Annotated in this window: 44 protein-coding genes (2 of these 44 cut by a window edge); 1 reads left to right on the top strand and 43 read right to left on the bottom strand. The window is 66.8% G+C overall.

Annotated elements, in window-relative coordinates:
• The 5 genes from HZB53_01910 to HZB53_01890 form a co-directional block, all read right to left on the bottom strand.
• Positions 1 to 273, bottom strand: the 5' portion of a protein-coding gene (locus HZB53_01910) for a nuclear transport factor 2 family protein (GenBank protein ID MBI5876379.1). 132 nt of this gene lie to the left of the window's left edge; 273 of the gene's 405 nt are visible here — the first part of the coding sequence; its start codon is at positions 271 to 273; its stop codon lies off the left edge, out of view.
• A 110-nt stretch (positions 274 to 383) separates the two neighbouring features.
• Positions 384 to 665: an SMI1/KNR4 family protein gene (locus HZB53_01905; GenBank protein MBI5876378.1), complete on the bottom strand. Its 282-nt coding sequence runs from the start codon at positions 663 to 665 to the stop codon at positions 384 to 386.
• 65 nt (positions 666 to 730) lie between these two features.
• Positions 731 to 1,309, bottom strand: a complete 579-nt coding sequence (locus tag HZB53_01900) for a YdeI/OmpD-associated family protein (GenBank protein ID MBI5876377.1) — start codon at positions 1,307 to 1,309, stop codon at positions 731 to 733.
• A gap of 165 nt (positions 1,310 to 1,474) precedes the next feature.
• Positions 1,475 to 1,852: an SMI1/KNR4 family protein gene (locus HZB53_01895; GenBank protein ID MBI5876376.1), complete on the bottom strand. Its 378-nt coding sequence runs from the start codon at positions 1,850 to 1,852 to the stop codon at positions 1,475 to 1,477.
• A gap of 23 nt (positions 1,853 to 1,875) precedes the next feature.
• A complete protein-coding gene (locus HZB53_01890; GenBank protein MBI5876375.1) occupies positions 1,876 to 2,829 on the bottom strand; it encodes a cyclase family protein in 954 nt (317 codons plus the stop codon).
• Between the two features lie 262 nt (positions 2,830 to 3,091).
• Between HZB53_01890 and HZB53_01885 the strand changes: the two genes are divergently transcribed.
• Positions 3,092 to 3,493 (top strand): carboxymuconolactone decarboxylase family protein, encoded by a 402-nt coding sequence (locus HZB53_01885; GenBank protein ID MBI5876374.1) that lies wholly within the window; start codon positions 3,092 to 3,094, stop codon positions 3,491 to 3,493.
• Positions 3,494 to 3,664: 171 nt separating this feature from the next.
• On the opposite strand, the gene HZB53_01880 is transcribed toward HZB53_01885, so the two are convergent.
• From HZB53_01880 to HZB53_01695, 38 genes are all read right to left on the bottom strand, one after another.
• On the bottom strand, positions 3,665 to 4,102 hold the full coding sequence (locus HZB53_01880; protein ID MBI5876373.1) for a DUF1634 domain-containing protein: 438 nt from the start codon (positions 4,100 to 4,102) through the stop codon (positions 3,665 to 3,667).
• A 1-nt stretch (position 4,103) separates the two neighbouring features.
• Positions 4,104 to 4,949, bottom strand: coding sequence for a sulfite exporter TauE/SafE family protein (locus HZB53_01875; GenBank protein ID MBI5876372.1), 846 nt, complete (start codon positions 4,947 to 4,949; stop codon positions 4,104 to 4,106).
• A 36-nt stretch (positions 4,950 to 4,985) separates the two neighbouring features.
• Positions 4,986 to 5,987 carry a DUF2270 domain-containing protein gene (locus HZB53_01870; protein MBI5876371.1) on the bottom strand — a complete coding sequence of 334 codons (1,002 nt, stop codon included), beginning with the start codon at positions 5,985 to 5,987 and terminating at the stop codon, positions 4,986 to 4,988.
• Between the two features lie 23 nt (positions 5,988 to 6,010).
• Entirely contained in the window at positions 6,011 to 6,571 is a 561-nt protein-coding gene (locus HZB53_01865; protein MBI5876370.1) for a hypothetical protein, read from the bottom strand.
• Positions 6,572 to 6,589: 18 nt separating this feature from the next.
• Positions 6,590 to 7,555 carry a molecular chaperone TorD family protein gene (locus tag HZB53_01860; protein MBI5876369.1) on the bottom strand — a complete coding sequence of 322 codons (966 nt, stop codon included), beginning with the start codon at positions 7,553 to 7,555 and terminating at the stop codon, positions 6,590 to 6,592.
• 254 nt (positions 7,556 to 7,809) lie between these two features.
• Positions 7,810 to 8,382 carry a histidine phosphatase family protein gene (locus HZB53_01855; GenBank protein MBI5876368.1) on the bottom strand — a complete coding sequence of 191 codons (573 nt, stop codon included), beginning with the start codon at positions 8,380 to 8,382 and terminating at the stop codon, positions 7,810 to 7,812.
• Between the two features lie 9 nt (positions 8,383 to 8,391).
• Positions 8,392 to 8,904 (bottom strand): NAD(P)H-dependent oxidoreductase, encoded by a 513-nt coding sequence (locus tag HZB53_01850; GenBank protein MBI5876367.1) that lies wholly within the window; start codon positions 8,902 to 8,904, stop codon positions 8,392 to 8,394.
• A gap of 85 nt (positions 8,905 to 8,989) precedes the next feature.
• Positions 8,990 to 11,845 carry a molybdopterin-dependent oxidoreductase gene (locus tag HZB53_01845; GenBank protein MBI5876366.1) on the bottom strand — a complete coding sequence of 952 codons (2,856 nt, stop codon included), beginning with the start codon at positions 11,843 to 11,845 and terminating at the stop codon, positions 8,990 to 8,992.
• 212 nt (positions 11,846 to 12,057) lie between these two features.
• Positions 12,058 to 13,602: a polysulfide reductase NrfD gene (gene nrfD, locus HZB53_01840; GenBank protein MBI5876365.1), complete on the bottom strand. Its 1,545-nt coding sequence runs from the start codon at positions 13,600 to 13,602 to the stop codon at positions 12,058 to 12,060.
• Between the two features lie 115 nt (positions 13,603 to 13,717).
• Positions 13,718 to 16,096, bottom strand: a complete 2,379-nt coding sequence (locus tag HZB53_01835; GenBank protein MBI5876364.1) for a hypothetical protein — start codon at positions 16,094 to 16,096, stop codon at positions 13,718 to 13,720.
• A gap of 13 nt (positions 16,097 to 16,109) precedes the next feature.
• Complete coding sequence (gene ade / locus HZB53_01830; protein MBI5876363.1) at positions 16,110 to 17,819, bottom strand: adenine deaminase; 1,710 nt, start codon at positions 17,817 to 17,819, stop codon at positions 16,110 to 16,112.
• Between the two features lie 24 nt (positions 17,820 to 17,843).
• A complete protein-coding gene (locus HZB53_01825) occupies positions 17,844 to 18,242 on the bottom strand; it encodes a hypothetical protein (GenBank protein ID MBI5876362.1) in 399 nt (132 codons plus the stop codon).
• Entirely contained in the window at positions 18,239 to 18,514 is a 276-nt protein-coding gene (locus HZB53_01820) for a DUF433 domain-containing protein (protein MBI5876361.1), read from the bottom strand. Before HZB53_01820 ends, HZB53_01825 begins: the two co-directional genes overlap by 4 nt.
• Positions 18,515 to 18,588: 74 nt before the next feature.
• A complete protein-coding gene (locus HZB53_01815) occupies positions 18,589 to 19,794 on the bottom strand; it encodes a 2,3-bisphosphoglycerate-independent phosphoglycerate mutase (protein MBI5876360.1) in 1,206 nt (401 codons plus the stop codon).
• Between the two features lie 111 nt (positions 19,795 to 19,905).
• Positions 19,906 to 20,385: a GxxExxY protein gene (locus tag HZB53_01810; GenBank protein ID MBI5876359.1), complete on the bottom strand. Its 480-nt coding sequence runs from the start codon at positions 20,383 to 20,385 to the stop codon at positions 19,906 to 19,908.
• Between the two features lie 53 nt (positions 20,386 to 20,438).
• Complete coding sequence (locus tag HZB53_01805; protein MBI5876358.1) at positions 20,439 to 22,655, bottom strand: xanthine dehydrogenase family protein; 2,217 nt, start codon at positions 22,653 to 22,655, stop codon at positions 20,439 to 20,441.
• Positions 22,652 to 24,058, bottom strand: coding sequence for an FAD binding domain-containing protein (locus tag HZB53_01800; protein MBI5876357.1), 1,407 nt, complete (start codon positions 24,056 to 24,058; stop codon positions 22,652 to 22,654). The genes HZB53_01805 and HZB53_01800 overlap by 4 nt, the downstream gene beginning before the upstream one ends.
• A gap of 17 nt (positions 24,059 to 24,075) precedes the next feature.
• Positions 24,076 to 24,561, bottom strand: coding sequence for a GNAT family N-acetyltransferase (locus HZB53_01795; GenBank protein MBI5876356.1), 486 nt, complete (start codon positions 24,559 to 24,561; stop codon positions 24,076 to 24,078).
• 23 nt (positions 24,562 to 24,584) lie between these two features.
• The gene (locus HZB53_01790; GenBank protein MBI5876355.1) at positions 24,585 to 26,789 is read right to left on the bottom strand and encodes a hypothetical protein; all 2,205 of its coding nucleotides are present in this window, start codon (positions 26,787 to 26,789) and stop codon (positions 24,585 to 24,587) included.
• Positions 26,767 to 27,858, bottom strand: a complete 1,092-nt coding sequence (locus tag HZB53_01785) for a DUF1786 domain-containing protein (protein ID MBI5876354.1) — start codon at positions 27,856 to 27,858, stop codon at positions 26,767 to 26,769. Before HZB53_01785 ends, HZB53_01790 begins: the two co-directional genes overlap by 23 nt.
• Positions 27,859 to 27,864: 6 nt before the next feature.
• Positions 27,865 to 28,380 (bottom strand): peptide deformylase, encoded by a 516-nt coding sequence (gene def, locus HZB53_01780; GenBank protein MBI5876353.1) that lies wholly within the window; start codon positions 28,378 to 28,380, stop codon positions 27,865 to 27,867.
• Positions 28,381 to 28,406: 26 nt separating this feature from the next.
• Positions 28,407 to 29,423 carry a 2-oxo acid dehydrogenase subunit E2 gene (locus HZB53_01775; GenBank protein ID MBI5876352.1) on the bottom strand — a complete coding sequence of 339 codons (1,017 nt, stop codon included), beginning with the start codon at positions 29,421 to 29,423 and terminating at the stop codon, positions 28,407 to 28,409.
• A 205-nt stretch (positions 29,424 to 29,628) separates the two neighbouring features.
• On the bottom strand, positions 29,629 to 31,068 hold the full coding sequence (locus HZB53_01770) for an O-antigen ligase family protein (protein ID MBI5876351.1): 1,440 nt from the start codon (positions 31,066 to 31,068) through the stop codon (positions 29,629 to 29,631).
• A 27-nt stretch (positions 31,069 to 31,095) separates the two neighbouring features.
• On the bottom strand, positions 31,096 to 32,952 hold the full coding sequence (locus tag HZB53_01765; protein MBI5876350.1) for a glycosyltransferase family 39 protein: 1,857 nt from the start codon (positions 32,950 to 32,952) through the stop codon (positions 31,096 to 31,098).
• A complete protein-coding gene (locus tag HZB53_01760; protein MBI5876349.1) occupies positions 32,949 to 35,204 on the bottom strand; it encodes a YfhO family protein in 2,256 nt (751 codons plus the stop codon). The genes HZB53_01765 and HZB53_01760 overlap by 4 nt, the downstream gene beginning before the upstream one ends.
• A 454-nt stretch (positions 35,205 to 35,658) precedes the next feature.
• Complete coding sequence (locus HZB53_01755; protein ID MBI5876348.1) at positions 35,659 to 37,425, bottom strand: glycosyltransferase family 39 protein; 1,767 nt, start codon at positions 37,423 to 37,425, stop codon at positions 35,659 to 35,661.
• On the bottom strand, positions 37,422 to 39,674 hold the full coding sequence (locus HZB53_01750) for a hypothetical protein (protein MBI5876347.1): 2,253 nt from the start codon (positions 39,672 to 39,674) through the stop codon (positions 37,422 to 37,424). The genes HZB53_01755 and HZB53_01750 overlap by 4 nt, the downstream gene beginning before the upstream one ends.
• Entirely contained in the window at positions 39,661 to 41,787 is a 2,127-nt protein-coding gene (locus tag HZB53_01745; GenBank protein MBI5876346.1) for a hypothetical protein, read from the bottom strand. The genes HZB53_01750 and HZB53_01745 overlap by 14 nt, the downstream gene beginning before the upstream one ends.
• Positions 41,784 to 43,730, bottom strand: a complete 1,947-nt coding sequence (locus HZB53_01740; protein MBI5876345.1) for a glycosyltransferase family 39 protein — start codon at positions 43,728 to 43,730, stop codon at positions 41,784 to 41,786. Before HZB53_01740 ends, HZB53_01745 begins: the two co-directional genes overlap by 4 nt.
• A 77-nt stretch (positions 43,731 to 43,807) precedes the next feature.
• Positions 43,808 to 45,631, bottom strand: a complete 1,824-nt coding sequence (locus tag HZB53_01735) for a glycosyltransferase family 39 protein (GenBank protein ID MBI5876344.1) — start codon at positions 45,629 to 45,631, stop codon at positions 43,808 to 43,810.
• Complete coding sequence (locus HZB53_01730; protein ID MBI5876343.1) at positions 45,628 to 47,787, bottom strand: glycosyltransferase family 39 protein; 2,160 nt, start codon at positions 47,785 to 47,787, stop codon at positions 45,628 to 45,630. Before HZB53_01730 ends, HZB53_01735 begins: the two co-directional genes overlap by 4 nt.
• Positions 47,784 to 50,585 (bottom strand): glycosyltransferase family 39 protein, encoded by a 2,802-nt coding sequence (locus tag HZB53_01725; protein MBI5876342.1) that lies wholly within the window; start codon positions 50,583 to 50,585, stop codon positions 47,784 to 47,786. Before HZB53_01725 ends, HZB53_01730 begins: the two co-directional genes overlap by 4 nt.
• 11 nt (positions 50,586 to 50,596) lie before the next feature.
• The gene (locus HZB53_01720; GenBank protein MBI5876341.1) at positions 50,597 to 52,477 is read right to left on the bottom strand and encodes a glycosyltransferase family 39 protein; all 1,881 of its coding nucleotides are present in this window, start codon (positions 52,475 to 52,477) and stop codon (positions 50,597 to 50,599) included.
• A complete protein-coding gene (locus HZB53_01715; protein ID MBI5876340.1) occupies positions 52,474 to 54,579 on the bottom strand; it encodes a hypothetical protein in 2,106 nt (701 codons plus the stop codon). Before HZB53_01715 ends, HZB53_01720 begins: the two co-directional genes overlap by 4 nt.
• A 79-nt stretch (positions 54,580 to 54,658) precedes the next feature.
• Complete coding sequence (locus HZB53_01710) at positions 54,659 to 55,666, bottom strand: glycosyltransferase family 2 protein (GenBank protein MBI5876339.1); 1,008 nt, start codon at positions 55,664 to 55,666, stop codon at positions 54,659 to 54,661.
• Positions 55,667 to 55,711: 45 nt separating this feature from the next.
• The gene (locus HZB53_01705) at positions 55,712 to 56,689 is read right to left on the bottom strand and encodes a flippase-like domain-containing protein (protein MBI5876338.1); all 978 of its coding nucleotides are present in this window, start codon (positions 56,687 to 56,689) and stop codon (positions 55,712 to 55,714) included.
• A gap of 312 nt (positions 56,690 to 57,001) precedes the next feature.
• Entirely contained in the window at positions 57,002 to 57,436 is a 435-nt protein-coding gene (locus HZB53_01700; GenBank protein MBI5876337.1) for a very short patch repair endonuclease, read from the bottom strand.
• Between the two features lie 96 nt (positions 57,437 to 57,532).
• Positions 57,533 to 57,671, bottom strand: partial view of a restriction endonuclease gene (locus HZB53_01695; protein MBI5876336.1) — the final stretch only. 881 nt of this gene lie beyond the right edge of the window; the window shows 139 of its 1,020 coding nt (coding positions 882–1,020); its start codon lies beyond the right edge, outside the window; it ends in the stop codon at positions 57,533 to 57,535.

The following is a 57,671-nucleotide window of genomic DNA, read 5'->3' as shown; positions in this document are numbered from 1 at the left end:
GCTCCAGACGACTTCCAGCGCGACTTGATCGCCGGAGGCAAGCGCGTTCTGGATTTCGTAGCGCTGCGCCGCGATGACCCGCTTCCCGCGCGCCGCGGCCGCCTGCATCGCCGACAAGTCCTGCTGTGATCCGTTAGGCGCCAGCCGGTTGGGTTTTTCCTCAAAGACCACGTCCGGCGTGAAGAACGCCGCGAGCAATTCGCCTTCGGCGCCGTGCTCGATGGCGGCCAGGTAGCGGCGTACAAGCTCCAGATTGGACGATTCGCTGGACATGTTCAGATCCTCCATGCCATCTGCTGAACGGTCGACAATCTGAGTATAGCACACGTCGGGCGACCATGCCCGCCGGTCGGTGCGTCCGCTTTTCATGGCTGCGCGCTTTCCTATCCGTTCTCCCCGATCCACACCGGTTCAATCCACGCCGCCAGATCAGGCCAGCGCTCATCACTGGCGCCATCGTCGTGCGCCCAGAAGACAACCTCGCTCGATCTGCCACTGGCGCGCATGCAGTCGTAGTCGCCGTTGCCCCCGCAGATCGCCAGCACCAGTTCGGCATGCTCGTCCTCGAAGCGCTCGCTGACGGCGGCAACTGCTCGCGCAGGCCGCGTGCGTGGTGCGGCTCCGGCTCGCCCGGCTGTTCGAGCGTGGCCCGCCCGCCCGCACATCGCTCCTTTCCGGTCGTCCAGCGTCTGTCGCCGCGTTCAGTGGTTAGGCGGTTTCCGGGGTCGCGCTAATCGTTCAGCCCCTTGCCTTTGAGGATTGGCTGCGTGTACTTTTCAATGCGCGACAGCCGGGTTTTGGATTGCTTGGGCGCGGAGAAGTAGAGGAGATACGCTCGTTGCCGCCCCGGAGTCAGCGCATCAAAGGCCTTTTGCAAGGCCGGGTTCTCATCCAGCGCGCTGCGGAACTCGTCGGGCATCTTGAACTCGGCCGTCGGTTTCATGGCGACTTTGAGGCCGGACTTCTCCGCCTCGATCGCCTCGCGGATATAGGCTTTCAGGGTGGATCGCAGTTTGGCGATCTCCTTGACGCTCTTGAACCGAACCTGGCGGGCCGACTGCACGTTCTCCGTCTGGATGATGAGAATGCCCTTGGCATCCTTTAGCAGAGCGCCTTTGACGAACAGGAGCGCGCAGTATTCCTTAAACCCGTGCATCAAAACAATGTTCTTGCCCTCCAGCGTGTAGCACGGCACGCCCCATTTCAGTTCCTCGGCAAGCTGGCTCTCCAGCACAATCGCGCGCAGTTGCTCAAATTCGGCCTGCCACTGGCCGGCCCGCTCGATAAATGCATCCACTTTCGGATTCATGCGTTTGCTCTCTCCCTGTGTGCGCCTGCGCAGCATCGTCGACGTTGTGCGGCCTCATGGTCATTATGGCCGCGCAGTCGGTTGGCTGTAAACGGCGCGGCTGCCGGTGATTACCCGCATCGTCCTGACCGCGCGAGTTTCCCAAACCGGCGCGGTCTTCCTCGCCTACCCGTTCTCCCCGATCCACACCTCCGCGATCCACGCGTCGAGGTCGGGCCAGCGCTCGTCGGTGCTGCCGTCGTGCGACCAGTAGATCACCTCGCTCGACTTGCCGCTGGCGCGCATGCAGTAATAGTCGCCGTTGTCCTCGCAGATCGGCAGCAACCGCTCCGGCAAATCCATCGATTCGTGCGCCTCGTCGGCCATGTCGACCAGGTACAGCCGCTCGGCGTCAGGCGTGACCTGCGCCGCTTCCAGCGCGCCGAACGTTACGTCGCTCGCCTCCAGCAGGAAGCGGCGATAGTCCTGGTGAAAGCACACACCGAGCGCGCGCTCGGCCGCGCCGCGCTTGCAGTACGGGACGTCATGGTTCCCCCTCCCCAGGGAGATCAACTAGTCGCTAGTTGCTACTTGATTGCCAGCGCGTTGGGCGGACTGGCCACGCCGCCCAGCTTGTTCAGCGGCGCAGACGTAAAGAAGAACTCGTGCACGCCGTCCGCGGCGCAGGCGGCGGCGAGCGGTTCGAGGTTGAACATCTCGCCGAGCGGCAGGCCGAACAGCGGGATCAGCGTGCGATGCAGAAAGCCGAACTTCGGATCGGGCGGCCACGCCTCGACCGAGGTGTTGTCCGAGGCGACCGCCGCAAAGTGGTTGTCCCACAGGAAGCGCAGCGTGTCCTCGTTCTGCGCCAGTCCGGGGCAGGTGAACGCCGTCGAGTGTCCCAAATCGAACCGCGCCTTGTCGGACTGGGCGAGGTACCACTCCATCCAGCCGGTACGGAAGAGCAGGATGTCGCCGGTCTGGAACGTCACAGCCTGCGACCGGGCGGCTTCCTGAATCTGCGCGACCGTGATGCGGTAATCGCTGCCGGCGTCGTACGTCACGCCGCCGGCGCGCGCCCAGCGCGCAAAATCGACCAGCACGCCGCGCCCGGCGATGCCGCGCCGCGCCCAGTGCTCGATACCGTTGCGCGTGCCCGGCTCGCCGGTGATCTGCTCATTGGTCACGCCGTTATAGAAGCCGTAGTCGGGGTGCCCGACGTGCGTCAACCCGTCCCACTGCGTGCTGGCTTGCGTGTTGAAGCTGTCGTAGATGTCGTCATGCCCGGCGCCGCGCCGATTGGTGATCGTGTGGCGCAGGGTCTGGCGGAAAAAGAGCGGCGTGCTCGGCTTCTCCAGTTCCCAGTTGAGCGCGAACGTCACGCCCTTACGCACCAGTTTCGCGGCGGCGGCGACGCGCTCCGGCGTCAGCAGGTTGATTGTGCCGAGTTGGTCGTCATTGCCCCACAGCCCCCACGACGAGCGCGGCGGGTTGCCGGGTTTGAATGGCAGGTGGTCGAACGCAGGCAGGGATTGACTCATGGCTTTGTGCTCCGGATGGATTGCGGGCGACACCCGCTATTGGCGGAAATTATACCTGTGCCCGTACGTGGCGGCGAATAGCCGACGATGCTGCCACCCGTCGACAGGCTCAGGGTACGCGAGCGACGCAAGAACCACGACCAGTTCGCGGCACGCGACTGGCGCGGAGACGGCTTTCCGAATGGTTCATGCGCCGCCCATGTTTGGCGCGCCGCACCGCGCCGTCTATAATCGCGTCATCCCCCAAGCAAGGAGCGACAACATGGCACTGGTCAGACTGGTCGAATACGCCGACGCCGGCCCCGAGGTGCGCGCGGTCTATGACGATATCATGGCATCGCGCAAGGTGAAGGCGGTCAACAATTTCTGGAAGATGATCGCTACCTCGCCGTCCCTGCTGAAGCAGATGTGGGAGATGGTGAAGAACGCACTGAAGCCCGGGCGCATCGACCCGCTGACGAAGGAGATGATCGCCATCGCCGTCAGCGCGACCAACAACTGCGCGTACTGCCTGCATTCGCACACGGCCGCCGCGCAGAAGCTCGGGCTCGACGAGGAGATGCTGGGCGAGTTGTACACGGTGATCGCGGCGTTTAACGCCACCAACCGCGTCGCCAACGGTTATCAGATCGAGCCGGACGTGACGCCGACGTACCCGCGCTGACGCGATTCCCCTGTCCCGCTGGTGTCGGTACACTCGGTGCAGGCGTAAACGTGGCTCGCGCGCGTAAAATTGGATAGACCCACCGGGCATTGGAAACCCGGCGGGCCAGTGGCAAGACGCCAAATCACCGCGCGCTGTGAACCGCAGCCGTGGGCCGCGCCCGTCCGGCGGCTAGCCGCCCGCCTCGCCCAGTGCGAAGCTCAGCAGCAGCATCACCAGCACGAAGACGGTGATGCCGACGTACAGCCAGTCGCGCTGGCGCATGAACGCAGCGATCGACACCGCCACGCGCACGACCGGTATCGCGATCAGCACCAGCAGGCCCAGCGAGATCACGGCGTACGGCTTGAAGCCGAGCACGCCGCTCAGCACATCGCCGACGGTATTCGGAAAGTCGGGATGCCCTGCGCGGTACGCGATGATGCTGTCCAGGTCGTTCAGGTTGATCGTGTGGTAGCCGGTCTGGTCGGTCACAATGACCCCGACGATGCCGATCAGCACGATAACGAAGCTGATCAGCACGCCGATGCGCAGCAACTGCGCGATGAACAATTCGATCTTGAGAAGCTCGGCCGTCGTGTCGTGGACGGCATCACCATGCTCGTTCATATCAGAATTGGATCCCCAGGCCCTTCACCAGCATCTGCGCGGCCGTGAACACCAGGACGATGATAAACACCCAGCGCAACTGCGTGCTGCGCGTGCGCATCATGATGCGGGTGCCGATGGTCGCGCCGATCAGCACACCGAGCGCGACCGGCGCGGCGATGAACGGGTTGATCTGGCCGCGCATGAAGTAGACGCCCGCGCTGGCGGCCGCCGTCACGCCGATCATCAGGTTGCTCGTGGCCGTCGAGACCTTCATCGGCAGCTTCATCGCGATGTCCATGGCGGGCACCTTGAGCACGCCGCTGCCGATGCCGAGCAGGCCCGACACCGCGCCGGCCACGAACATGAGCGGCAGGCCGTAGCGCGCGCCGCGCACGTTGTACGTCACCTCCTGATGCAGCGCCGTATCGTAGTACGAGCTGCCCAGGTGCAGGAAGTTCGCCAGCGGCCCCATCTGGACGCCGACCGGCAGCTCGGTGTTGCGGCGGCGGAACATGGCCAGCGCGGAATACAACAGTACGAGACCGAACACGATGAACAGGCCCGGCCCGCCGATGTAGACGGCGACGAACGCGCCGGTGATCGCGCCGACGGTCGTCGCCATCTCCAGGAACATCGCGACCCGCATGTTGGTCACGCCGTCGCGCAGATAGGCGGCCGCCGCGCCCGACGAGGTCGCGATGACCGACACGATGCTCGCGCCGATGGCGTAATGGATGTTGATACCGAGCACCAGCGTCAGGATCGGCACCAGAATGGCGCCGCCGCCCAGACCGAGCAGCGCGCCGAAGATACCGGCGCCGACAGATACCAGAAACGTCGCCACTAGAAACACGATGACACTCATGACCTGCTCCCTCCCACGCGCCAAACAGCGCCTCACTCAAGCGGTCGGCATCACCACGACCGTTGCCGCCGGATCAGCGGCGGCGGCCGCGCGCCGGAAGCGCTCGACCTCGCCGCCGGGCAGCGTGCCGACCAGCACCGACGGCTGTCCGTCGCCGTTCATGGGCGACAGGTCGCACCCCAGGTCGGTGCGCACCCGCGCGCTGACGGCCGCGCCATTTGCCGATACGATGAGCGCGACAAAACGGCCGGCCCGTGGCGGCGCGGACGGCGGCGCGTGCTTCTTGCGCTCTTTGGTCAAATGCAGGCGCTCCATCAGGCTCTGCTCCGGCAACACCTCGCCCGGCGCATTCTGCAAGGCCGTCGTCGCGATGCCGGTGATGACCAGCAGCAGCGAAAAGAGCACGAGCGCGGAGATCACCAGTTCCCCCGGCAAGGTGCCAATGCGTGCATTGGCGACAAAGCTGCCCCACGTCACCGGCGCAGGAAACTCGAGGGCCTGCGGTTGAGTATAATTCTTGAACAGCCAGGCCAGGATCAGCACGGCGAAGATGGCGAAGTAGTTGCGGCGCAGGCGGCGGCCGACCGCTTCCCACGTGCTGATCGGGAACTTCGGTTTCAGCAGCGACGCTGCCAGCGCGCCGGCCCATTCCGGCGACGGCGCGAACGGCGGCACCAGCATCGCCGCGAAGAACTCCGTCTCCATCAGGCGCGTGCGCTGGCTCCACAACTCGTAGTAGCGGTAGCGGCGCGCCTCGATGAACAGGAGGATGACGATCAGCGCGATGTTCAGCAGGAGCAGGCCGTGATGGCGGCTCGGCTCGCTCAGCGAGAACGAGATTGCCGCGCCGGCGGTGATGATCGCCCAGTTGGTCGTCGTGTCGAGGCGGTTGCGCCAGGTGTTCGCGCGCTGGATTTCGGCGCGATAGAAGTGCACCATCGCGGTGTTGAACTCCGCAGGGCGCATCGTGTAGCCGCGGAAGGTCCAGACCGGCTCGTCGCCGGCCGGCGGGTGCGGCGTCGGGTTCGTATTGTTCATGGCCACGTGCCAATGCAGCGAAACTAACGCATGATCGCCGGCAGGAAGACCGGGGCCGGCAGGCTGTATTCTATGCGTGCATAGAAGAAGGAGCTATCGTCAGGCAAATTGACCTGCACGAAGTAAGCCTTGTTCTGGTCATCCACTGTCACATTGCCGAGCGAACCGGTGGCCGTGTGGCGGCCCCATGTGGTCTGCTCAGCACGGCCCAGTTCCGGGCAATTGATATCACCAATCGGGCACGCGAGCACAAGCACCTGTGTCTTGCTGCCGCCAACGGACACGACATCGCTATCGTTGGCAACCTGCGCCAACACCGCCCCGCTGGGTAGATGCAGGCCGGCCACGCCAATGCCATATGACGTATTGCGCACCACGGCATACGCGGCCCGTGTGATGGCGAAACTATCACTGTAAGAATGGAAATCCGCTCCCGAGAAGGTAATGTAGTACGGCCCGACCAGCGAAGCCGTCGCCGGCGCGCTCGCTTGCGCTTTCGGCGTCGACAGCATGATGCCGCCCAGCACCACCAGGCAGAGCAAGTTCGTCACCAGCACCAGCGCAACAACTTTTTTCGTCGTCATAAGTCAGTCCTTTCGCGTTCACGCCCCATCGGGCAAACCGCCAGCGGACGGCTCCTCGTCGCCCGGCGCGGCGAATTCCACGGGCACTCCCTCGCGCGCCTGCTGCTCCATCTGATCGAGCAGGCGGCGGGTCGTTTCGATGCGGCACTGCCAGAGCGTTGACGAAGCGGACCACACCGGCCAGCGCGCGGCCCACGCACCGTAGGCGTCGGCCCAGCTCTCGGTATCGGCGCGCAGGAGCGCAAGCAGGTCATACAGGCGGCCGCCCTCGCCCGCGCCGGTCAGCAGCCACTGCGCCACGTCGAAGCGCGACCCGAACGGCAGGCGCAGATCGAGCGAACGCGCCATGCTGCCGAGCCGCGCGCGCGACAGGAACAGGCCGCAGCGCGCCGGTGCCAGCAGGAAGCGCACGATGTCGCGCACGCGCACTTCGTCAGCGGACGCCACGCCACCGTCTGCCGGCAACGGCAGCCCGGCCACGGACGCCGCACGAGCGAGGCGCGCCTGCGCCTCGTCCAGCACCGCCTCGCGCGTCAAGCGTGCCAGCGCGCGATAGAACGCGTGCGCCGATGGATCGCGCTCGGCGGCGAAACAGCACAGCGGCGCCCACGCCGCCAGATGCGATAGGAACGACGCCGACGCCTCTGCCCGATCGCGGACCAGGTGCGACAGCAAGCCGAGGCAGAGGCCAAGATGGTCGGGCGCGCCAACCTCGGACAATTCGCGCGGCGCGTAACCGGCCTGCGCGAAAAGCGCCGCTGTCGATTGCGCCTCGGCCGTGTTGATCTCGCCCCAATGATCGGTGTACGCCGTGCCATACGGCCACACGTTGAGCAGAAAGAGGTCGGCGTAGGCCGGGGCCAACTCGGACGATTCGCCGCGCGGTTCCTGCGGCGCAAGCGCGCGCCACGCCGCAAGCGCTGCCGCGTCCGGCTCGTGCAGCCAGAGGCGCGACAGGCACGCCCAGCGCTCGGCGTCATTCATAGCGCGCGCAGCACCACCGCGAACCCGCGGGACACGAGAGACATGATTCGATTATAGCGCGGATTACGGGCGGACGCGGGTGAGAACTCACACTGGCGAGCAAGCGCCCGATGCGATCAGGATCGTCATGCCGGCACGTAGTAAGCCGGCATCCACTTCAATCACCAGCCCGCGAATTCTTGCGGTGCTCCGCCGAGTGGATTCCGGCCAAATTCATGCCGGAATGACGAACATGTTGTCACCGCCGGCGTGTGCTAGATGAACGTGAGCAGATTCGGCGGCAGATGGCCGGTGTCGTTGTGTGCCAGCAGCTGCGCCTCGCCGGTGGGAACGATCTGCACGATGCTGATACCGCACTGGTGGATGTCGAGGTTCATCCACAACTCACCGGGCGCGCCCAGCGCGCGCAGGACCAGCGCGCGGATCAGGTTGCCATGCGCGACAATGATTTCATGGCGCTCGCCGCGCGACGGCTTGAAGTAGCGGGCGAAGACGGCGTCGATCTGCGCCACGCCGTCGGCCAGTTCGTCGGCCGGCACATCGGCGAAGGACTCGTCCATGCCGGCCGGCATGCCCGGCAGGCACTCGCGCAGCATGCGGGTCGCGCGGCACGGCACATCCGGCAGCGCGGCGGAGATGATCTGCGCCGTTTCGGCGGCGCGGCGCAGGTCGCTGTGATGGATGGCCGCAATCGGCAGGCGGGCCAGTCGTTTTGCCGCGAGCTTGGCCTGGCGGCGGCCGAGCGCAGTCAGGCCGTTGGCCAGGTCGTCCGGCGAGTCCTGCTCAGGAATGTAGTTGCCGTGGCGGACGAGATAGAGTGTGCGCATGGGGTCTCCTTACTTCTTGAGGCGCACGGTGTACTCGGCGACGCGGCGGCCGAGCGCGCGCCCCTGGTCCAGATCTTCCGCCGTGATTTCGCCCGCCGCCGTTGCGCCGTAGTACGATCCGGAGCGCGCCATGACCGGTGTCCACGGCAGGCCGACAATGACCATGCCGTTGCCGAGCATCCAGTGCAGGACGGTGAGCAGGGTGAACTCGGTGCCGGAGTGCCGTCCGTCGCTTGCGGTGAACGCCGCGCCGACCTTGCCGGCGAGGACATGCTCCTCCCACAGGTCGCCCGTGTTATCGAGATACAGCTTGAGCGAGCCTTTAATGCCGGTCCAGTTCGGCGTGCCGATGATCAGCGCATCGGCGGCGACGAGGTCGGCTTTGGTCGTGCGCTTCGGCGTCTGCAACGATACCTCGGCGCGCTTGACCGACTGCGCACCCTCGGCGGTCGCCTGCGCGAGGTCGTTGACCATCTTTTTGTCCGGTGCGTAGAGGATGAGGATATGCGCTGGATTGGGCATAGCGGCAGATTCCTTTGGTCGGGTTTTGTGTCGTCAAGCGGCAGTTCAGACGTTTCGCGCGTGAAGCCGTGTCGCCCGCTCGGTGTTACTTCGCCCGCTTATACACGCTCACATCGGGCCGGAACGGGCGCAGCATCCAGTGCGGCCGCCGCCACTCGCCGGTCGGCGGGCGCGTCATGGCCAGCCAGCGCTGGTAGACCTCGTGCGCCTTCTGCGTGTCGACCGAGACGTCGCCGTAGCGGTCGCCCGGCTGCGCCTTCGTGACCGTCACCTTCTGGTGCCAGCAGTGCATGCCGCTGATTGGGTCGGGCTGGACCGGCATCGTCAGGTTCTGGTGCACGCCGGCATCGGTCCACCAGACGCGCTCGGTGTCCGGGTCGCTCGACTTGTATGGCTGGACGCCGTGCAGTTGCTTCAGCCGCCACTCGCCGTTCGACTCCGACAGTTCGACCAGCGCGGAGGCAATGCGGTTGTTGCCCTCGCCTTCCGCCAGGCGCCAGCGGCCGAGGTGATGCGAGCAGGCGACGACGCCGGGGCGGATGCCTTCCGTCACCCAGACCTTGTCCACGAAATAGCCGATCTCGGTCGTCACGCGCACCAGATCGCCGGTGCCGACGCCCAACTGCGCGGCATCGCTGGTGTGCACCCAGGTCGGGTTGCTGTGCGAGATCTCGACCAGCCATTTCGCGTTGGCGCTGCGCGTATGGATCAGCGTCGGCAGGCGGTAGGTCGAGAGCAGGACAAACTCGTTCTTCGCGCGGTCGATGTTCGACGGGTGGACGTGGCTGTGAATGTACGCCGGCATCGCCACCTCGCCCCAGCCGAAGTCGCGCACGGTCGTCGAGTAGAACTCCAGCTTGCGTGACGGCGTGCGGAAGCCGAACTTCGGCACGCCCCCGGCGACCACGCCAACCGGGCGGCCCAGCTCGGGATGCGCAACCGGCGCCGGCGCGGGCACGATGTTCTTCGCCGGCCCCGCCGGCGCCTGCGTGTAGACGATACCGGTGGACTCGTCGGTGCGCGTGCCCTGCAACTCGTCGGCGGTCAGCGCGCGGTCGAACTCGCCGGCCGCGCCGGCACGAACCTCGAACGCGCCGTACTTGCGCATGTACTGTAACGGCGTCAGGCTTTCCTTCGTGGCGGCTTCCGGCAGGCCGGGCACCGTGTTCTCGAACATCCAGCCGAAGTACTCGTCCATCGTGATCTTCTGGCCGGGGCGGTACGGCGACTCGAAATACTGGCGAATGCCAAGCGAGCCGTCGGGATCGATCTCCCACGAGAGGTCGACCCAGAACTCGGTCTCTTCCCAGACCTGGCCCGGGTTCGCCTCGTACGTCTTGGCGACCGGCTTGCCCATGCGCTCCATCGCCACGCGCTGGACCGGCTGGCGGAAGGCGATCCACTGGCCGCCGTGCGTCTCCTGGCTCATCAGGTCGTGGCGCTCGGGCGCATGGCCCATCGGCAGGACGTAATCGGCCCACCAGGCCGACTCGTTCCAGGTCGGCGTTAGCGCGACGTGGCAACCGATCATCGACTCGTCGCGCAGCGCCTCCAGCCAGGTGAAGCCGTCGGGGTTCGTCCACATCGGGTTATAGACGCGCGTGAAGTAGACTTCGAGGCGGCCGCGCTTGTCCTTCAGCAGATGCGGCAAGAGGATGCTCATCTCGAAGTAGTTGAGCGCGTACTCGGGCGGCCAGTTCAGCTCGTTCCAGCGCTTGACGTGCGGCGCCTGCTTGTGCATGCGCGGCACGTACTTGTCCCACCCGTTGGCCGAAGTGCCGCCGGCGTTGCCGACGCTGCCGGTCAGCACGTTCAGGAACCAGAGGCAGCGCGCGACCTGCCAGCCGCCGAGATTGCCCGAGGCGGCGCTGCGCCAGGTGTGCGCCGACAGCTTACCCCCGCAGTTCGCCACGTCCGCCGCGATACCGCGCAGAATGCCGGCGTCGACGCCCGACTCTTTGGCCGCGAACTCGAAGGTGTAATTAGCATACTGCTGCTTCAGCGCGGCCTCGAACTCTTCGAAGGTATACTTCTTGCCCTCGGTGCCGTTCAGCGCGTTCAGCGATTGCTCCCAGTTGACCCACGTGCGCACAAAGTCGCGGTTGTACTGCCCGGTCGTGATCAGGTGGTTGGCGATCGCGAGCAGGATCGCCGCCTCGGAGCCCGGCCACGGCGCGATCCACTTGTCGGCCATCGAAGCCGTGTTCGACAGGCGCGTGTCTATCACGATCAGCTTCGCGCCGGCCAGCTTGCCCTCGATGATGCGCTGGGCGTGCGGGTTGAAGTAGTGCCCCGTTTCAAGGTGGCTGCTGATCAGCAGGATGACGTTGGCGTTGGCATGGTCCGGGCTGGGGCGGTCGAAGCCCATCCAGAAGGCGTAGCCGGCGCGCGCGCCCGACGAACAGATGTTGGTGTGCGAGTTGTGGCCGTCGAGGCCCCAGGCCGGCAGGATCCACTCCATCACGCCGTCATGGCCGGGGCGGCCGACGTGGTACATGACCTCGTTGTGCCGGCCCTCGACAATCGCCTTGCGGATGCGCGCGCCGATGTCCTTGAGCGCCTCGTCCCACGTGACGCGCACCCACTTGCCCTCGCCGCGCTTGCCGGCGCGCTTGAGCGGGTAGAGCACGCGGTCCGGGTCGGTCACCTGGTTGATCGTGGCCGGGCCTTTGGCGCAGTTGCGCCCGCGCGAGGCCGGGTGCGCCGGGTTGCCCTCGAACTTGCGCACCTGCATCGTCTCCCGGTCGACATACGCCAGCAGGCCGCAGGCGGCTTCGCAGTTGAAGCAGACCGTCGGCACGAGCGTGTAGTGCTTCGCCGCCTTGCGCGGCCACTGCTTCGGGTCCCACTCAACCCAATCGTCCCACTGCGCGGCGGGCGGGTACTGCTGCATGCGCTCGCCGGCGGCGGTTTGCTGAATCGGAAGCTGGGTGATGCTCATAGAGACCTATCCCCGTGCGGCAATTCAAGTTCCTTCGCTGTGACGACATGCGGACATAGTCGGCACGATCAACACGTCGATTGGTATGCAAGATTTCAACACAAAGCCACAAAGGCACAAAGAAAGGCTTTTGTCTTTCTTGGTGTCTTCGTGCCTTTGTGTTGGGTTTGAGTCATCCAAGGCGTTTCGGGCTTGCTTTCTCTGAGTGCGACTTAGCTGTTCGGCACCTGCTGCGGCGCCATCACAAACGCCCACTCGTAGGCGAACAGCCCGGCGAGCGCCAGCACACCGGCCAGCAGGCCCGCCAGCGGCTGGCTGCCCGCCAGCAGAACGAGCGCCAGCGGCGCGGCCAGCCCGCCCAGCACGCTGAACCAGTACCAGTTCTTGTAGCGCCCGTGCGTGATCATATTCGCGGCGGTCGAGGCGACCTGCGAGGCATGTGGCACGGCAAACTCGCCGCCGAGCGTCAGCAGCAGGTTGGCCGCCACGCTGATGCCGAGCAGCAGGCCATAGCCATCGCCCATGTTCGGAATGAACGGCTTGAGAATCAGGAACCCGGCCGCGCCGGCCATTACGGCTTGCACAAACAGGTGCGCTGCCAGCAGGGGGCTTTGCCACAGATCGCGCCCCTCGGCCTGCGCGAACAGGAACGCCGTGTAGACCGCCGCCAGCACGGCGAACGGCATGCCGAGCCAGGCGAACAACTGCACCGTTTCCTCGAACGCCATCAGGTGCGTCAGCAGGACGAGCGCCGCCAGCGCGGAGAAGCCAATCAGGGCGAACGCGCCGCGCGTCAGCCACGACTTCCACTGCGGGCGGATCAGCATGTAATAGAAGCGCTTCGGCTGGTCGAGATCGAGCACCAGCAGGCCGGTCGTGATGGCCGTGAAGAGCAGCGACAGCAACAGGGGCACGACGGTCAGTGCGCTCGGCGGCGGCGGCTCCATGCCGAGCAGGAACGCCGCGGTGATCATGAAGAAACCGGTACCCAGCGCCTTCGTAACGAGGTACGTCGGCACCGGCCAGTGCCACGGCACGCGATGCGGCGCGTTGTACGTTTCGCGCGGCGCGCCGGCCGTGTTGACGAGCGCGCCGGCCATGCGGCCCTCGCCCACCGTGAGCGGTCCGCGCCAGTCGTCGCCCTCGGGTCGGGTTCCCCACAGGAAGCCGCCGTCCTGCCGGGCCAGACCCGGCACGATCGACGACTCCTCGGCGTCGATGTAGAACAGCTTCGGCTTGGTGCCCTGCTCCGGCTTGCGCACGCGCACCGGCTGCGTGTTCACCGCGCGCGCGATCTCGCTGTCCGCGTCGGACAGGTCGCCGGCAATGATGGCGTGCACGGGGCAGACGACCACGCAGGCCGGCTCCAGTCCGATGTCGGTGCGATGCGCGCAGTAATGGCACTTCGCGGCTGTGTGTGTGTCAGGGTCGATGTAGATCGCGTCGTACGGGCACGCCTGCAGACACGCCTTGCAGCCGATGCAGTAGGCGTTGTCGAACTCCACGATGCCATCGGCGCGCCGGAACATCGCCGCCGTCGGGCAGATGTGCACACACGGCGGGTTGGCGCAGTGATTGCAGCGCGTGACCTGGAAGTAGCGGCGGGTGTCCGGGAAGACGCCTTTCTCGGTGTACTTGACCCAAGTGCGGTTGACGCCCACCGGCACGGCGTTTTCCGCCTTGCAGGCGGTGGTGCAGGCGTGGCAGCCGATACAGCGGCGATTGTCGATCAGGAATCCGTAATTCTGGACCGTCATAACTCACCTGTGGAGCGCGATATATCCAGCGGGGCAGAACGAGCCTGGTGAGAGCAGCGGGCGCGTTGCGCGCGTCCGGCCGGGCAGTTTTATTGTACTGAGCGCGGCCGAAAAATCAAACCGCATCATCGTCACGCGCCGCTCGGTGTTGCTCGGCCGGCATCCGGGCGAGGGCAAGCGCATCGGCCAGCGTCATGGCGCGGCCGGATTGCCAGGCGGCCTGGTATACCACATCGCCAACGGCGGCGCGCGCCGTCGTGAGGGCGTGCTGCAGCGACGCCTCGCCGGCAGGGTCCAGGCGGCCGCCCGATGCATTGAGGATGGCACGCGCCGCCGCCCCGAGGGTGATAGCCGGCTGAGGCGCAAGGGCGCAAGCCAGCGCGGCGAGCGTCACGGCAATCTCGCGCCGGTCGTTCATGGCCGCCAACAGCGACAGGCTATCGCGGAACAGGCTGGCCGCGCGGCCGGGTTCGCCCGCCGCCAGCCGCGCCGTGCCCTCCGCGCGGAGCACGCGCGCGAGCCCATCCCGCGCGCCCAGCTCGCGGAGCAGAGCGGCGGCATCGGCATAAAGGCACGCAGCATGAGTCGAATCCGCCGTGAGGCTCGCCAGTTGCCCGGCCAGCGACAGCACCCGGGCCAGCCGGTGGCCGTGATTCAGGTTGCGCGCCAATGTGAGGCACTCAACCAGGCAGTCGTGCGCGCCATCCAGATCGCCGGCAGACAGGCGCAGGCGACACAGCCCGATAAGCGCGTCCAGCAATTGGACGCTATCGCCCAACTGCCGGGACGTGAGCGCCGCCGATTGATACGCCGTCGCCGCGTCGGCGGGGCAAGCCGCCGACAGCAGATCGCCGCGCGCAACAAGCACGGCAGCCGTCTCTCGTACCAGCCCGCCGGAGCGAGCCAGGTCGAGCGCGGCGTCGAGGCGAACCAGCGCCTGATCGTCTGCCGTGGCACGCGCCCAATCGGCCAGCGCCACGGCTTCGGCCCCAGCATCAGGCAGCGCCCGGAACACCTCCACGCTTTGCTCCAGCAGCCGCTTTGCCGCGTCGCCATCGGCCTGCGCCCGGGCGAACCGGCCGGTCATGTGCAGCAAGCGCGCGCTCCATGGCCCCGGTTCAGTCGTGCCGGCGCGCAGCAACGCGCTGCACCAGAAGCGTGCCTCGGTAAACAGCCCTTCCGCATCCCAGAACCAGCCCAGCACACTGGCAAGCGGCCAGCCGAACGGCGTCCGCTCCGGCGCGGCACAGGCCCACGCGAGCAGCGCGCGGATGTTGGGCAGTTCGCGCCGCGCGCGCGCCAGCGCCGTCGCCGCTTCCGGGCTATGCCAGGCGGCCTGCAGCGTTGCGCCCAGTTCCGCGTAGAAGGCGGCCGCGCGCTGCATGACGGCGTCTTCATCGCCGGACTGCCGCAGCCGTTCACGCAGTTCATGGCGTACCGGATCGATCAACCGCCAGCACGGCGCGGCATCCGATTCGCGCTTGACCACCAGCGCCGTATCGACCAGACGCGCCAGAACACCCGGCAACAGCTCCACGCCGGTTTCCGAAGCCGGGCCGAGACGCGCCAGCGCATCCAAGCCGCAATCGCCGGGGAAGGCGCTAAACCGAATCAGCCACACGCGCTCATCCGGCGACAGGCGGTTGATGCTCCAGTCGATCATCACGCGCAGTATTTGCGGGCGCGGCACCGTGGACAGATGGCCGCGCGCCATCCCTTTGAAGCGCTCATCGATGGATTGCGCGAGGTCGGCGAGCGGCATGGCGGGCAGTCCCGCAGCCGCCAGTTCGATGGCGAGCGGCACGCCGTCGAGGAGGCGGCAGAGATGCGCCAGCGCTACCGACGGCTTGACCGCCAGTGGGACATTGAAGCCGCGGCGCGCGGCGCACTCGATAAACCAGAGCGATGCATCGTGCTGCGCCAGCAGGCGGGGAGGAACATCATCATCGGGGCAGACCAGCGCGGGAACACGCCAGACAATCTCGCTACTGCCCAGCAGCGGCTCGTCCGCTGTGACGATCACGCTCAAATATAAACAGGCAGAGAGCAGGCGCGCGATCAGCGCGTCGACGGCCGGCCGCAGATGGTCGCATGCGTCAAGCACCAGCAAGATGCGCGCGTTCTGCAACGACGCTGCCAGCGCCTCCAGCGCCGTTTGACCCGGCTGCTCGCGCATGCCGAGCGCATGCGCCACGGCGCCCGACAGCAGGGCCGCGTCGGGCACCTGCGAGACATCGAGCCAGCCCGCACCATCGGGGAACGCCGCCAGCCAGTCGGATGCCAGGCGCTGCGCGAGCCGTGTGCGGCCGATGCCCGCCGCGCCGACGAACGACAACCAGCGCGGCGCCGGCCCGTCGCCGAGCACCAACTGCGAGAGCGTTTCAAGCTCCCGCGTTCGGCCGACAAAGCCCGCCGCACCGCGGCGAATCTCTTCGGCGGCGGCAACGCGCTTCAATGGCAGGGGATGGACGGCAGCGTCCGGTGTCTCGGGCATGGGAGGGAACCGGTCAGTCGACAAACAGCGGCACGAGCTTGAACTGATCGACATCGACCAGCCCTTGGTCGGTCAGCTTCAGGCTGGGGATAACGGGCAGCGCCAGGAACGAGAGTGCCATGAACGGGTTTCCCAACTCGACGCCCAACTGGTGGCTGACCTGCAGGATGTCCTCCACCTGCGCGTTGACAATCTCCAGCGGCTGATCGGTCATCAGCCCGGCGATCGGCAGCGGCACCTGCGCCAGCACTTCGCCGTCGTTCACGACGACGTAGCCGCCGCCCATGCGCCCGATGGCGCGCGCCGCCGTGAGCATGTCGTTGTCGTTGGTACCGACGACGATGATATTGTGCGAGTCGTGCGCGACCGAGGCCGCCAGCGCGCCGCCTTTCAGCCCGAAGCCGCGCACGAAGCCGCTGCTCATCGCACCCGAGGCCTGATGGCGCTCGATGACGCTCAGCTTCAGCACGTCGCGCGACACATCCGAGACGGCGTACTCGCCGATACGCTTAACCGGCTCGATCACTTCGCGGGTCACCAGCTGGTCCGGGATGACCTCGATCACGCGCATGTGCGAGCCGGCCGCCTTGACCTTGAAGTCCACCCGGTCCCACGCGACGTTCATGGCTGAGCGGATCAGCACATCGCGCCCGCCTTTGATGCCGGGCAGCAGCGCGCCGTCGCGCGCGACCAGCCGTCCACCGCGCCAGACCATACGCACGTCGATCTGCTTGAGGTCCGTGAACGCGGCCATGTCGGCGAAGTAGCCCGGCATGATCGCGCCGCCGTTGCGCAGGTTGAACCATTCGGACGTGTTGCAGGTGCACATCTGGATGGCCGTGATCGGATCCAGCCCCAGGCTGACCGCCATGCGGATCGAGTGATCCATGTGGCCGAGACCCATCAGATAGTCCGGGTGGCGGTCGTCGCTCACGAACATGAAGCGGCGGCTGTTGTCGCGATTGATCAGCGGCAGCAGCGCCTGCATGTTCTTGGCGGTCGTGCCCTCGCGCACCATGACGTACTGGCCCAGCCGCAGCTTCTCGCGCGCCTCGGCCAGTGTGGTGCTCTCGTGGTCGGAGCCAACGCCGGCCGCCACGTACGCGTTCAGCCCTTTGCCAGTCAGGCCGGGCGCGTGGCCGTCCAGTCGCATACCACGGCCGATCTGGAGTTTGGCGAGCATATCGGGGTCGCCATTCACCACGCCAGGATAGTTCATCAACTCGGCGATGCCGCGCACCCATTTGTGGTTGAGGTACGGCTGCAGATCCTCGGCGGTCAGGCGCGCGCCGCTCGTCTCCATGTGCGTGGCGGGCACGCACGACGAGAGCATGACGTACACGCTCATTGGGCCGTCCTTGGCCGATTCGAGGATGTAGCGGATGCCATCGAGGCCGAGCACGTTGGCGATCTCGTGCGGGTCGGCGACGACGGCGGTCGTCCCGTGCGGCACGACCGCGCGCGCGAACTCCGAGACCTTCATCATCGAGGATTCGATGTGAATGTGGCCGTCGATGAAACCCGGCGCAAGGTACATACCCTTCACGTCGACGGTTTCGCGCGCCGTGTACTCCTTGCCGATACCCGCGATGCGGTCGTCCAGCACGGCCACGTCGGCGTCGTAGATCTCCGTCGAGAAGACGTTGATCAGCCGTGCGTTCTTGATCAGCAGATCGGCCGGCTCGTCGCCGCGCGCAACGGAGAGCAGTTTGGGGAGGTCCACGGGCTTACCTTTCGGCTCTGCAACTCACCATGCGGTAGTTACGAGCGTCCTCTCGGCTTGATAGTATTCGATACGGGTAGGGCGAACACAGATAACAGTGCCCATGCGCAATGCCCTGGTTCTGAATCGGGATAACGTGCAGAGTCGTCGCAGTAACGCCGGAATCTCCTCGGCTTGCGATTGCGGCAAGTCGATGCAGATGACGCAGTAACGTGGACTGGCGTGCATCACCTGCCAGAAGTCTCTGAGGTTGATGGTAACAAATGCCGGGCTCCGAACTGCCCGTAGCAGGAGTTCGATGGAATCGTCTTTGATGACGGTGCGCGGGCGCAAGTGCTTTATCGAGACAACCCTGCCCGAATACCAGGCCGCAACGCCGGTCGCGATGCTCCGGCGATCGATCTGCTCGTCAAGAACAATCACGCGGCAATCTGGAGAACCGACGCGGACTTAACCAGGGCTTTCCCCGCCATGCCGATCGCTTCACGGATCGCCGCCCGCGTGACCTCCGGCCGGTGGTAATCGGCCACAACACGCTCAATCGTCCAACCGGCGGCAAGCAGGTCAAGCACGAGTTTGACTTCGATGCGGGTGTATTTGAACGTCGGCCTGCCGCCGCAGATGCCCGGCGCGGCGACGACATGCCGCCCCAGCGGGTAGTATTCATAGGACGCACCGCCGAGCGTCTCGCGCATGAGGCGCGGCGCGCGGGCCCGGTTACCGTTGGTCTTCATCATTTCCTCCAACGCCATTATACACAAGTGCCTGCTTACGCTCCGTAGCGCGCCAGTTTGCCGGCATGCCCCATCAATTCGGGCATGATGCTCGTCGCGTGGAAGGCGCCCCACGCGCCGCGCAAGCAGTCGCGCTCGCCGAACTTGACCGCACCTTCGCCGCGGCACCAGACCGAGGAGAGCAGCGTCGGCACCGGATGCCACGAATGCGACTTGAACGTCGCCGGCGTCGAGTGATCGCCGGTGATCAGCAGCGCATCGGGTTTGAGCGCGGTCAGAATCGGCAACGCGGCATCGACGTCCTCGATAACGTGCACCTTGCCGTCAAAGTTGCCGTCCTCGCCCATCGAGTCGGTCTTCTTGACGTGAACAAAGAAGAAGTTGTAGTCATTCCAGTGCGCGGCGACCGTGCGGAACTCGTCGGCGATCGTCGGGCCGGTCTCCAGCAGGCTCATGCCGAGCAGCGACGCCAGCCCGCGATACATCGGGTAGACGGCGACCGCGCCCGCCTTAAGGCCGTAGACCTGATCGAACGTCGGGAAGCCGGGATGTTTGGCGAAGCCGCGCATGAGCACCATATTGGCCGGGTGCTCATTCTTGAGCAGATCGCGCGCTTTGGCGACGAACTCGTTGGCAACAGCGGCTGCGCGCACCGCCGCCGGCGACCCGGCGGCGACCGGCGCGGGCGGGCGTCCGAGTACGCCCGGGTCGGTCTCCGACAGATCGCCCGACAGCCCGTCGCCGCGCATGATCAGCACGAAGCGGTGCTCTTTGACCGACTTGACGATGATCGTAGCGCCATCGACCTTGATCTGCGACAGGATGCCGCACAAGCGCCGGTTCACCTCGTCCGCGATGCGTCCGGCGCGCCGGTCGGTGACGTTGCCGGCGGCGTCGACGGTGCAGAAGTTGCCGCGCGCGGCAACGTCGCGGTCGGTGAGATGGAAGCCGACGCCGAGCGCTTCCAACGCGCCGCGTCCGATGACGAACTCGAGCGGATCATAACCGAACAGCGAGAGATGCGCCGGGCCGCTGCCGGGCGTGACGCCGGGCGCGATTGGCACGCTGAGGCCAAGCTGGCCGTGCGCGGCGAGCGCATCCATATTCGGCGTGCGCGCCGTCTCCAACTCGGTCAGGCCGCCGGCCTCGCGCGGCAGGCCGCCCAGACCGTCCATCACGAGCAACACGATCTTGGAGTCGGTTTGCAGCAGCAGCGGTTTAAGGGTTGAGAAGTGGTTCATGGGTGTAGTTCCTCTTGTCAACGGATATGACAACGGACATGCAACGGACAAACGGACGAGACAACGGACACGCGTCGGACGAACGGACGGCGCCGGCATCTGTTCCGTTACTCACGGATTGGGCGGACGATTCGTGCCCTTGCGCTGTCGTGACTCCCGATGCTCTAGAATCTTCCCGGGTGGAAAAAGGCGATTCCACTCAAGGCGGAAGCGGCCAAAATTGATCAACAAAGCCACATTGCAGTCCGAGGCTGCAAAGTAGTCGAGTACTTGTGCAACTTCATTCCGTGTCAGTGGGTGCGAATGTGCTTTGATTTCAACGATGACTTCGCCGGCGATGACAAAGTCTGGCTTGTATTTGAATACGACATTGCTATCTTCATCGAGAACCGCAAGACGCGGCTCATCCGCAAAATCGAGTTTTCCTGCAAAGCGCGCCCGCAATGCGTTATGATAAACGGCTTTGCGGTGACCAGGCCCGAGATCATCACGCACTTGTATGGCCAACCCGATGATTTGATAGGTCAGATCAGCATGCGGGGCACCGGCTGCCAGGCCGGGTTTCCGCATTCCGGGAGGTTGTTGCGCCATTGATGACGACTCCCTTGTTAGTCCGCTTGTGAGTTCCCATCCGTTTGTCCGTTCTACGTCCGGTGTCGCGTGTCCGTTTGTCCGTTTCTCGTCCGTTGTCTCTCCCACACCCTCCACGGCGCCAGCGGCAGCGCGTCGAACCAGATGCCAGTCGCATCGTGCACGGCGGCGGTGACGGCCGGGGCGAGCGGGATGAACGGCATTTCGGCCATGCCGCGCACACCCCAGGCACCCTCGTCGTCCGGGTACTCCAGGATGACGGAATCGACGCGCTCGGGCGCGTCGAGCACGCCGGGGATCAGGTAGGTGCTGAAGTGCGGTGTCAACACGCGGCCATCGCGCGTGACGAAGTTCTCGGTGACGGCGAAGCCGACCGCCTGTGTAATCGCGCCTTCGATCTGGCCCTCGATCAACTGCGGGTTGACCGCTCTGCCGACATCGTCCGCGCACCAGACGCGCCGCACGTGCACTTGCCCCGTTTCGGTATCCACGTCCACGTCGGCCGCCTGCGCCACATAACCATAGGCGATGTTCGGCTTGGCCTTGCCGGTGAGCGGGTCGAAGTTCTCGGTGTACGGCGCGTCGTAGCGGTAGGTCGCACGCGCTGGCCGCTCCTCTTCCGTCCATGCCTGAAGCGCCTGCTGCACTGCGCCGCGAATCGCGTTGCTGGCCATGAAGGTCGAGCGCGAGGCGCTGGCGCTGCCGAAGCTTTCGCTGGTCGCCGTGTCGGACGCGACGAGCGACACCTGCGCCACGTCGATCCCAAGCAGTTCCGCGCACATCTGAGTCAACGCCGTGTGCGAGCCCTGCCCGCAGTCCGCCGCGGCGATGCTCAGCGTTGCGCCGGTGATTTCGTTGGTGCCGTGGATCTCGACGGTGGCGCTGGCGCCTTCCTGCACACCAAACGAGAAGCCGATGTTCTTGAATGCGCAGGCGAAGCCGCGTCCGCGCACGACCGGACCGGATCGCGGCGGGCGTGTACGGTTTGCTTCCCAAGCGGCCGCCTCCGCGCAGCGCGCGACGACCTGCGGCAGCGCGACCGGGCCGCCCGGCAGCGGCGTCTGCGTCGTCGTCAACTGTCCCTCGCGCAGGACGTTCTTCAGCCGCAGCGCGACCGGGTCGATGCCGAGCGCTTCGGCCAGCTTGTTCATCTGCTGTTCGGCGGCGAAGTGCGCCTGCGGCGCGCCGAAGCCGCGAAACGCACCCGACGGGATGTTATTCGTGGCCACGGCATAGGCGTCGATCTGCGCGTGCGGCCAGTGGTACGGCCCGGCGCAGCCGACCGCCATGTTGCCCAGCACTTTGGTCGACGTGTACGCATACGGACCGGCGTCGGCCAGCACCTCGACCTGCGCCGCCACGAGTGTGCCGTCACGCTTCGCGCCCCAGCGCGCGCGGATCCACGTTTGGTGCCGCTTGTGGTGCGACAGGATCGACTCTTCGCGCGACCAGATCGTCTTGACGGGGCGATGAATGTCGGCCTGCGCCAGCCGCCACACCGCGAGCGCGAGAATGATCTGCACGCTCATGTCCTCGCGGCCGCCGAACGCGCCGCCGATCGCCGGGTAGATCACGCGCACGCGCTCTTCGGGCAGTTCCAGCGCATGGGCGATCTGCTGTCGGTCCTCGTGCGTCCACTGCCCGGCGACTTGCACCGTTACGCGGTCTTCGTCGTCCATGTACGCAATGCCCGCCTCGGGCTGGAGGTAGGCGTGCTCCTGCATCGGCGTATAGTACTCGCCTTCGACGATCACGTCGGACTCGGCAAACCCGCGCGCCACATCGCCCTTGCGGATCGGGATATGCTTCAGCAGGTTGCCGGGGTGCAGCGGGTTGATGTCCGACACGCCCGGCTTGCGCGCATCGTGCGGGTCGGTAATGGCCGGCAGATCCTCGTACTCGACATCGATCAGGTCGAGCGCGGCGGCGGCCTGCGCCTCGCTCTCGGCGACGACCAGCGCAACCTTCTCGCCGATCCAGCGCACGACATCGTGCGCCAGCACCGGCGCGTCGAACATGATCAGACCGAACTCGTTGACCGGAATATCGCGCGCCGTGAAGACGCGCACAACGCCGTCGGCGCGTTCCGCGCGCGCGGTATCGAGCCGCTTGATACGCGCGTGCGGCCGCCTGGCGTAGAGCGTCTTGAGCCAGAGTTGGCCCGGCCGGTCGATGTCCCCGGGATACTCCGCCGCGCCGGTCACTTTGCCGGCCGCGTCGACGCGTGTGTGCGATTCGCCCAGCGCGCCGAGCAGTTTCTCGCGCGTCATGAGTGGGCTTCCTGCGCTGCACGCGCGACGGCGTCCACGATCTTCACATAGCCGGTGCAGCGGCACAGGTTGCCTGTGAACGCCTGCTTGATCTCGTCCGTCGTCGGCGCGGGCGTTTCGGCCAGCAGGCTCGCGCCGCTGACGACGAAGCCCGGCGTGCAGTAACCGCACTGAACGCCGCCCGACTCGATCAGGCCGCGCTGTACGGGGTGTAACTGCCCGCCGCTGCCGATGCCTTCAACGCTGACGATCTGTGCGCCGTGCGCGCGTGCCGCCGGCACCAGGCACGCCATCACGGCGATGCCGTCCAACAGCACGGTGCACGCGCCGCACTCGCCCTCGGCACAGCCTTCCTTGGTGCCAATCAGGTGCAGGTCTTCGCGCAGGAAACGCAGCAGCGTCTTGTCGTAGCCGGTCGCCGAGACGTATTGTTGCCCGTTGACTGACACCTCGATCGGCGCGCGGTCGGGCACCGCCGCTGACACAGGCGGGAAGCGGCCGCCGCTCACGCCCCAGAGCATCACCGGATGCGCGGGAAAATCGTCGCGCTCGCGACCGTCGCGCAGTTCGCGCAAGGCGCGTGCAACGTGCACACCGACCATGGCGCGGCGGTACGCAGCCGGGCCGCGCACGTCGTCGATCGGTCGCGCGGCATCCATCGCCAGCCGCGACGCCTCGGCAATCGCCGCATCGTCTAGCACGCGGCCCGCCAGATAGCGCCCAGCTTCAACCGCCTCGACGATCGTCGGCGCGACCGCGCCGAGTGTGATGCGCGCCGAGCGCACCGTGCCGCCGTCCAGCACGAGCAGCGCAGCGACGTTGATCACCGAGATCGCCTGCGCGCGGCGCAGGCCGAGCTTATGGAACGTGCTGCGCGCCGAGGCATCGGGCAGTGGGAACGCAACCTCGACGAGCATCTCGTCCGGTTCGAGCGCCGTGCGGCGCACGCCCTGATAGAACTCCGGCAGCGCCAGCGTGCGCGTGCCACGTGCGCTGCGCAGGACAACCGATGCGCCGAGCGCCCAGAGCGGCGTAATCGTATCGTTGGCGGGCGAGGCGGTGACCAGGTTGCCCGCGACGGTGCCGCGATTGCGAATCTGCGGCGCGCCGACGTCCCAGCAGGCGCGCGCCAGCGCGAACGCCCGCTCGCGCAGAAACGGGTGCGCGACGACCTGATTGTGCGTCACGCCCGCGCCGAGCCGCACCGTGCCGGCGTCCACCGTGATCACATCCAGCCCCGCGATACGACTGATGTCGATGACGGCTTGCGGCGCGCGCAGCTTGCGCTCGATTTCGATTAGCAGATCGGTGCCGCCGTTGACGATGCGCGCCTGCTCGCGATACTGCGCCAGCAGGTCGAGCGCCTCAGCGAGGCTGGCCGGTTGATGGTAATGTTGCCACATAGTTGTCGCATCTGTCATTAGGATTTGGGCGCCGCCGGCGGCACTTGCTTTTCGGCCAGCGTCGTATGGCGCGGATAGAAGCCATAGCGCGCATAGAAGCTAAGGACACTTTCGTTGCCGGCCGCCACGTTGATTTCGATGTAACGCGCACCGCTGGCCTTCAGCCAGTCGAGGCCGCGGCGCATCAGCGTGTCGGCGATGCCCGCGCCGCGGTAGGGCTCATCCACATACAGCGAATCGATCTCGCCGGTGTCATTCGGGCGAACCATGCTCACACAGTATCCGGCGAGCCGCATATCGCCCGAATCGCGGGCCAACTCGACGCGAAATGCGCTGGCGCCGCTATCCCGAAACTTTTGCAGCCGCTGCTCGAATGTGAACTGCCGGTAGATCTGTGCGAAATGCCGCGAGCCCTGCTCATGGTGCCGTTTCAGCTTCTCCCAGAGCGGCTGGATGATCTCCAACCATGCGGCATCCCCGTGCGTGTATTCGATGCGATTCATGCGATCCCCACCACCTGCATACGCTACGGCACGCGGATCTTCCAGAGCGAGAGCAAGCCGCCACCGAGAGCGAACTGGCCGCGGTACGACGGCAGGTTCCTGCCACGGCCCGACTCGTAGAGGCCGACCCGCAGATCATAGACGCCGGGCTTCGCGTCCGGCGTGATTTTCAGATCGCGCTGCTCTTCCCACTCCGCGCCGGGCGCCTGCGGCAGATCGAGCCGCGCATCGCTTTGCGCCACGCGCACGCCACGCTCGTCGAAGACCTGCACCGTCGCCACGAGGCCCCCCGCCGGCAGCGACAGTAGACGCCAGCGCAGAGTCAGGTCGAGCGTGCCGCCCGCCGCGACAACCGCGCGGTCGAGCCGGTAGTCGGTCAGCATCACCGCATGGCCCCAATCGTAGGTAAGCCGCTGCTGCCCGGCCGCCACGGCGAGCGGCGGCGCCGGCACACGGACCGCGTCGCCCGATGGCTTGCCGGCGATCATGACCGGTAGACGCTCACCATTCTGGCGCGCTAACCCGATAACCAACGCAGTCGCCGCCGAGTCCGGCGCGCTGACCCGCACATCCAGCGGGACCCGCTCGCAGAAGACGATGCCCGCCGGCCAGATCCCGGTCGGAAAGTTGCCGTTGCCGTTGTACGTGTCTTTCTGCGCGGCGATCAGGTCGCCATCGACGAGCAACTGCACGAACAACAGGTCGTTTTCAGACGGTCTGCGCTCCGCGCGCCAGCAGAGCGTCACCCACACCGTCTCACCGGGGCGCAGAACGGATGCATCAAGCGCGACGCCGAGTAGGGTCACGTCGTCGCCGATCCGGGCATCAACCGCCTGCGGCGCCTGGGTGCGCGCCTGCGCCAGCATCAGCGAGTCGGGCGTGGCGTAGACTGGCGCGATGACGCCAAACGGCACGTAAATCGCCAGCACGAGCATCGCCGCCAACGCGCCGCGCGTCGCCCAGCGCGCCCACCGCTGCGCCGGCGGCAACCAGACGAGCCAGCCGCGCACGAACAGAATCACGATGGCCGAGAGCGCCGGGAACAGTAACCGCCCCTGCGCGACGATCGTCTGCATATTCAGGTTGACGAGCGCAGCCACGATCGTCAGGAACCACCCGGCGGCGAGCGCCAGCGAGCCAAGCTCGGCCCAGCGCTTCTGCCGCGCGGCACGCACTGTCCAGACGGCCATCCCCGCCAGGGCGACGAGTAGCGCTGCGTCATACAGGCGGTACAGCCAGTCGGCGACCGGCACATTGAACCAGCCGAACAGCGCCCAGAACGACCAGCGGATACCTTCGGTCTCCGGCAGGAAGTCGAGCAGGGTGAAGTTCTTGCCGCGCCGCCCGATCATATCGAGCAGGACGTTCAGGCCGGTGACATCTCTATAATACACCCAGTTCCGCGCGTACCACCAGCCGCTGATGATTGCCCCGACGGTGAAGGCGATCAGGCCGCCGCGCAAGTAGCGCGCGATCTGCCGACGGTACAGGCCGAGCGCGGCCAGCACCAGTGCGGCAAACGGCCAGACCCAGAGGCCGCTCAGCTTCGAGAGCGCCGCCGCGCCGAGCACGCTGCCCAGCACGATATAGTCGCCATCGCGGTACGACGCGCGCCAGAGCCGGGCGAGCAGCAACAGCGCCAAGGCCGACATGAACGTGACCAGGCCGTCATTGCTGACCAGCGCGGAGCTAAAAATGAACGAGGGAATCAGCGCGTTCACGACGAGCGCGCCCCAGACGAGCGTCGGCTCGGCCGGGAAGAGCGTGCGGGCGAGCGCAAACGTACAGGCAAGGGTGCCGACACCGAACAGCACCGAGAACAGCCGCACCAGGTGCACCGCCAGCACCGCGCCCTGCCACGGGAAGCCTTCGTCGTCGTGGTGCACCACGGCGTTCTGGTTGTCCGGGTACGGCGGCGGGTAATAGACGGCGTGCGGGTTGTCGACGAGGCGGGCGGGCAGGTCGCTCGTATCGAGCCAGGCGATCAGCGGCGCGGACAGCAGATAGTACAGCGGGGGCTGGTTAGCCTCGTGCTTGGCGAGGTGCGGGTATTCGGCGGCGGGCTGGCGAGGCAGGCCGCGCCCGCTCGCGACATACTGGACAAACGCGAAGTGCGAGTCCTCGTCGTAGCCCTCGAAAATCGGCGTGACGAGGCCGTATATGACGGCGAGAAGGGCGAAGCCGGTCAGGACGAGCGCGACCCGCTCATTGTCCGAGAACCTTCTCAATCTCGTCCTTCCAGTCGGGGGCGTGGTCGGCAAAGGCGCGGACGAGGCCGAAGCAGCCGGCGATCATCATGTCGCCATGCGGCACGGCGAAATACGGCTGGAGCGCGGAACCGCGCAGGAGGCCGCGCCGCGGGCCGATCACTACATAGTCGGACGGCGCGGGCGCCGCCGCGTCGAACACGAGCGCGCCGTGCCCCATGTCGTTGAAGACCTCGTCGTTGGTCACCTCGCCGCGCGCCAGCTTCTGCAGATATGCCTCAAGCTCGGCGGCCGTCAGTTCGCCGGTATGGTGCTCGAACACGCCGCGCACCTGGCCGTCGCCCATGTTAAACGCCAGCGTGTGGAAGTTGCCGACGTTGGCGATCACGGCGCGCGGCAGGGCGCGCACGCGCGGGTCTTCCAGCGCGCCGAGCACGGCGGCCGGCGCGGTGTCCATCATCAGCAGCGGCTTGTCGTTTTCCACTGAGCTTGCGGTGGCCTGCATGCGCGTCATGCGCGGCGGGATGCGGTCGCGTGGGAACGCGAACGCCGAGAGCTTCCCGCCGCCCGTGAGCGCCTCGGCGATGAAGTCGAAGCGGAAACGGCGGTCGGAGGCGCCGGCGGGCGCGTTGCCGTGGTCGAAGACCGCGACGGCGTATGCATCCACGTCGTCGAGCGAGAGCCCGAACGACTCGAACGCCCAGGTGATCTGCGGCAGATAGAAGTCGCGCATCTCAATGCGCTTGACGCGCTTGAGCCGCTTCGCCTCGTCGTCCGAAATGATCCGGATGCCGCTGCGCGCAACCGCTTCGAGTTCGTCGTTGAACGACAGCGCCGCCTGCGGCGTGGCGTAGACGCGCAGTCCCGCCCGCATATGGTCGTCGGCGGCCCAGTTCGACGGCCCGCCGCCCATGAGCGTGCCGGTCAGCACGACCGGCTGGCGCTTGGCCGTCGCCTGCCGGATGGCGTCAGCAACCAGCGCCGTCGGCGACGGCATGACCATCTTGAGGCAGTTCTCGATGGCGCGCGTGCTGTCGAACAGCAGGATATCCTGCGTGCCGGTGCCAACATCAACCGCGAGTATCTTCATGGTGAACTACGCCGGTTCCGCGTGCGGTTCCTGCGGCTCCAGCTTGTAAAGCTTGTCCGCGCTCTTGAGCCGGTCGAGGAACAGGATGCCGTCGAGGTGGTCGATCTCGTGTTGTATGACGCGCGCCAGGTAGCCGCGCGCCTTCATGCGGAACGGCTTGCCCGTATGATCCAGCGCGCGAACCTCGACCCAAACGTGTCGTTCGATATCGCCCTGATAGCCCGGAATGGAGAGGCAGCCTTCCGGCCCTTCCTCCATGTCGCGGCTCGCCTTCAGGATCTCCGGGTTGACTAGCCGGAAGAAGCCTGACTGCGCTTCCGGCTCTTCCTCGTCCGGCTGCACATCGACGACGATCAGTCGCTGGAGCACGCCGACCTGCGGCGCGGCCAGCCCGACGCCGGGCGCTTCGCGCATCGTCTCAGCCATGTCGTCGAGCAGTTTCTGCACCGCCGGGGTCACCTTCGCCACCTTCTTGGCCCGCTGGCGCAGGATCGGATCCGGCACCTTCACAATGTCCAACATCACCTTGCACTCTCCCAGGCTAGTTGCTAGCTGCTAGTCGCTAGCCGCTCCAAGAATCGCTGCGCGGCGGCATCGCTCACCGCGCGCCGGTCGCATGTCAGGCTGACGTGCACGACCGGATGAACTTGAGTTTCCGCTTCACCTGCCGCCACCGCGCGCGCCACGACCGGGCCGATGTTCAGCACGGCGGTCTGCCCGTCGGCAACCAGATCGGTCGCCAGCAGCGCGGCTCGCGAACGAATCGTCAGCGTGCCGCCTTCAAGCGAACCATCGGTCTGTGCCTGTGACAGCCGCCGCGCGATGCCGACAATGTTATAGCGCTCGGCGTTCGCAATCACGCCAGCACGCGGCAGAGCCGTACCATCATCAATCGAGATCGCAACGTGAACAGTGCGGTGCAAGCGCACGCCATCGGCTGTGACCGTCGCGTTACATTCCGGCACGTCCAACAGCGCGGCCACCGCCGCGTGAACCAGGAAGGCCAGATCGTCCAATGCCACGCGCTCGCGCCGCGCCCACGCCGGCTGCATCGCCGCGCGTTCGGCCGCGATCGCGCTCAGATCCAGCGCAGCCGTAACGGTGCCGTGCGGCACGTCGCGCGCGATGCGCGCCACACGCTCGGCACGCTCGCGCTGCGCCGTCGTCAGCGGGCGAATCGTATCAGCAGCCTGTGCTTCGCGCGCTGCCAGTGCCGCCAGCACATCGGCGCGCTCGATTCGCCCGGTCGAAGGCACACGATCCAGCGGCAGGCTATATGCAGCGGCCATGCGCGCCGCCAGCGGCGAGATACGCGCCGGCCGCGCCGTGGCCACGCTGTCGGGACGGATCAACGCCAGCCGGTCGCCCGGCGTCGCCAGCGCACCGGCCGACGCAGCGACTGTTTCAAGCACACCGTCGCACGGCGCCGGAATATCCCAATCGAAGCGCGCCGAGTGCGCTTCCAGCAACGGCTCGCCGATTGCGACACGCTCGCCGGCCTGCCGCCGCCAGCGGCCCACCGTGACCGGCCCATCGCCATTCAGCGCGGAAAGCGTGAAATCCATCGTGTCAATCTCTACACACCACCGTAGGGGCGCATGGCATGCGCCCGGCGTTGCACGCGCCGGTGGTGCACAACCCACGGGGCACACGCAGTGTGCCCCTACGCATGGTCGTCATCCCTCGAGTGCGCGCATCGCCACCATTCGCCGTAGGGGCGCGTTGCACGCGCCGGTGGTGCACAACCCACGGGGCACACGCAGTGTGCCCCTACACATCATTGCCATCCGCCGAATGCGCGCTCATCGCCATGCCGACGAACAGCCAGAAGAGCGTGACGGAGTGCGGGAAGTCCAGGTTGAAAAAGTAATGATCGAAAATGCCGCCGACCAGCGCGCCGAGCACCGCCGCCAGCGCGCCGAGCAGGATCGGATCGATCTCCGCCGCGCGCTTGAAGACGACCCAGCGATTGGTGAAGAAGACCACGATCACGATGGCAAACGATGCCAGGCCGATCAACCCCATGCGCGACGCCATCAGCAGGTAGAGCGACGATACGCCGACGTAGAGATCGACATCCGGCACGCCGGTGAAGCCGACGCCGAACCACGGGTAGCGCGCGATCAGATTGAGTGCATCCTTATACTCGCCGAAGCGCATCTGCGTGGCGCGATCCTGCCCCAGGATGCCCTCGACCAGGTGCGTCGCGTACGACTGCGTCCACGGCAGCACCCACAGCAGACCGAAGACGAGCGCGGCGCCCAGCACGATGCTGCCCCCCGTTATGACGGCGGCGACCAGCGGCGGCATGCGCCGCGAGAGCAGGGCGAACAGGATGAACCCGACGGCCACCCCCGCGCCGAGCAGCGAGCCGCGCGAGAACGTCAACAGCAGGCACAGGCCGGTCGCCGCGACTATCGCCACGATCAGTTCGCGACGGAACAGGCGGCGCGGCGAAAACCACTGCGGGATGGCCAACGAGATCATCAGGATCAGCAGACCGCCCAGCACATTCGGATCCACTGCGGTGGCGATGGCACGCTTGGGCAGAGACGGATCGTCCTCGATGTAGCGCAGCACGTTGCCGGTTGGGTAGCGCACGACGCGCAAGGTGTTGAGCAACTGGTTGGCCAGCGCGTCCGGGATGACGTACAGGATAATGCCGATCAGCGAGGCGGCGAAGCCGAGCGCCAGTAGCACTTTGGCGGCGCGTTCCAGATCGGGACGCGCGCGCAGCACATTGGCGACGACAAAGTATGCGCCGATCGCCATCAGGATTTCGACGAAGCGGCGCAGGGTGGCGACGCTGACGCCGGCCGCGCCGAGACCGAGAATGAACGCCGTCAACGCCAGCGCGAGGAAGAGCAGCACCGGCAGGTCGAGCGCGGTGGTGTGCCAGCCGGCGCGCCGCCCAGTCGCCACCTGCACCAGCCAGACCGCGACGAGCAGTAGCGTGACGATGTCGAGGAACGTCGGGTTGAAGCCGATATTGAGCGGAATCGCCGCAAACGGCAGGAGCGTGGCGATCGCCATGACGCCGTACAGGCCCCACTGCGCGTCGCGCGCCAGCACGGATGCGCCAAGCAGCCCAACGAGCGCGGCGAAGCCGATCAGCGGGTTGACAAACGCCACAAGCGCGCCGGCGGCGATGCCGACCAGCGCGATGGTGAGCAGAAGCGGGGCAGACGCCCAGCGGAGAGAGTTCAACATGACAGCGACCGGTGCTGCACGGGCACATTACGGCCTGAAATCGCCGAAAACGACCTTATCGTCGTTGCCGGCGCGGAGGCGCGTGCCGCCCGCATCGTACAGGCCGACCTCGAAACGGTAGCGGCCCGAGGGCAGATCGGTACTCATTATTATATCATAGCGGTCGACAATCGTGCGGCCCGGCACCCACTGCGTCGTCGGATACGACCCGCCGACCGGTGGGTTGTCCTGCTGGGCCGCCAGCGCGCCGGCCTCGTTCAGCAGGTGCGCGAAGACGGTGTAGTCTTTGGCCGGCACACGCGCCGCCCGCCAGTACAGCGTGAGCCGGACGGCGCCGGGTACGCGCGCGGCACGGTACGCCAGCAACTCGATGCCATCGCCAAACGCCGCGCCAATCGGCGACCAGAGCGCCTGATACGCGCGCGGCGAGAGATAACGCTCCAGCCGCAGCGAGCCAAACGACGTCTCGTAGTCGCGGTCGGCGAAGCGCGTTAGCACCTGCCCGGTCACGCCGTCGCGGTCCCAGTTCGGCGCGGGCTGCGGCACGAACCAGATGCGGTTGTACGCGCCGGCCAGCCGGTCCAGTTCCGGCTCGACCGATTCCGGCCCAAGCGGCCTGGCGACCGCCGGGTCGCCCGGTCCCTGCCCCGGCACCAGGACGATCGGCAGGCGGTCGCCAATCTGGTACGGCATCGACGGGTCGGGGAAGTTGTATACGACCACATCGCCGGGCTGCGCCTGCGACAGGATCGCCTGTGCTGTCTCGCGCCAAGGCGGCGCTTTGGCGAAGCGAGGGTCCGTGTGGTAGTTGACCAGCGCGAGCAGCATGCCGGCGCTTGCCACAGCGAACAGCGGCCAGCGCCAGCGGCCCAGCGCCAGCAGGCCGCGCGCCGCGAGCAGCATGTAGAACGGCACGATGAAGATCAGGAACTTCTCATCGTACATCGGGCGGAAGAGCGAGCCGGCATAGATCAGCGCCAGCGGCAACACAGTCAGGATGCCGAGCGCCGTCAGCGCGGAACGCTCACGCTCATACGGTGCGCCGCGGGCCACCGCCAGTGCGCCGAGCACAGCCAGCCCGAGCATGACACCGACGAACGGCCACGCTTGCGCCCATTCGACCGTCGTGCCGAGCGAGTACGCCAGCGCGCTGCGCCCCAGCACGTCGAGCGGCGAGACCGGCTCGATCCAGGGCTCGCTATGCCCGGCGATGCGCGCCCAGGCGAGGGCAAACCAGATGATGGCGACCACGCCGGCCAGCGCATTGACAAGGAACCAGCGCAGGTAGAACCCCAATGGCCAGCGGCGACGCCACCAGAGCAGCAACGCGACCACGTTGATGGCGAACACCGCGAAGTAGGCGAAGTAATGGTTGAGGATGTTGAGCGTCGTCAGCAGGAGATACGCCGTCCAGAGCGCCAGCCCTACACGCCCGCCCGCCGAGCGCCAGATGCGCTCCGCGACCAGCGCCGAGGCCAGCGCCAGCGCGGCGAGCAGGGTGTACATGCGCCCGTCCTGCGAGTGCCAGATCAGGAACGGGTGCAGAGCTACCAAGAGCGCCCCCAGCCGCGCCGCCGCCTCGCCGAGCAGGGTGCGGCCCAGCCGGTACGTCAGCGGCACAAGCGCGACGCCTGCAGCCAGCGCGATGAAGCGGGCACTGAGCTGCGAGGTGCCGGCCAGTAGCAGCCAGAAATGGTCGAGCGTGTGATAAAGAGGTGGGTAGATCTGGTTGAAGCGATCCTGATAGAAGATCTCGCCAAGCGGCTGCAGGGCAAACAGCACGTCAAACGACTCGTCGCCGCGCAGAGACTGCGCATCGGCGCGGAACAGGTGCGTCGCCCAGCCGAGCAGGGACAGCAGCAGAGGCACGCGATAGCGCTTCACGCGGCATGCCTCCGGCGCGACCACAGGGCGACCGCACCCAGCGCGGCAAGCGTGAACAGCGAGATGGCCGCGCCGAGCTTGACGACGGGCGGGTCAAACACAAACTCGACCCGGTGCGTGCCGGCCGGCACGACGACCGCGCGCATGATGACGTTGGCGCACGCGATGGGCGCATCGACGCCGTCCACCAGCGCCCGCCAGCCGGGGTAATCGTTCTCGGCCAGCACCAGCAGGGCGCTGCGGCTGGCGTTCACCTGCCACGTCGAGCCGTTCGCGGTGCGAGACAGCAGCGTGACGCCGCCCCGTATATCGGGAGCATTCACTGCCACCGGCGCGGGCACGATCGCCTGCCGCGCGAAGTCGAACTCCGGCGCGCCGAGCCGCGCCATCGCCTCAGCCTGCCCCGGCACCACGTCCACCACGCCGACCAGCGCAGCGCGTGGCGCGACGTTCGCCAGGCGATGCACATACGTCGACTCTTTGTCGCTGATCTTCTGCGAAGCAATCACCTCGCTCATGACGCCCAGTTCAGCCAGCGACTGCCGCCAGGTGATCACATACTTCACGTTGAGCAGACCCCAGACGCGCGCCAGCGGCAGCTTGTGGAACTGCTCGTAGGCGGCCAGCCGCAGCGGGCTCGCGCCCCAGGTGTCTGCGAGGTCGAACGTGTCGCCGAAGTTGCCGAAGAGGCGATACTCATTGTAGGTGCGGAACTCGGACGCGTCGGCCTGAATTAGCGATAGGTACGCCGGCGGCTGCACCTGCGCCTCGGGCGGCAACGGCTGGAAGTTCGTCTGCCAGTTCACCGTGAACAGGTCAAGCCCCACCAGAACGGCCGCCAGCGCCAGCAGGCGCGCGCTGCGCCAGCGCATTCGCAGACGGAACGCGAGCAGCAGCGCCAGGCCGCCGAGCATCAACGCCAGCCAGACGGCGCGCTCGCTTGCCTCGCGGAACGGGCTGTCATGCTTAAGCTCGGCGACCATCCACGCAAAGTACAGCAGGACGAAGAACGCCGCGGTAAGTACCACAGCGCGAAACGCCCACCCGCTGAATGCGCGCAGGCGGCGATGCAGGCCGCGCGGCAGCGGCGCGCAGAGCGCGAGCGCGCCGTGCCCGGCCAGCATCGCGAGCGCGAACGAAAACAGGAACGCCGCGCGCTCCTGCTGGCGAAACAGCGCAAACAGCGGCGCAAACAGATAGAGCAGCGGGTAGAAGAACAGGTTGCCGCCGAACGAGAGCGCCAGTGCAACGACAGCTAGCCCGATCCAGAATGCGATCAGTCTGCGCCCATGGCGCGAAAGAGCGGGCGCCATGAGCGCCAACGCCAGCGGCACGATGCCAGCGTAGAGCGGCGAGTAGGCGCTGACCGAGCCGGGCAGCAGCATCTGCAACGGGTCGAGCAGGTCGAAGCCGCGCGCGTAATCATCGTATGAGAGGCTCTGCCGCGACGACAGGCGCATGAATTCGAAGCTCGGCAGCCACTGGATCGCTGAAACGCCGAGCGCAGCAACACCGAACAGACCGAGCGAGACGAGCAGCGCGCGCCACGACACACGCTCGATGCGGGCCGTGAAAAGCGCATACGCTGCGCTGGCCAGCCCCACGTAGAGCGCCGACTGCGGGTGCCCTGCCAGCAGCGCAATACCAAAGACGAAACCAGCCGCCAGCGCCGCGCCAGAGCCCACCGTGCGTGCGCGATAAGTGCGGCCGAGCACCAGCAGCACCAATGGGAGCCAGACGTCGGTCTCCAGCACCGCCAGTTGCTGCGACGGGTACGACGTCAGGTAGCCGCCGAACGTGAAAACGAGTGCCGCCAGGAACGCTGCGCCGCGCACGCGCGTCGTCACGCCAACGTCCGACATGCGCGCCAGGGCGTCACGCGCGAAAAGGTAGGTGAAGATGCCCGCCTGCGAGAAGTGCAGGACGGCTTGCCACTCCAGCGCCAACAGCGAAAAGCCGCCCAGCGCGGACGCGGCGAGCATCACCAGCAGCGACGGCGGGTAGAAGACGGCGGACTGCACATCGGCGAGGAACGGGTGCCCCGCATAGGTGTACGGATTCCAGAGCGGCACGCGACCGTGCGACAGTTCGTTGTACGCAAAGCGTGCAAACGCGTAGAACTGCTCGGCAAAGTCGCCGGACGGAAACGAGCCGCGGTCGAGCGCACCCGGCGCCAGGATGCGCCAGTGGAAGAGCAGCGGCAGCGCCAGCAGCAGCGCGAGCAGGGTTGCGTCGGGCAGGCGATTTTTCACCGGCTCGGTCCCGCCGGGCAGCAAGCGCGCACCGAGTGATGCGGGAGCATGCCGGAAGTGTGTTGGCCCAGGCCCGCCACCCCGTCATTCCGGCATGATTTTAGCCGGAATCCAGGCACTGTGCCTGTGGCCCAGGGCTTTTCCAAAGTTAATACCTCCCCCACCCTTACCCTCCCCCGCGACGCAGAAACGGCATCGCAGGAGAGGGAATTGGCTCCTTCCCCTGTTCGCTGCAATTGCGAACGGGGGAAGGTTGGGATGGGGGTAGCTTGGGCTCGGACTTTGGAAAGGCCCTGGCCTGTGGCCTGCACATTTGCCACAAGCAGAACTGGATGCCGGCTGCCACCGTGCCGGCATGACGACAGGGACGGCTCTGGCAGTTTGCCGTTGTACCTATGATACGGAAACAGTTGTGATATTTCGTGTTTCTTCGTGTCACTGCGTGGATCGGTTTTCATTCGACGCTAATCTCAGTCAGCACGAGTTGGTCGCTCAACGCAATCCACATATTTTCTTCGTCGATCGGGAACCAGTTTTTGCGGCCATACGGGTGGATGCCGACGGTCAGGCGATAGACGCCTGGCCGCAGGTCGGGCGGCATGGCCAGCCGGTGCAACGATGCGATCCGCTCGCCGCGCCGCCACGAGTCGGTCGAATCGCGCCCCGCCGACGGCGAGCCATCCTTGAACGCAACGAAGCGGTCGCCGGCATCGAGCAACTGGATTTTCAGCCAGTCATCGTCAGTCAGGTCTTTCAACGATTCCCAGTATAACCCGATTTTGAGCACATCGCCCGGGCGGGCGCGTTTGGCGGACACGTCCCAGCCGATCAACCGCAGCTTGTCCTTGAACGTCGCGCTGATCGACTGCGCGCCGGGCGGCAGCGCAGCGATACGCGGCGCGGGGGCGTAGGCGGGCGCGAAGAAGAGCGGCGGCGCAATGACGGCCAGCACACACAGCACACCGGCCAGCACCCATGGCAGGCGGCGATGCACGGCGCGCAAGCCGAATACCAGCGCCAGCACCAGCGGCGATAGCGCCGGGTAGAACAGCCGCGCTTGTTCGGTGCCGAGCACCGTCTGCGTCCAGCGAATCCACGAGGCGGCGATGATGGCCGCCAGCACAGCCAGCCATGCCACCGCCATCCAACGCGGCGAGCGCGCGAGCACGCGCCAGTCGCGCGGCATGCGCGCAACACGCAACAGCAGGCCGAGCGCGGCCAGCACGGCAAACACGCTGACAATCGCCAACAGCGGCGCGGGCAGCGCGATGCCGATCCACTCCAGCCAGAAGCTGCGATAGACCTGCGCCAGCGCGGACAACCAGCCGCCGAGATCCAGTTGCTGCGTGCGCACGGCGTTGGCGGACAGCACCAGCGGCCAGCCAAGCCAGTCGCCAAACGCGGCGATATTGTCCACAAAGTACCAGAAACTGACCGCGACCGCGACGACGTAGGCGATCAGGCTGGCGCGCGCACCGGCGATGAACCGCCCGCTGTGCAGCCACGCGGCGGCGGCGAACGCCGGCGCAACCAGCGCCGCGAACGCGAGCATACTCGTCTTGGACAGGAATCCCAACCCGAGCAGCAGCCCGATAGCGGCAGCGCGGCGGGCCGTCAGCCGCGCGCAACTCAGCAGCAGCGATACCGACTGCCAGCAGAGCAAAGCGGCGAACATGGTAGCCAGATCGTCGTTGTTGACGACCGCCGACATATAGATGAAGCCTGGCAGGAACGCGGTGCATACGGCGGCAGCCAGCGCGAAAGGCCGCTCGCCGGAGAGCGCTAACGCGGTCGCGTAGATCGCGGTGACGGTGACAACGCCCATCAGCACCGATGTCAGGCGCATCAGATGCCACGCCAGCGCCCAACCCTGATATGGAAACGCCTCGGCACGGGTGTGCAGCAGCAGCGTCTTTGGCGCATCGGGCGCGACCGGGTCGTAGTCCGCGTTGGCCTTGATAACGAAGTCGTCGGTGTTGATCCAGAACGTCAGCCCGGCGCTGATGAAGTAGTACAACGGCGGCTGGAACGCCTCGTGCTCGTTCGGTGTGGCGGGGCGGTGACCGTTCCGCACGATGTAGCGAATGATCGTGAAGTGCGGCAGTTCGTCCGGCCCTTCGCCAAGCGGAACGACGATCGACGACCATGTCGCCAGCGCGGCGAACAGGGCGAGGATATGCCAGAGGCGCAGGCGCGCCAGAACGCCGTCGAGCCGCGTCATGGCGACACGATCTCCAGCGTGCCGAGCCGCACGCGGTTGTCCGGCGTCGCGGCCGCCGACTCGACCGGCAGGTTCTGCACCGGCTGGGTGCGGTACATGCCGGCCAGCAGATCGTACGCGCCGGGCTTCGCGGTCTGTGCGATCCTTACGCGATACGGGTCGGCGATGATCTCGCCCGCCTGCCAGCGCGTGGTCGGCGAGAAGTTCAGCCCCGGCTGGCCGTCGGCCTGCCCGGCGCGCCCAGCCGCAGCATCGAGATGCACGAATACCTTGAAGTTCTCGGTGGGCGCGCGACGCGCGAACCAGTAGAGCGTCACGTCAGCCGTGTCGCCCGGATGATACGATGCGCGATCGGTACGATAGCCGATCAGCGAAATCTGACTGTCGAAGGTTGCCTGCACCGGCTGCACAACATACGCTGCCTGCGCCGCGCTCGCTTGCCAGAGCCACGTGGACGCACCCAGGCCGAGCAGCACAACCAACGCGACACCCGCACGGCGATGTGAGATGAACACGATCCCGCACAGGGCAAGCAACGCGCCAAGTGACAGCCATGCGCCGAACGTGCTGAATACGGTGCCGTCATACTCAAGCGTCACCTGATGCTCGCCGGCTGGCATATCCGCACTCGCCAGTGCCAGCGCGCCCGACGGGTAGACCGGCGCCGGAATGCCATCCACGCGCACCATCCACGGCGGGAAGTAGAACGCGTGAAACGAGAGCCGGAACGGCACGGACGTATTCACGCGGAGGACGCGCACTTCGGGTGCATAGCGTTCGGCAGCCACCGTCGCGGCCAACGGCAGGGATACGGCGGGCGCCACAGCATGCGGCAGAAAGAACTCCTCGCGCGCTTCCGTGACCCAGGCCGGCATGTACTCGAAGAGCCAGACGCCGCCATACAGGCGCGTCCACAAAGCTGTTTGGTAGTCGTACTCGCTCATGCCGGTGACGTTGATCTGCGAGGCGTCGAGCGGTTCCTTGTGCCCCGGCAGCGACTGCGCGCTGAGCGACAGCGCACCGAGCGGTGATATGACGATCAGGACCACCGCGAACGCGCCGGCCACGGCCAGAACGGGGCGCGGCAGCGACGCGCGCTGAAACGCATCGACGCCCGCGCCGATCAGCCACGCCAGCGCCAGCCCCAGCACCGCATGCAGGCGAAACGGGAACTGCACGAGCGAGAGCGGACGCAGTACGCTCCAAATGGCGGACGATAGTTCGCTCATGGCGAACAAGGCGACGAGTGCGACCGCACCCCACGCCAGCCCCGTGCGGCGCACCGGCTCATCCAGCAACCGCCAACGCGCACCGCACGCGACGATCGCAACCACGGCAGCCAGCGCCACGACCAGGCCGAGCGGGTGCTGAAGCTGCGCGGGCGCATCAGGCTGATAAATTTGGATGAGCGAACCCGAGACGAATTGCGCCAGCGGCGTCAACAGTGACGGCATATCGTCCACGCCGCCGCTGGCCTGCCCGGCGCGAATCCAGGCCGTCTCGCCGAGTGCAGGCAGCCAGTAGAACGCCGCCAGCGCGAAGCCGAGCGCCACGCCCGCGAACCAGCCGCCGAGCATGCGCAGCGGCGCACGCCGCACCGCCGGCCAGAAACGCAGCAGCAGATAGAGCGCCAGCGCGGGCAGGAACAGGAACGCCGTCAGGTTGTGCGTCAGCACCAGCGCGGCGAGCAGCAGGGCGAAGACGACGATGCGCCCGCCGAGGCGCGCCGCCGCCGGCTCGGCGATGCGCTCCGCGCTCCACGCCAGCGGCGGCAGCAACGCCAGCGCCATGAACTCGGTCAGTGTGCCGCGCATGGTGATGTCGGCCAGGTGATACGGGTAATACGCATACGCGACGGCGGCGACCAGCGACGCGATGGGACCCAGCGTGCGGCGCGCGAACAGGAACATGCCGAGCGCCGTCGCGATGATGCCAAGCGCGTAAGCGAGCTTGATGCCGTCGAGGATCGAGATGCCGCCCAGATTCAGCGCGGCGACGAGATAGTACGCCAGCGGCGCATAGTAATGCGTGACCGGGAAGCCGTAGCCAAACCCAAGCCCATCGGCCCAGCGCGGATACAACTCGCCGCCGCGCAGGCCGTCCACGAAGGCCGCGATGCGGAAGATGTGGTGCAGGCCGTCGTGCGACTGCCAGGCCGGCACGGACAGCAGCGGCCAGAGCGCCGGCACGCAGAGGGCGACGACCAGCACAAGCGCCAGCCCGTCGATCCGGCGACTACCGGCTGACAATGCGAATCGCTCCAATCGGAACCCGGTCATCAGGCAATAATACCCCGGCGCGCGCGGCAGGCAAATTCTGGCGCGTCTCGAAGCGGTACAGGCCGGCGAAGAGCGGCAGCGTGCCCGGCGGCGTGCCATCGGGTATCGTCAGCACGCGGGTATCCTCGACGAGCTCGCCCGGCGCCCAGCGCGACGTTGGCGTGAAGGCGCCGCCCGGGTCACTGTCCGATTGCGCCAGCATCGGCGCGCCCACGTGCACAAAGCTCTTGAAGTTCTCCGCGATCGGCCGTCGCGCCAGCCACGTCAGTGTGACGCGCACCGTGTCGCCCGGCCGGTAGTCGGCGCGATCGGTGCGCGCCGCAACCAGATCAGCCGCATCGCCCAGTTGCGCGCCAATCGCCAGCGGCGGTGGCGCTACGGGCGACGGCCACGCCAGCACGACGCCCGCCACGATCGCCACCGCAACAACAACAGCCAGCGCGCGGCCGCGCAGCCACCATGCACCGGCGGCGGCGCATAGAACACTGATCCACACGGCTGCTTGCTCCAGCGGCAGCAGCGCGAAGGTCACATCGAGCCGTCCCGCGCTGCCGGGCGGCAACTCAACCGTCAACAAACCCAACTCGGTTGAGGGGTACGCAGCCAGCGGCCGGCCATCGAGCGTGACGCGCCATTGCGGCAGATAAAACTGATGGAAGCGGAGCACCGCCGGACCGCTCGCCGCCGCCGAGACCTGATAGGCGCGCGATGTGTAACCCGCCGCGAGTGGTTCGACGCCGTCGACGGGCAGCGCCTGGGTCGACACGGGCGCGCGCAACGCCGCCGGGATCGCGGTGCGGTCAGCCTGCACCCACCACGGCATATACTCGGCGGTCCAGGTTGCGCCAATCTGCCGGTTCTGAAAGTCAGTCTGCCACATCGCCGCGTCATCGCTTGCCGGCGCAGGGAGCGCCTTCAGCGGCGCGTTGGCCATCGCCGCCCAGACCAAGAACGGCACGAGCAGCAATGCCGCCACGCTGCCACGCGCGCCCAACCGCGCCAGCGCGAAGCCGGCGCCGAGCGCGATGCCGAGCGCCGCGAGCGTCATGAAGCGCCACGGATATTGGAGGAACGTGAGCGGGTTGTGCAGGGCCAGCCAGATCGGGTTCGAAAGGTCGGACAGCATGAACAGCGCGCCGCCCGCCAGCAAAGCCGCCAGCACCTGCATGGGCGCATCGTTCGAGCACGCGCGCCATGCGGCAATCGCCGAGGCCAACGCGAGCACCAGTAGCGCCAGCGAAACGGGCGCGAGTGGATGATCGGCGGCGACGATCTGATCGGGCGCGTAGCGGAACGCGAGTGCGGGCTGGACGAACGACCAGAGCGGCGCGAGGTGCGCGAGGTAGCCCTGGTTTTCCAGCCCTGCGCTCAGACCGACCCAGCGGCTTTGCAGCGCGACCGGCAGCCAGTAAAACGCGCTGAGGCCCAGCGCCAGCACGACGTGCACGCTCAGCCGCCCCAAACGCGGCAAGCCGCGCTCCTGCGCGGGGACCGCGAACCACTGCCAGAGCAGCGCAAAGGGAAGCGCGATCATCGCCGTCAGGCTGTGCGTCACGACGAGCGCAAACAGACTCAGCGCAAACGTCAAGCTGCGGCGGCCGACCGGCAGCAGGATTAGCGGTAGGAATACGAAGGCGAGGTGCTCGGCGAGCGCGCCGCGCTGGTAGGTCTCCACGATGCGATAGGGGAAGTACACATAGGCGACGGCTGCGCACAGCGCGGGCAGCGCAGGCACATAGCGCCACGCCAGCGCAAAGAACGCCACGCCCGATGCCGCGTAGCCAAATGCAAACGCCAGCTTGAGCGCATCCACCGTGCCGGCGCCAAATCGCAGGAACAACACACCGGCGTAGTAACTCAGCGGCCCGTAATAGGCGAGCACCGCCTGCCCGTAGCCGTAGGCGAACGAGGGAAACAGACGCGGGTAGAACTCGCCCTGACGGAGCGCATCGTTCAGTGCGGCGATGCGGTAGAGATGGAACAGGCCATCATCGCTGGCGAAGAACGGCGCGGCCCAGAGGGGCGCGGCCGCCCACAGCGACAGCAGCGCAACCGCCGTGGGCCAGCCGAGCTTCCTGATCATCGCCCGCTCGCGGCCGGACCGACCCGGATGCGCGCCAGTTCGAGCACGCTCCCCGGCGTGCCAGCCACCGGCAGGTCGGCGTTCTGGCGCGGCGAGAACACGGAAAGCTGAAGGCGGTACTCGCCGGGAGGCGCATCAGGCGGAACAAGCAACCCGTGCCGGTCGGGCATCGAGTCACCGGGCACCCAATCGTCGATCGGGCAGAAGCCGTCGCACGGTTTCGTCACACGCTCGACCACGACCCGGTCGGCCGCATCGACGAGGCGCAGCGTCATGAGCAGTTGAAGCGGCTGCGGGATCGGCTTCAACGCGTGCCACTTCAACTCGATGGCGAGGCTGTCGCCGGGCGCAGCCGTGTTTGCCGAAAGCGCCGCCTGCTCCAGCAAGAGCCACTCGCCAAACGACGACTGCCACAGCCGGGGCGGCTGCAATGTACTGCCTGAGGCGTACAGCGCGACTGCCTGCCCGTTCTTGAACCAGAAACGCAGGACCGGGTATGCGTTCAGCGCCAGCCAGCGCGGCACGTTGTTGCCGGGATCGACGACGATTGCCTGTTCCGACACCACCCACAGGCGCGCACTACTGTTCTGCAGCGCGCGCATCCCCGGGTCGATGTCTACGAGTTCGGCGGCCTCGGCATTGGTTGGGATGTAGCGCTGCGGCAAGCCGCCCTTCAGATAGTAGAGCGCCAGCGGCCATTGGCCGGGACCATGCAGGATGATCGTGTCGCCGGGCCGCCCGTTGGTGTTCACCACGTTGGACATCTCGCGGTACGGGCTCTTGATGAAGCCGTAATTCTGGTTTAGCCCGTAGAGGCCGATCACGGCCAGCAGCAGCCCGGCGGCGGCGGCGCGGCGCGGGTGCGTCCGCAGCGAGAGCAAGCCGGATGCCAGCAGCAGCAGCCAGGCGGGAATCGTCACAAACAGGTAGCGCGCGGCATACACGTACGGCACCACCGTTGCCAGCAGCACGGGCACAATCGCCACCGCAAACAGCCACGCGCGCAGCGGCGCGCCGCGCGACCAGGCATCGAGATGCCGGTGCGCCCAGAGGATGCCGAGCAGCACCAGCAGCCAGCCCAGCGCCGACAGCAGGTAATCCGGCAGGTCCAGCGGGCGAATCACGACGCCGCCGACCATCAGGTCCACCGCAATGCGCGCCGTCTCGTCAAAACTGCGCCCCGCAAACAGCGGGTTGCGGAACGCCAGCCCGACCGACGCCACCGCGCCGCGCGCGCTGAACAGCCAGGCCGCCAGCGCCCCACCCAGCACCAGATGCGCCAGCGCCAGCGGCAACCCAACGCGCCGCCACAGATCGCGGCGGCTCAGGAGATACACGTCCTCGGCGGCCAGCAACAGTAGTGCGTAGTAGTGTACGCTCAATGCCAGCGCAATGAACAAGAAGTGCAGCCAGGCCGCCCGGCTATCGCCGCGCACCCAGCGCAGGAAGTAATCGGCCGCCAGCACCGACAAGCACATGACCAGCGTATACATGCGTGCTTCCTGCGAGTACGTCACGAGAAACGGCATCGGTACGGCGAGTAGCGTCGCCAGCAGGGCCAGCCGGTGATCGAAGTGACGGCGCGCGAAGCGGTAAAAGAGCGGCACGAACAGCACGCCGAAGAAGAGCGAAAAATAGCGCAGTGCGAACTCGGTCGTGCCGGCCGCGTTCATCCAAAGCAGGAACGGCCAGTAATAGACGGGCGGATGCTCGCCGGGCGACAGGCGCGCATAGTCCAGGATGCCGGCCAACCCCTTGCCCGCGATGTAGTAGCTGGCCGCCTCGTCAAACCAGAACCCGGCGGCATACAGCCAGTGCAGGCGCAGCATGAAGGCGCCCAGCACGAGCGACAGCCAGAACAGGCGGCTCGGCAGGCGGGTGCGGACGGCCAGGAGATCACTGGCAGCGGATAGGCCGGATGGGACAGTTGGTGTCACAGTCATTGGGCAGTTGCCACCGCGCGGAATACCGGCGCAGCGGCCCGCATCGGATTGTGCTACACCCGGCGCGGATTCGCAAATCAGGGGGGCGGCAGAACCCGCACCATCGGGCCCTCAGAATGCCAGGCCGGCGCGCCATTGAGCGGGTACAGGATCACCTGCACCGTGTAGTCGCCCGATGGCGTGTCTTCTGGCACCAGCAAGCCGTAGCGGTCGTCGAGCACGTCGTCAGGACGCCATTGCGAGGTTGGCACCCGCCCGTCGAGCGGCCGCCGGTCCAGTTGGCGAATCACCCTGCCGTCCGCGCCGATCAGGCGCACCGACGCCTGGTAATCGGCCGGCAGCGTGGCGGTCGCCTGCCAGCGCAGAATAACCGGCAGCACATCGCCCGCGTAGACCGCAGCCGACATGCGCACTGTCAGCGTCAGCGGTAGCGCGGTCTGCACACTGGCGGGCGCGGCCGCGCGCAGTGATGCTTCGGTCGGCGTCGCAAAGAGCAGGACGCGGATACCGTTGAACCAGCGCGACGACGTCTGGAAGCCGTTGGCTGCCAGCCAGTCCTCGGTCGGGCCGGGCGGGTGGAAATACAGCACCACCCACCAGCGGTCACGCTTCGGCGTCTCGCGCATCAGGAATGCGGTGGCCTCCGCGATGTCCTGCGGGTCGAACTGGCCCTCATCGAACGCCGTCACCTTCTGCTGCGAGAAGTAGCGGTAGAACGCTTTGTTGGGGTCGGGCCCGTCGAAGATCAGCCCGTCGCCATCGCGGCTCAAGCGATCGATATACTGCGCCGCGCTGCGAAAGTCCGGCTTGGCGACCAGCGGGTCGGCATAGATGCGGGCCAGCGAAAGCGCGCTGCCACACAGCATGCCGATCAGCGCCAGCACCGCGACGGGACGCCGCCAGCGCGCCGCACCGCGCCACAGCCCGGCGAGTGCGGCAGCCAGCAGGAGCGCAAAGAACGGCGTGACGACAATCAGGTAGCGCTCATGATAGCCCGGCTTGCGCAGTGCCAGCGCCATCATCAGCACGAATGGCACAGCGACGCCCGCGAGCGGCAGCCATGCCGGCAGGCTGCGCACGCGCGCCAGCACGAACGCCCCCACGGCGAGCAACACGAGAAAGCCGAGCGCCAGCCATTGCCACGGTTCGCCGATCGTGCTGCCGACCGAGTAGGCCACCAGGTAGCGCCACGGCAGTGAGAGCGGATCGGCGGCTTCCTGCCAGCCGGGGAACGACAGCGCACCGAGTGCGCGCGGCAGCCACGGCAGGCACAGCACGCCCAGCAGTCCGTAGCCAACGCCAAACACGCGCCATGACCGGCGATCACGCCACCAGACCAGCGCGCTCCACAACCCCAACGCAGCCAGCGCGAGCGCGGCGAAGAAGTGCGTATAGAGCCCGGCCGCCATTAGCAGCGCAAACGCGATCCACGACCGCCTGCTGCGCCGGCTGGCGACGGCAGCCAGCAGCGCCCAGGCTGCGCCGGCCACCAGCGCGACGAGCAGGCTGTACATGCGCGCTTCCTGCGCGTACCAGATCTGCAACGGGTTGACCGCCAGCAGGAGCGCGGCCAGCCACGCCACCGCGCGCTGCCCGGTCGCTGCCAGACCGAGTCGGTATGCGAGCGGCACAGCCAGCACGCTGAACCAGAGCGAGAAGAAGCGCACAGCGAAATCGCCCTCGCCCGCCACGCCCATCCAGTAGTGCAGGCTGACGAAGTAGAGCGGCACGTGCTCGGCGGGCAGGTTCGCCAGCAGCGCGGGAATGTCCAGCTGCGCGCGCAGGACGCTGATGCCCTCGTCGCTCCAGAACGACATCGCGTCAAGGTGATAGACGCGCAAGGCGAATGCGGCAAGCACGATACCTGCCAGGGCGAGCCGCTCAAACCGCCGCGCGCTCACGGCTGCACCTCAATTCCGTCGATCAGCAGGCGGTCATCGGGCAGGCGCGCACCGTGCGCATCAGTCAGCGGCAGGCGCCGACCGGTGCCGGAGTCGTACAGACCGACCTCGATCATGTAGCGACCGGCAGCGGCATCGCCGGGGATATGCACGCTGCGCGCGTCGTCAATCCACTCGCCAGCCTCCCATTGATAGGTCGGGCGCGCGCCATCCAGCGGCGGCGCGTCCTGCTGCGCGCGCAGCACGCCGCCCGCGTCGAGCAGGTGCACGAAAACGACGTAGTTCGGCTTCATCGGCGCGAGCGCCTGCCACTGCAACGTGATGCGCAAGTCGTCGCCCGGCCGCAGCGCATCGGCGGCCAGCACATAGCGCGCCAGCACGATGCGGTCGCCGGCGGTCAACGCGACGTCGACCGTGCGCGGCGCGGGCGGCTCGGGGCGCTGCGCCGCAGCGAGCGCGCCGCTCCAGCCCTCGGTCAGGTCGCTCAGAATCGTGCCGGCGCCGCCGGGCGTCAACTGCTCCCAGTTGATCAGTCGGTCCGGCCGGCCGGTCGTCTTGCCGGCATACAGATCGGCGGCTGGCGGGAGCGCAGACGGGAAGCGATAATCGGCAATCGCGACGATGCGAATGTCGGCGGCCGCATAGACGCTCTTGAAGTTCTGTGGAAACAGGCGCAGGCCCTGCACCAGGTTTGGCGCGCCGTTGCGGTCGGCGTCGCTCAGTACTATGTGGGTGACGCCGTGCCGTTGCGCGAACGCCATCAGATCCGCGAACGGCGCCGACGGCGTGGCGATGACGGTGCGCCCGGAGAAGTAGCGCGTCTCGGCGGCGCGGCGCGTCAGTAGCACCGCATCGGCCGGCAGGTGCGCGTCCGCCCACTCCGCCGCTTGCACGATCGGGCCGCGGTATGCGGGCGATGCGAGCGTGTTCGCCCACACGCCCAGATAGGCCACGGCGAACAGCAGATAGAGGCCGCCCAGCCCGAACGCCAGCGCACGCTTCAGCCGCCCGCGCTCGAACAGCGCCACCAAGCCCGCACCGGCCAGCAGCAACAGGAACGGGGCGATCAACTGGCCGTGCCGCACCTCCGTGCTGTTGCCCGCATAGCCGGGGTAGCCGATGCCCAGCGCGGACTGCGCCAGCGCGACTGCGCTGAACAACCAGAGCAGCGATCGCGCGCGACCGGCCGGCAAAGTGTATGCCGCACCCACCGCGATCAGCAAGAAAACGGGCATCAGGCCGGGCTGCGTGGCGTAGAGGATGCCGTCCGAAAACAGGTTCTCGATGAAACGCGCGTAGTTGAATATGCGGATGCCCGCCGCGCCGCCGACGCCGCCAACGTAGTCGAGATACTCGGCGAGGTTCCATGATCCGATGGTGTACCAGAGCGGCCAGCGCGGCAGCAGGGCATAAGCGCGCTCGCTGTAGAATGGCGTGCCGAATGTCTGCCACAGGTAGGCCGACCGCGCGGCAAAAACGAGCAGCGGCTCGGCAATCAGCATTACCGCGTCGGCAGGGCGGCGCCCCGCCAGCCACCATGCGCCGGCCAACGCCACGACCAGCACCACCGCATCCTCGCGCGCCAGCGCAGCGAGCGCGGCGGACAACCCCGCAACCAACGCCAGCGACCGACGCCGGCCGGATGGCGCGTGTACGTATGCGGCCAGCAACGCCAGCGCAAGATAGTAGAATAGCGTCGCCGTCGTATCGGTCCAGCCGCCGATGCCGAGCATATGGTAGAACGGGTTCAGCGTGAAGAGCAGGGCGGTGAGCATGCCGGCACGCGCGCCGAACAGTTGCCGCCCCAACGCATAGAGCGGGAGCGCGGTCAGCGCCGTGGCGAGCGCCGAAACCGCGTTGGCCACGGCGAGCGACTCGCCAAACACCGTCATCGCCGCCGCGACGATCAACGGGTAGAGCACGCGGTCGCCGACCGGGAATGGCGGATGCGTCGTCGCCGCGTTCACGACGTTCTTGATCTCCAGCGACAGGCCGCGCCCATGCACGAGATTGAGCGCTTCCTGGTAGTACGTCGCCAGATCGGCAAACGGCTCCAAGTGCCGCGTCGCCGCTGCGACCATGATCAGCGCGTTGATGGCGGTTGCGGCCAGCACGATCACCGTCAGGCGCGACGGGCGGTACCAGGCGCTGCTCACGGCGCCTCCGCTCCGTCGATCACGAGTTGGCCGTCGGGCAACAGCGCGCCCTGCGCGTCGCGCACTGGCAGCCGCACCCCACTCTGCGGGTCGTAGAAGCCCAGCGCCACGCGCAGTTTCTGCGTGGGCAGATTGGCCGGCAGGCGCATGGCATGATGATCGATCAGCGTCTCACCCGGCGTCCATGCCGTCGCCGGCGCAAGATCAGCCACCAGTTCGGCATCGCGCTGTGCAATGACCTTGCCCTGCGCGTCCAGCACGTGCACGAAAACCTTGTAGCGCGCCGGCAGCGGGCCCGCAACCTGCCACTGCAGCGCCAGCCGCACGACATCGCCACCGCGCACCGTCGCGGGGCCGACAGCATAATTGCGCAATCTGATCGCGTCGCCGAATTGCGCCCCGCTGGTTTGTACTGGCGTATCTGCGGCGGGTGGCGCATACGAAAGCAGGCGAACGCTGCCAAACCAGCGACCCTCCAGCGGGTACAGGTGCTCGGCCAGCCAGCGTTCGGAGCCGGTGGGCGCGAACAACGCGGCGTAGTAAGTCGCGCCCGGAGCCGAGAGATCGGTGCCCGAGACGGCGCCACGCCACGGGGCGAGGCGGGCGCCGCCCCGGTAGTAGTAGGGCAGAACGCCATCCTGCAGGGGCGAATCCATCACGACCACGTCGCGCGCAGTCGCCGCGCCGTCGAGGAACTTGCCCAGATCGCGAAAGGCGCGATCGTCGCCGCGCGCACTGCGGTACATGATGGAGCGCGCCAGCAGGTCGGGGTCGTCGGTCGGGTATGATTCCGCGTCATAGACGACCGGCCCGCCCGCCGGGTAGCGGTTGTTTTCATGGATGCGGATGCGCGTCGCACCGCGCACGCGCACCTCACCCCAGAGGTGGAACGTGTCGGCCAGATCGGCCGGCGCCTTGCCGGCGCGCGGCGCGTTTTCCGCCTGCAAGTAGTACCGCGGCTCGTCGGCACGCGCCGCCTCGATGTCGCGCACGTACCAATCGGTGACCAGGTAGGTCTCGTTGGTATCGAACTTACCGCGCAAGACGCCCTGCCGGTACAGCACGCTGACGACGTTCCAGCCGTAGCGATACGGGAAGCCAAAAAAGTAGTCGGTCGGGCGCGTTTTAACCGGGCTCGGCGACCACGCCAGCGCCGACGCCGGGTAGTTCAGCCCGTACTCGTCCGGGCTGATGAAGGCGATATAGCCGAACGTGCATGCCGCCGCCAGAGCCAGCGCGCAGAGCGCAGTGCGCGCACGCGCCAGCCACGGCGCGGAGCCGAGCCCGCCCGTCACCTGATCAGCCGCCAGCAGCGCCACGGCCGGCATCAGCGTGTAGAAGTGCAAACCGGCCGACTTGATCAATGTGGCGTAGACGATCAGGTAAGCCAGCAGCCAGAGCGCGACCGGGCGCGACGGCTCATCGTTGCGCGGCGAAGCCAGCAGCGTAACCAGCAGCGCCAGATACACGCCGATTGAGAGATTCCATGCACCAAACTGCAGGAACTCCGGCCACAGAAACGGCACAGCCGCCAGTACGGCCAGCACAGACGTGCGGCGCGTCAGCCGGCGCAGCAACGCAATGCCCGCAACGAGCAAGAGCAGGCCGACTGCCGGGCTGGCATTGTAGAACGTCGCGTGCGCCATGAACTCCGGCAGGCTGTTGAACAGGCCGTAGCCGACGCGCGCATCGTAGTAAGTCCTGGCCTGCGCGGTCTTCGGAGCGAGCGCGAGTTGCACGTAGAAGAGCGCGGGCGGTATCACCGCCAGCAGCGACACCAGCGACAGTCCGCCGAGCACCGGCAGCGCAGAACGCCAGCCGCCCTGCCGCAGCGGCCAGAGCCAGCGGCGCGCGACAACGTAGGCCAGCACCAGCCCAACGACCAGGCCATCCCAGTGCGTCAGCGTGCCGAACGACCAGAACAGCGCGCCCATCGACAGGCAGTAGACCTGCTCGCGGCGCGTCGCCGCCTGCTGGAAGCGCAGCGCGAACCAGACGACGAGCGTGAGCATCAGCAGCACGACACCTTGATACTGCACCAGGCGGCTGAACGCCAGGAAGATGCCCTCGACGCCGATGATCAGCCCGGCGATGACGGCGGTTCGACGGCCATAGAAACGCTCACTGATCAACACGGTCACGGCTACGGCAGCCAGCGACGCGATTGCAAACGGCAGGCGCGCCGTCGTCTCGTCGAAGCGGCCGGCTGTGCCCGCCGCGACCGCCGCCAGCCAGATCTCGGTCGGGCCTTTGCGGTGTTCGAGGATCACGTTGCTCTGGCCGAGCAGCAACGAGCGCGCCGACTGCACCACGTCGAGCTCGTCGTCGTAATACTCGCCATAACCCAGCATGGCCAGGCGGAAGAACGCGGCAACGGCCAGCACCAGCAGCCACCCGGCCAGCGGAACCTGCAAACCGACTTCGGGAGCGCGGGGCGCGGGGGGCGCAGCCCGGCGCGCCTGCACAAGCGCGATAAGCGACAGCAGTGAGGTCATGGCCGCGACGATGACAGCCCAGCGTTCCAGGATGCCCATGCCGTTTCGCAGCGACGCACCCCAGACCGCCAGCATGGAGAGCACGACGCTGGTGCCGAGCGCCACCACCACGCGCTCCGGCCACGCGCGCGGCCGCAAGTCGGCGGGCAGCGCCAGCACGAGCGCCGCGCCGGGCAGCGCGAACACGAGCAGGTAGGCGGCGACGACCGCTGGCAGCGTGCCGCTGCCCAGCGCGACCGATACTACACTAAGCAGAGCGAGCAGCAGCACCAGCATCGGCGGCGCAAAGCGTGAGCGGAGCATGCGATTCATCATTACGGCATCACCGGCAAGCCGAGCACGACGGCGTCATTTTCGTAGCGGGTGCCGTCTGAGCGATAAGCGGGCAGGCGTTTCAGCCTGTCCGGCGCGTACATGCCCACCGCGAGCCGGTACTCGCCCGGCGGCAGATCAGCGTCAAGCGCCATCGCATACTCGTCGATGATCCACTCGCCCGGCTTCCAGTCGTTCGTGGCATAACGTCCCTGCAACGGCGGGCGATCTTCCTGCACGACCAGATGACCATCGGGCGCGAGCAGGTGCGCGAACACGGTGTACGCGCGGTCAATCGGTCCAATGCGCTGGAAGTAGAGCGTAACCGACAGTATCTGCCCGGCCGCAATACGCGCGCCGGAACGCCGGTTCAGGTCAAAGCCGGCGAAGCCGATACCGTCGCCAATGCGTGCCGCCTGCGGAAATTGAGGGTGCGCATCGCGCAGGTACAGTCGATACGGTGACACCGGTTTCTGGAACGCCGAGCGGACCAGATGAAAGTTATCCTGCACCCATGCGCCAAACGGTTCGGCTGTTTCGAGGCGGCCGCTCCAGAAGAGGACGCCGTTGGCGCCGCTCGCGCGGGCGCCGTCAATCAGTGTTTGCGGCGTCAGGCTGCCGCTCACCAGCCGCGCCGACGAGGTGTCCGCAAACGCCGGCGGCGACTCGCGTTCGGCGCGCAGGGCGATCACCTGCGCGTCGCTGACGAGCAGATCCGTGGACGGCGTTACGGCGCGCAGCAGCCCGATCGCCTCTTCAGCGTCCGGCTGGGCTGGCGGCGCAATGACCGCAGCCAGCCGGTCGGGCAAGCCGATCAGGGTCGCCAGAACGGCCAGCGCGACGAGTGCGCTCGTGGCCCGCAGTGCCGTGCGGCCCGCCGCCAGATCGTCCGCGATGTGCGCCACGCCCGCGCCGGCCAGCGCCGCCAGCGGGAAGACCAGCACCACCGGATGGTGCGAGGGGAACAGCGGCGATTGCCAGGCCAGCGTCACGAAGCCGGCCGCGAACCAGAGCACAATGGCGGCCAATGTGACCCGCTCTGTGCGCCCGCGCCAGATCGATGCCGCCACAGCCCACAGCGACGGCACGACGAGCCACAGGTTCGCGCCGAGGAACTGCGCCAGCGCCGCCAGGTTGCCGGCCAGATCATCGCCATAGGCGGCGCGCTTGCGAACGTGAAACCAGATCGCCTGATCGAGCATGGCTGGCACATCGAAGGCGAGCAACGGCGCGAGCGAGAGCAAGCCGACCACCAGCGAGCCGAGCACGGCCAAACGCCAGGTGGTGCGATGCCGTAATAGGCCAGCCAGCACGATCACGCCGAAGCCGGCCACGCCGCCAACCGCCACCAGCTTCACCCACAGCGTCGCAGCGAGCACGATCTCGCCGATCAGCAGGAAACGCACGCGCCCATCCCGCAGATAGCCGAGCGCCAGCGCAATGGACAGCGCCATCAGCGCGCCCGATGGCAGGTCGGACATGGCGGCGCGCGACCATTGGAAGAACTGCGGGGTCACGAACAGCAGCAGCGCGGCGGACAACCCGGCGACCGCTTTGTAGCGCGGCGCGAGCATCTGCGCGATGACTGCTGTGCCAAGCAGGCCCACCGCGGCGAGCAACACGGTCACGAAGCGCGCGCTGGTCAGCGTCGCGCCCAGCAGGCTGTAGCCCGCGACGACCGCCATCAGATAGCCGGGCGTGTAGGCGGCGAACGTCTCCGTGTAGAGGGGGTGGCCGCGAAAGACGAGCCAGGCGCCGAAGGCATGCGCGCCCTCGTCGTAGTCCCAGCTCGCGCCGTCGAGATGCAGCGCCGCCCACAGTACGAACAGCGCCGCAGCCGGCGCCACCGGGTAGGCAAGCAGCCAGCGCGTCGCTCGCATCACGGCGTGCCCTCCGCCGCGAACGTCACGTTGTCGGCCAGCGGCCGGCCGGCTGCGTCGAGCACGCGCGCCCGCGCGCCGTCGACGCGATCATACCAGCCGAGCGCGAACTGCAGGGAACCGCGCACCGACTCCGGCCAGACCTCGTACGTCTCGATCACGATGTCGCCGGGGCTCCAGACGGTCGTCGGGTACGAGCCGTTGCCGGGGCGGCGGTCGCGCTGCGACACGCGCTTGCCATTGGCATCGTTCAGGTGAATGAAGAGTGTGTAGTCGCGCGACACCGGCTTGAGCGCCTGCCAGACGAGCGTCAACTGGAACGGTTTCTGGCGGTCGGGCGAATCCGCCACGCGATAGCCGACCAATCGGATCTCGCCCTCGAAGTCGGCGTTGAGCAAACGCTTCGGCGTCACGGGCAGCGCAGACGGCAAGCCGCCCGCGTCGGCCGGGATCGCCGCCGGCGCAATCACATACTCGACGAGCAGCGGCGCACCGTTCGAGCCGGGCACGATCTGCTTTTGCGCCAGCACGCCGTACGTCCGCTCGAACTCGTCCATGTAGGCCGGGTCGGCGTCGGAAGGGAAGGCGTACAACATGCCTTTCTGCGCGCCGCGCGCCGGCAAGACCATCACCTCGCCGTTGTCGAACGACTTGAGCCGGGCGTTGCGCGTGAGCAACTCGAACGTCGCGTGCTGCGACAGCAGGGGCGGCGTGAACACGCGGTTTGCCGCCGACTGCGCGACCAGTTGGCGCGCCGCGTCGAGCTTGTCCACATCGTAGGCGACGTACAACTCCGGGCGCGCGGGAAAGACGTCAAAGTAGTCGTGATAGGTCGCAACAGTGCCCAATAGCAGCGCGAGCGCGCAGGCCGCGCCCGCCAGCCGTCCGGCTGCGCGCAGGGGCAGCAGCCGGCGCGACAGGTGACGCAGCAGGTAGAACGCCTGCAGCGCACCCCAGGCCGGCAGCACGAAAAGCGCCGGCAGCGTGCCGATCGCGCGCGAGAAGTTCGGCGCGCCGTCGGACAGCAGCGTCGGCACCAGCATGACCGGCAGCCAGATCGCCAGCAGGATCGCCGCCGGCTGCTTGGCGCGCAGTCGGACCACCCATTCAACCAGGCCGAGCACGAAGAACACCGCCGCGGCCGCATCGAAGACCGGCCGGCCCGCCAGGTTATGAATCCAGGCAGCATCGCCGCGCACAAAGAACATGCCGGCGACCGCCAGGGCGTTCGACGCCAGCGCGCCAAGCACGCTGCCGCCCGCCACGCGCTGGTCGGTGATCGCAACAACCGTCGGATGGCCGACGAACGCATCGGGATTCTGCAGGAAGTAGATCCCGAGCGGCAGGAACACCACGAGCGACACGACGGCGATGATCAGCAGGTCGCGCAGCAGCGGCCAGGCGCGGTCCGGCGCGAAGTGCTTGAGCGGCGAATCGGCGCCCAGCCACCACGTCCACGCATACCAGAACACGACGATGACGGGGATGAAACGCGCGGCCGGGTGCGCGTAGATCGACAGACCGAGCAGGACGCCGCATGCGAGCAGCGCGCTCAACGGCGCGCCGGGCAGGGCGTGCCAGTTCTTCGCGGCGCGCGCGATCACCCATTCACGCCGCGCGCCGGGGCGTGTCGCCGCCCAGAGCGACAGGACGATCGCGGTTAGCGCCAGCGGCATCAGAATCGCGCGGATGCCGTAGCGTGAGAAGTGGATGTGCCAGTAGGAGACGGCCATGAACAGCGCGGCCAGCGCCGCCACGGTGCGCTCGTCGTCCGGCATGACGTGTCGCCAGAGCACGTAGCATAATGCGACGCTGGCGATGCCGACGAGCGCCGAGGCCAGGTGCAGCGCGAATGGCGTCGCCACGCCGAGCATGGCGATGAACGGGGCGATCAGGTAGACGTAGAGCGCTTCGCGCCCGCCGTTGGCCTCGAAGAAGAGCGGGCGCTCGCCGCCGAGGATGCGCAGCGCGTCGGCGGCGTTATACGCCTCGTCGAACTGGAAGCCGGGCGGCGTCTGCTCCAGCCGCCAGAGGCGAAAGACGGCAGCCACGGCGACGACGCCGAGCAGCAGCAGCCAGTCTGTTTTCGTCCAGCGTGTCGTCATGTGGATAAAGACAGATCGGGGGCGGCGCGCCGGGCCGTCCGCCCGCGCGCCCGCCCCCGATCGGCAAAGCCTGCGACGGTTACTCCAGCGTCTCGCGCACGACGTAGATCGGCTTGTTCTGCGACTCGTGATAGGTGCGCACGACCATCTCGCCGAGCAAGCCCATCATCACCAGTTGCACGCCGATGATGACGAGCAGTACCGCCAACATCAACGCCGGGCGCTCGCCGATGTTCTGCCCGCCGATCAGCTTGAGCGCGCTCAGGTACAACCCCAGCGCCGTGCCGGCGATGAACGACAACAGGCCGACCGAGCCGAAGATGTGCAGCGGCCGCGTCGAGTAGCTCAACAGAAAGCGCACCGTCAGCAGGTCGAGGAAGACGCGGATCGTGCGTGACAGCCCGTACTTGGACCGGCCAAAGCGGCGCGGGTGATGGTTGACCGGCACCTCGGCGACGCTGACGCCCATCGACGACGCCACGGCCGGAATGAAACGGTGCATCTCGCCGTACAGCCGGATGCCCTTGACCACCTCGCGGCGGTATGCCTTCAGCGAGCAGCCGTAATCGTGCAAGCGCACGCCGGTCACCCACGAGATTAGCCGGTTCGCGATCATAGACGGCAAGCGACGCGTCAGGAAGACGTCCTGCCGCTTAACGCGCCAGCCGCTGACCACATCAAAGCCTTCATTGATTTTGCCGAGCAACAGGCCGATGTCGGCGGGATCGTTCTGCAGATCGGCATCCATCGTCACAACGACGTCGCCGCGCGCCAGGTCGAAACCGGCCGAAAAGGCCGCCGTCTGCCCGAAGTTGCGCCGGAAGCGAATCACCTTCAGGTGCGGGTCGGCGTCGTGCCACGCTTTCAGCTTCTCGAAGCTGCCGTCGCGGCTGCCGTCGTCGATCACAATGATCTCGTACGGCACACCCAATGCGCCCAGCGCCTCGCCGAGCCTGGTCTGCAGCAGCGCGATGCCGCCCACCTCGTTCAGCAGCGGAATCACGACCGACAACTGCGGCTCCAGATGCGCCACCACCTTGACTTCGCGCGGCGCTTCCGCTTCGGATCGCGCCGGCCGGATATGCATCAAACCGCGCACAAAGCGCGATGCCAGATCACCCATAACACCGTCTCATTTGCCGCCTTTGGAACTGTCGGCTGCCGCACCGGCGCGGAGCGCGCCGCGCGCGCCCTGCATCGTCGACAGCACGCCGCCGATCAATCCGGTCGCCACCGTGATCGCCCAGAACGAGAGCGACATCGCCGTGGCGGTCTCGCCGCTGACGCCGACCGGCACGAAGAGCGCTACGTACGACCACTCGCGCACGCCGAGGCCGTTGACGCCGACCGGCAGCAGCAGCAGCGTCGAGATGATCGGCACGAACAGGAAGAAGTAGCCGATCGACAGGTCCAGCCCGAACGCCCGGCTCATGATGTAATTGATGCCGACCAGCAGCAGGTTGAATAGGAAGCCGATCAGCATCGCTTCGAGGGTGGCGCGCGGCGAGTTGGCGCGCATCGACTCGTACAGCCGCACGACCTTCGCCTTGAACGGGAAGTTGATGCGCGCGAAGAGGCCATTGATCAGCGGCGTCGTCCAGCGCCGCTCGAACATCAGCCAGGTGCCGGCCACGCCGCCCGCACCGAACACGACCAGCAGGAGCAACACACCCTGCGGGATCAGCCCGCCGGCGAACGGCAGGGCGACCAGCGTCATCAGGAAGAACGCCATCAGGCCGCTCATGCGGTCGAGGAAGACTGTGCTAACCGATTCGGCCTTACTGACGCCGTAACGCGCCAACTCGACCGCACGCATCACGTCGCCGCCGAAACCGGTCGGCAGGAAGGTGTTGAAGAACTGGCCGACGAAATAGAGCCGGGTCAGCACGCCGACCGGCACGTTCAGGTTACGGTCCGACAGCAGGGCGCGCCAGCGGAAGACCCGGAGAAAAACGCCGAAGATGAACAGCGCCAGCGCCAGCGCCAACAACGACAGATTGGCGGAGCGCAACTGCCGCAACAGGTCGTCGCGGTCGACGCGCGCCAGCACCAGGCCGAGCAGCACCACGCTGACGAGGAACTTGGCCAGATCGAACAGTCGATTTTTCATGCGGAATATCCAACGCGGATTATACCCGTCAACCGAAACGCGCCCAAAGTGATTGGCGACAAAGGGGGTATGCTGCGAACTGTTGGAGACGCACCAGATTGTCATGCCGGCATGCAGTTAGCCGGCATCCACGCTAACTGCTGCCTCGCGTCATCGTATCGGGCTATCCGAGTGGATTCCGGCCAAAATCACGCCGGAATGACGGGTTGGCTGGCCGCATCATCCAGAAACCTTTCCGTTGTGCTGCCGAAAAGGAGTAATGCGCCCTAGCGCGCAACGAACGGCAGGAACAATACCGCAGAGAACAGAATCTCAATGCGCGCCGAATCTACTTCTGAATACCCGTACCGTAGAGGCGTGAAGCGAATCGCCTTTGACGAGCGTAGCTATTTCCGAAGATACCGTGGATAAACCGTTTTGTGAAAGATCGTGCTCCCAAACGCGGACGACTATCCAGCCATATTTCATCAACACTTGACACTGCCTAAAATCTCTTCGTCGGTTGTCCTCTATTTTCTCAAGCCACCAATCCGTGTGCGTTTTCGGAGCCTTGAAGTGATAAGGGCAACCGTGCCAAAAGCAACCGTCGATAAACACACACACATGTTGTCTCGGGAAGACAATGTCGGCACTTATCCTCAAACTCGGCTCTGGACGCATTTCTTTGCGAAAGCGCAATCCTCGCCGATGCAGCACGCTCCGTAGTGAGGTTTCGGGGCTAGTCTCACGCCCCACATTTTGCTGCATCACGTGGCGAGTCCGAAGAGAGGAAGCCACCGGAGCACGGGCACGAATTGATTGCTTTGTCCCTTTAGTGCCTTTCGCCTGCTCTCCCATGATGCATCATCCGGTCTCCAATACATCACCCCGCGCCCGCTTGAACGCAGTATGTTCGCCGTCGACCAGAACAGAGAACTCGTCACCGGTCATACCAAAGGTAATGTCAGGAAGTTCGCCAGCGTCAGGCGTAGCAAGCAACACT

The sequence above is a fragment of the Chloroflexota bacterium genome, from assembly GCA_016235055.1.
Taxonomy (GTDB): Bacteria; Chloroflexota; Anaerolineae; order JACRMK01; family JACRMK01; genus JACRMK01.
Note: the sequence above shows the minus strand (reverse complement) of the source record. Positions and strands in the feature narration are given on the sequence as shown.

Excerpts from the sequence above, each read along its gene's own strand:
- HZB53_01820 (MBI5876361.1), bottom strand. The coding sequence starts at position 18,514 with ATGCGCGAGACGCTCGGCGGTGCGTCCTATGAATACTACCCGCTGGGG.
- HZB53_01805 (MBI5876358.1), bottom strand. The coding sequence starts at position 22,655 with ATGACGCGCGAGAAACTGCTCGGCGCGCTGGGCGAATCGCACACACGC.
- HZB53_01855 (MBI5876368.1), bottom strand. The coding sequence starts at position 8,382 with ATGCGCACACTCTATCTCGTCCGCCACGGCAACTACATTCCTGAGCAG.
- HZB53_01770 (MBI5876351.1), bottom strand. The coding sequence starts at position 31,068 with ATGTTGAACTCTCTCCGCTGGGCGTCTGCCCCGCTTCTGCTCACCATC.
- HZB53_01870 (MBI5876371.1), bottom strand. The coding sequence starts at position 5,987 with ATGAACAATACGAACCCGACGCCGCACCCGCCGGCCGGCGACGAGCCG.
- HZB53_01875 (MBI5876372.1), bottom strand. The coding sequence starts at position 4,949 with ATGAGTGTCATCGTGTTTCTAGTGGCGACGTTTCTGGTATCTGTCGGC.
- nrfD (MBI5876365.1), bottom strand. The coding sequence starts at position 13,602 with ATGACGGTCCAGAATTACGGATTCCTGATCGACAATCGCCGCTGTATC.
- HZB53_01815 (MBI5876360.1), bottom strand. The coding sequence starts at position 19,794 with ATGAACCACTTCTCAACCCTTAAACCGCTGCTGCTGCAAACCGACTCC.
- HZB53_01710 (MBI5876339.1), bottom strand. The coding sequence starts at position 55,666 with ATGCATATCCGGCCGGCGCGATCCGAAGCGGAAGCGCCGCGCGAAGTC.
- HZB53_01775 (MBI5876352.1), bottom strand. The coding sequence starts at position 29,423 with ATGGATTTCACGCTTTCCGCGCTGAATGGCGATGGGCCGGTCACGGTG.
- HZB53_01905 (MBI5876378.1), bottom strand. The coding sequence starts at position 665 with ATGTGCGGGCGGGCGGGCCACGCTCGAACAGCCGGGCGAGCCGGAGCC.
- HZB53_01785 (MBI5876354.1), bottom strand. The coding sequence starts at position 27,858 with ATGAAGATACTCGCGGTTGATGTTGGCACCGGCACGCAGGATATCCTG.
- HZB53_01795 (MBI5876356.1), bottom strand. The coding sequence starts at position 24,561 with ATGAATCGCATCGAATACACGCACGGGGATGCCGCATGGTTGGAGATC.
- HZB53_01745 (MBI5876346.1), bottom strand. The coding sequence starts at position 41,787 with ATGATCAGGAAGCTCGGCTGGCCCACGGCGGTTGCGCTGCTGTCGCTG.
- HZB53_01860 (MBI5876369.1), bottom strand. The coding sequence starts at position 7,555 with ATGAATGACGCCGAGCGCTGGGCGTGCCTGTCGCGCCTCTGGCTGCAC.
- HZB53_01850 (MBI5876367.1), bottom strand. The coding sequence starts at position 8,904 with ATGCCCAATCCAGCGCATATCCTCATCCTCTACGCACCGGACAAAAAG.
- HZB53_01880 (MBI5876373.1), bottom strand. The coding sequence starts at position 4,102 with ATGAACGAGCATGGTGATGCCGTCCACGACACGACGGCCGAGCTTCTC.
- HZB53_01755 (MBI5876348.1), bottom strand. The coding sequence starts at position 37,425 with ATGACGCGGCTCGACGGCGTTCTGGCGCGCCTGCGCCTCTGGCATATC.
- HZB53_01845 (MBI5876366.1), bottom strand. The coding sequence starts at position 11,845 with ATGAGCATCACCCAGCTTCCGATTCAGCAAACCGCCGCCGGCGAGCGC.
- HZB53_01725 (MBI5876342.1), bottom strand. The coding sequence starts at position 50,585 with ATGCTCCGCTCACGCTTTGCGCCGCCGATGCTGGTGCTGCTGCTCGCT.
- HZB53_01800 (MBI5876357.1), bottom strand. The coding sequence starts at position 24,058 with ATGTGGCAACATTACCATCAACCGGCCAGCCTCGCTGAGGCGCTCGAC.
- HZB53_01700 (MBI5876337.1), bottom strand. The coding sequence starts at position 57,436 with ATGCAGCAAAATGTGGGGCGTGAGACTAGCCCCGAAACCTCACTACGG.
- HZB53_01740 (MBI5876345.1), bottom strand. The coding sequence starts at position 43,730 with ATGACTGTGACACCAACTGTCCCATCCGGCCTATCCGCTGCCAGTGAT.
- HZB53_01835 (MBI5876364.1), bottom strand. The coding sequence starts at position 16,096 with ATGCCCGAGACACCGGACGCTGCCGTCCATCCCCTGCCATTGAAGCGC.
- HZB53_01885 (MBI5876374.1), top strand. The coding sequence starts at position 3,092 with ATGGCACTGGTCAGACTGGTCGAATACGCCGACGCCGGCCCCGAGGTG.
- HZB53_01810 (MBI5876359.1), bottom strand. The coding sequence starts at position 20,385 with ATGGCGCAACAACCTCCCGGAATGCGGAAACCCGGCCTGGCAGCCGGT.
- HZB53_01715 (MBI5876340.1), bottom strand. The coding sequence starts at position 54,579 with ATGACGACACGCTGGACGAAAACAGACTGGCTGCTGCTGCTCGGCGTC.
- HZB53_01865 (MBI5876370.1), bottom strand. The coding sequence starts at position 6,571 with ATGACGACGAAAAAAGTTGTTGCGCTGGTGCTGGTGACGAACTTGCTC.
- HZB53_01900 (MBI5876377.1), bottom strand. The coding sequence starts at position 1,309 with ATGAATCCGAAAGTGGATGCATTTATCGAGCGGGCCGGCCAGTGGCAG.
- HZB53_01890 (MBI5876375.1), bottom strand. The coding sequence starts at position 2,829 with ATGAGTCAATCCCTGCCTGCGTTCGACCACCTGCCATTCAAACCCGGC.
- HZB53_01705 (MBI5876338.1), bottom strand. The coding sequence starts at position 56,689 with ATGAAAAATCGACTGTTCGATCTGGCCAAGTTCCTCGTCAGCGTGGTG.
- def (MBI5876353.1), bottom strand. The coding sequence starts at position 28,380 with ATGTTGGACATTGTGAAGGTGCCGGATCCGATCCTGCGCCAGCGGGCC.